General features: G+C 40.3%; 55 protein-coding genes and 1 tRNA gene (2 of these 56 cut by a window edge). 35 read left to right on the top strand and 21 right to left on the bottom strand.

Annotation, left to right across the window (positions count from 1 at the left end; genetic code table 11):
• The 5 genes in view from secA to B3297_RS22440 are tightly spaced (at most 20 nt apart) and all read left to right on the top strand, a layout consistent with a single transcriptional unit that may run on beyond the window.
• Positions 1-2,774, top strand: partial view of a preprotein translocase subunit SecA gene (secA, locus tag B3297_RS22420; protein WP_286779522.1) — the 3' portion only. Its footprint begins 514 nt before the window's first position; the window shows 2,774 of its 3,288 coding nt (coding positions 515-3,288); the start codon falls outside the window, past its left edge; its stop codon occupies positions 2,772-2,774.
• Between the two features lie 20 nt (positions 2,775-2,794).
• Positions 2,795-3,253, top strand: coding sequence for an SPOR domain-containing protein (locus B3297_RS22425; RefSeq protein ID WP_046672580.1), 459 nt, complete (start codon positions 2,795-2,797; stop codon positions 3,251-3,253).
• 13 nt (positions 3,254-3,266) lie between these two features.
• Positions 3,267-4,457: a M20 metallopeptidase family protein gene (locus tag B3297_RS22430; protein ID WP_070562832.1), complete on the top strand. Its 1,191-nt coding sequence runs from the start codon at positions 3,267-3,269 to the stop codon at positions 4,455-4,457.
• Positions 4,458-4,464: 7 nt separating this feature from the next.
• Complete coding sequence (locus B3297_RS22435; protein ID WP_070562597.1) at positions 4,465-5,043, top strand: hypothetical protein; 579 nt, start codon at positions 4,465-4,467, stop codon at positions 5,041-5,043.
• Complete coding sequence (locus B3297_RS22440; RefSeq protein WP_286779523.1) at positions 5,040-5,528, top strand: GNAT family N-acetyltransferase; 489 nt, start codon at positions 5,040-5,042, stop codon at positions 5,526-5,528. Before B3297_RS22435 ends, B3297_RS22440 begins: the two co-directional genes overlap by 4 nt.
• Before the next feature lie 9 nt (positions 5,529-5,537).
• Here B3297_RS22440 and B3297_RS22445 read toward each other — a convergent pair whose 3' ends face one another.
• Entirely contained in the window at positions 5,538-6,842 is a 1,305-nt protein-coding gene (locus B3297_RS22445; RefSeq protein ID WP_286779524.1) for a M20/M25/M40 family metallo-hydrolase, read from the bottom strand.
• A 247-nt stretch (positions 6,843-7,089) separates the two neighbouring features.
• Between B3297_RS22445 and B3297_RS22450 the strand changes: the two genes are divergently transcribed.
• Genes B3297_RS22450 through B3297_RS22460 form a run of 3 tightly spaced genes read left to right on the top strand, consistent with a single transcriptional unit; the run spans position 7,090 to position 7,937 of the window.
• Positions 7,090-7,404, top strand: coding sequence for a rhodanese-like domain-containing protein (locus tag B3297_RS22450; RefSeq protein WP_070562591.1), 315 nt, complete (start codon positions 7,090-7,092; stop codon positions 7,402-7,404).
• Between the two features lies 1 nt (position 7,405).
• Positions 7,406-7,705, top strand: a complete 300-nt coding sequence (locus B3297_RS22455; protein WP_046672585.1) for a hypothetical protein — start codon at positions 7,406-7,408, stop codon at positions 7,703-7,705.
• A gap of 1 nt (position 7,706) precedes the next feature.
• The gene (locus B3297_RS22460; protein WP_070562589.1) at positions 7,707-7,937 is read left to right on the top strand and encodes a DUF6358 family protein; all 231 of its coding nucleotides are present in this window, start codon (positions 7,707-7,709) and stop codon (positions 7,935-7,937) included.
• Between the two features lie 33 nt (positions 7,938-7,970).
• On the opposite strand, the gene gcvT is transcribed toward B3297_RS22460, so the two are convergent.
• The 6 genes from gcvT to B3297_RS22490 form a co-directional block, all read right to left on the bottom strand.
• Entirely contained in the window at positions 7,971-9,053 is a 1,083-nt protein-coding gene (gene gcvT / locus B3297_RS22465; protein WP_286779525.1) for a glycine cleavage system aminomethyltransferase GcvT, read from the bottom strand.
• An 80-nt stretch (positions 9,054-9,133) separates the two neighbouring features.
• Positions 9,134-9,952 (bottom strand): DUF6929 family protein, encoded by an 819-nt coding sequence (locus B3297_RS22470; RefSeq protein WP_286779526.1) that lies wholly within the window; start codon positions 9,950-9,952, stop codon positions 9,134-9,136.
• Positions 9,946-10,638 (bottom strand): pseudouridine synthase, encoded by a 693-nt coding sequence (locus tag B3297_RS22475; protein WP_070562582.1) that lies wholly within the window; start codon positions 10,636-10,638, stop codon positions 9,946-9,948. The genes B3297_RS22470 and B3297_RS22475 overlap by 7 nt, the downstream gene beginning before the upstream one ends.
• A gap of 1 nt (position 10,639) precedes the next feature.
• Positions 10,640-11,008 (bottom strand): DUF4359 domain-containing protein, encoded by a 369-nt coding sequence (locus tag B3297_RS22480; RefSeq protein ID WP_070562579.1) that lies wholly within the window; start codon positions 11,006-11,008, stop codon positions 10,640-10,642.
• Between the two features lie 140 nt (positions 11,009-11,148).
• On the bottom strand, positions 11,149-11,646 hold the full coding sequence (locus B3297_RS22485; RefSeq protein WP_070562577.1) for a DUF4112 domain-containing protein: 498 nt from the start codon (positions 11,644-11,646) through the stop codon (positions 11,149-11,151).
• Between the two features lie 2 nt (positions 11,647-11,648).
• On the bottom strand, positions 11,649-12,365 hold the full coding sequence (locus tag B3297_RS22490; RefSeq protein WP_046672592.1) for an SIMPL domain-containing protein: 717 nt from the start codon (positions 12,363-12,365) through the stop codon (positions 11,649-11,651).
• Positions 12,366-12,527: 162 nt separating this feature from the next.
• Between B3297_RS22490 and B3297_RS22495 the strand changes: the two genes are divergently transcribed.
• On the top strand, positions 12,528-12,719 hold the full coding sequence (locus B3297_RS22495) for a cold-shock protein (RefSeq protein WP_046672593.1): 192 nt from the start codon (positions 12,528-12,530) through the stop codon (positions 12,717-12,719).
• A gap of 175 nt (positions 12,720-12,894) precedes the next feature.
• Complete coding sequence (locus B3297_RS22500; RefSeq protein ID WP_046672594.1) at positions 12,895-13,089, top strand: hypothetical protein; 195 nt, start codon at positions 12,895-12,897, stop codon at positions 13,087-13,089.
• 151 nt (positions 13,090-13,240) lie between these two features.
• Here B3297_RS22500 and B3297_RS22505 read toward each other — a convergent pair whose 3' ends face one another.
• The 3 genes from B3297_RS22505 to B3297_RS22515 all read right to left on the bottom strand — a co-directional run bounded on the left by B3297_RS22505 (position 13,241) and on the right by B3297_RS22515 (position 14,919).
• Positions 13,241-13,729: a DUF805 domain-containing protein gene (locus B3297_RS22505; RefSeq protein WP_070562574.1), complete on the bottom strand. Its 489-nt coding sequence runs from the start codon at positions 13,727-13,729 to the stop codon at positions 13,241-13,243.
• Between the two features lie 232 nt (positions 13,730-13,961).
• On the bottom strand, positions 13,962-14,684 hold the full coding sequence (gene recO, locus B3297_RS22510) for a DNA repair protein RecO (RefSeq protein WP_070562569.1): 723 nt from the start codon (positions 14,682-14,684) through the stop codon (positions 13,962-13,964).
• The gene (locus B3297_RS22515; RefSeq protein ID WP_046672596.1) at positions 14,668-14,919 is read right to left on the bottom strand and encodes a hypothetical protein; all 252 of its coding nucleotides are present in this window, start codon (positions 14,917-14,919) and stop codon (positions 14,668-14,670) included. The genes recO and B3297_RS22515 overlap by 17 nt, the downstream gene beginning before the upstream one ends.
• Positions 14,920-15,136: 217 nt before the next feature.
• Here B3297_RS22515 and rpmB point away from each other — a divergent pair, with 217 nt between their 5' ends.
• The 9 genes from rpmB to B3297_RS22560 all read left to right on the top strand — a co-directional run bounded on the left by rpmB (position 15,137) and on the right by B3297_RS22560 (position 23,730).
• The gene (gene rpmB / locus B3297_RS22520; protein ID WP_046672597.1) at positions 15,137-15,370 is read left to right on the top strand and encodes a 50S ribosomal protein L28; all 234 of its coding nucleotides are present in this window, start codon (positions 15,137-15,139) and stop codon (positions 15,368-15,370) included.
• Positions 15,371-15,446: 76 nt separating this feature from the next.
• Positions 15,447-15,629, top strand: coding sequence for a 50S ribosomal protein L33 (rpmG, locus tag B3297_RS22525; RefSeq protein ID WP_002998409.1), 183 nt, complete (start codon positions 15,447-15,449; stop codon positions 15,627-15,629).
• Between the two features lie 51 nt (positions 15,630-15,680).
• Positions 15,681-15,842, top strand: a complete 162-nt coding sequence (locus B3297_RS22530) for a DUF4295 domain-containing protein (RefSeq protein ID WP_070562566.1) — start codon at positions 15,681-15,683, stop codon at positions 15,840-15,842.
• A 139-nt stretch (positions 15,843-15,981) separates the two neighbouring features.
• A complete protein-coding gene (gene ftsY, locus B3297_RS22535; RefSeq protein WP_046672598.1) occupies positions 15,982-16,944 on the top strand; it encodes a signal recognition particle-docking protein FtsY in 963 nt (320 codons plus the stop codon).
• A gap of 18 nt (positions 16,945-16,962) precedes the next feature.
• A complete protein-coding gene (gene rimO / locus B3297_RS22540; protein WP_286779527.1) occupies positions 16,963-18,300 on the top strand; it encodes a 30S ribosomal protein S12 methylthiotransferase RimO in 1,338 nt (445 codons plus the stop codon).
• 362 nt (positions 18,301-18,662) lie between these two features.
• Positions 18,663-20,252, top strand: a complete 1,590-nt coding sequence (gene bshC / locus B3297_RS22545) for a bacillithiol biosynthesis cysteine-adding enzyme BshC (protein ID WP_070562559.1) — start codon at positions 18,663-18,665, stop codon at positions 20,250-20,252.
• Between the two features lie 340 nt (positions 20,253-20,592).
• Positions 20,593-20,886, top strand: a complete 294-nt coding sequence (locus B3297_RS22550) for a carboxypeptidase-like regulatory domain-containing protein (RefSeq protein WP_254667657.1) — start codon at positions 20,593-20,595, stop codon at positions 20,884-20,886.
• Positions 20,887-21,009: 123 nt separating this feature from the next.
• The gene (locus tag B3297_RS22555) at positions 21,010-21,816 is read left to right on the top strand and encodes a hypothetical protein (protein WP_286779528.1); all 807 of its coding nucleotides are present in this window, start codon (positions 21,010-21,012) and stop codon (positions 21,814-21,816) included.
• Positions 21,817-21,852: 36 nt separating this feature from the next.
• A complete protein-coding gene (locus tag B3297_RS22560; protein ID WP_286779529.1) occupies positions 21,853-23,730 on the top strand; it encodes a hypothetical protein in 1,878 nt (625 codons plus the stop codon).
• Positions 23,731-23,881: 151 nt separating this feature from the next.
• On the opposite strand, the gene ctlX is transcribed toward B3297_RS22560, so the two are convergent.
• Positions 23,882-24,832 (bottom strand): citrulline utilization hydrolase CtlX, encoded by a 951-nt coding sequence (gene ctlX, locus B3297_RS22565; protein ID WP_070562556.1) that lies wholly within the window; start codon positions 24,830-24,832, stop codon positions 23,882-23,884.
• Between the two features lie 574 nt (positions 24,833-25,406).
• Here ctlX and gcvP point away from each other — a divergent pair.
• The 3 genes from gcvP to B3297_RS22580 all read left to right on the top strand — a co-directional run bounded on the left by gcvP (position 25,407) and on the right by B3297_RS22580 (position 30,181).
• Entirely contained in the window at positions 25,407-28,280 is a 2,874-nt protein-coding gene (gene gcvP / locus B3297_RS22570; RefSeq protein WP_286779530.1) for an aminomethyl-transferring glycine dehydrogenase, read from the top strand.
• Positions 28,281-28,491: 211 nt separating this feature from the next.
• Positions 28,492-29,148 (top strand): hypothetical protein, encoded by a 657-nt coding sequence (locus B3297_RS22575; protein ID WP_075990471.1) that lies wholly within the window; start codon positions 28,492-28,494, stop codon positions 29,146-29,148.
• A 208-nt stretch (positions 29,149-29,356) separates the two neighbouring features.
• Positions 29,357-30,181, top strand: coding sequence for an N-acetylmuramoyl-L-alanine amidase (locus B3297_RS22580; RefSeq protein WP_286779531.1), 825 nt, complete (start codon positions 29,357-29,359; stop codon positions 30,179-30,181).
• Between the two features lie 75 nt (positions 30,182-30,256).
• Here the strand turns inward: B3297_RS22580 and idi are convergent, their stop codons facing one another.
• From idi to B3297_RS22615, 7 genes are all read right to left on the bottom strand, one after another.
• A complete protein-coding gene (gene idi / locus B3297_RS22585; RefSeq protein WP_115046074.1) occupies positions 30,257-30,796 on the bottom strand; it encodes an isopentenyl-diphosphate Delta-isomerase in 540 nt (179 codons plus the stop codon).
• Positions 30,797-30,872: 76 nt separating this feature from the next.
• On the bottom strand, positions 30,873-32,186 hold the full coding sequence (locus B3297_RS22590) for a nicotinamide mononucleotide adenylyltransferase (RefSeq protein ID WP_075990474.1): 1,314 nt from the start codon (positions 32,184-32,186) through the stop codon (positions 30,873-30,875).
• A gap of 79 nt (positions 32,187-32,265) precedes the next feature.
• A complete protein-coding gene (locus B3297_RS22595; protein ID WP_286779532.1) occupies positions 32,266-32,808 on the bottom strand; it encodes an NUDIX hydrolase in 543 nt (180 codons plus the stop codon).
• Positions 32,808-34,544, bottom strand: coding sequence for a phospho-sugar mutase (locus B3297_RS22600; protein WP_286779533.1), 1,737 nt, complete (start codon positions 34,542-34,544; stop codon positions 32,808-32,810). The genes B3297_RS22595 and B3297_RS22600 overlap by 1 nt, the downstream gene beginning before the upstream one ends.
• Positions 34,545-34,576: 32 nt before the next feature.
• Entirely contained in the window at positions 34,577-35,260 is a 684-nt protein-coding gene (locus B3297_RS22605) for a hypothetical protein (RefSeq protein ID WP_286779534.1), read from the bottom strand.
• 17 nt (positions 35,261-35,277) lie between these two features.
• Complete coding sequence (locus B3297_RS22610) at positions 35,278-36,042, bottom strand: enoyl-CoA hydratase/isomerase family protein (RefSeq protein ID WP_115046066.1); 765 nt, start codon at positions 36,040-36,042, stop codon at positions 35,278-35,280.
• A gap of 36 nt (positions 36,043-36,078) precedes the next feature.
• Positions 36,079-38,751 (bottom strand): carboxypeptidase-like regulatory domain-containing protein, encoded by a 2,673-nt coding sequence (locus B3297_RS22615; protein WP_286779535.1) that lies wholly within the window; start codon positions 38,749-38,751, stop codon positions 36,079-36,081.
• A 124-nt stretch (positions 38,752-38,875) separates the two neighbouring features.
• On the opposite strand from B3297_RS22615, the gene purD reads away from it, so the two are divergent.
• The 10 genes from purD to B3297_RS22665 all read left to right on the top strand — a co-directional run bounded on the left by purD (position 38,876) and on the right by B3297_RS22665 (position 51,109).
• Positions 38,876-40,150, top strand: a complete 1,275-nt coding sequence (purD, locus tag B3297_RS22620; RefSeq protein ID WP_201639929.1) for a phosphoribosylamine--glycine ligase — start codon at positions 38,876-38,878, stop codon at positions 40,148-40,150.
• 89 nt (positions 40,151-40,239) lie between these two features.
• Positions 40,240-40,311: transfer RNA gene (locus B3297_RS22625), tRNA-Glu, on the top strand.
• Positions 40,312-41,043: 732 nt separating this feature from the next.
• A complete protein-coding gene (locus B3297_RS22630) occupies positions 41,044-42,507 on the top strand; it encodes an IPT/TIG domain-containing protein (RefSeq protein ID WP_201639928.1) in 1,464 nt (487 codons plus the stop codon).
• Positions 42,425-45,634, top strand: a complete 3,210-nt coding sequence (locus tag B3297_RS22635) for a SusC/RagA family TonB-linked outer membrane protein (protein WP_236586144.1) — start codon at positions 42,425-42,427, stop codon at positions 45,632-45,634. The genes B3297_RS22630 and B3297_RS22635 overlap by 83 nt, the downstream gene beginning before the upstream one ends.
• A gap of 12 nt (positions 45,635-45,646) precedes the next feature.
• Complete coding sequence (locus tag B3297_RS22640; protein WP_201639927.1) at positions 45,647-47,704, top strand: RagB/SusD family nutrient uptake outer membrane protein; 2,058 nt, start codon at positions 45,647-45,649, stop codon at positions 47,702-47,704.
• 15 nt (positions 47,705-47,719) lie between these two features.
• On the top strand, positions 47,720-48,703 hold the full coding sequence (locus tag B3297_RS22645) for a DUF4973 domain-containing protein (protein WP_286779536.1): 984 nt from the start codon (positions 47,720-47,722) through the stop codon (positions 48,701-48,703).
• Positions 48,704-48,759: 56 nt separating this feature from the next.
• Positions 48,760-49,506, top strand: a complete 747-nt coding sequence (locus B3297_RS22650) for an aspartate/glutamate racemase family protein (protein WP_201639925.1) — start codon at positions 48,760-48,762, stop codon at positions 49,504-49,506.
• A gap of 97 nt (positions 49,507-49,603) precedes the next feature.
• A complete protein-coding gene (locus B3297_RS22655; RefSeq protein ID WP_256603926.1) occupies positions 49,604-49,726 on the top strand; it encodes a hypothetical protein in 123 nt (40 codons plus the stop codon).
• Positions 49,723-50,316 (top strand): pirin family protein, encoded by a 594-nt coding sequence (locus B3297_RS22660; RefSeq protein ID WP_286779537.1) that lies wholly within the window; start codon positions 49,723-49,725, stop codon positions 50,314-50,316. The genes B3297_RS22655 and B3297_RS22660 overlap by 4 nt, the downstream gene beginning before the upstream one ends.
• Positions 50,317-50,464: 148 nt before the next feature.
• Positions 50,465-51,109 carry an MgtC/SapB family protein gene (locus B3297_RS22665; protein ID WP_112375199.1) on the top strand — a complete coding sequence of 215 codons (645 nt, stop codon included), beginning with the start codon at positions 50,465-50,467 and terminating at the stop codon, positions 51,107-51,109.
• Positions 51,110-51,134: 25 nt separating this feature from the next.
• Here the strand turns inward: B3297_RS22665 and xseB are convergent, their stop codons facing one another.
• Both xseB and xseA read right to left on the bottom strand, forming a co-directional pair.
• The gene (gene xseB / locus B3297_RS22670) at positions 51,135-51,356 is read right to left on the bottom strand and encodes an exodeoxyribonuclease VII small subunit (protein ID WP_075990493.1); all 222 of its coding nucleotides are present in this window, start codon (positions 51,354-51,356) and stop codon (positions 51,135-51,137) included.
• 42 nt (positions 51,357-51,398) lie between these two features.
• The gene (xseA, locus tag B3297_RS22675) at positions 51,399-52,685 is read right to left on the bottom strand and encodes an exodeoxyribonuclease VII large subunit (RefSeq protein ID WP_286779538.1); all 1,287 of its coding nucleotides are present in this window, start codon (positions 52,683-52,685) and stop codon (positions 51,399-51,401) included.
• 196 nt (positions 52,686-52,881) lie between these two features.
• Between xseA and B3297_RS22680 the strand changes: the two genes are divergently transcribed.
• From B3297_RS22680 to radA, 3 genes are all read left to right on the top strand, one after another.
• A complete protein-coding gene (locus B3297_RS22680; RefSeq protein ID WP_088159790.1) occupies positions 52,882-54,606 on the top strand; it encodes a serine hydrolase domain-containing protein in 1,725 nt (574 codons plus the stop codon).
• Positions 54,603-55,763, top strand: a complete 1,161-nt coding sequence (locus tag B3297_RS22685; protein ID WP_088159791.1) for a dipeptidase — start codon at positions 54,603-54,605, stop codon at positions 55,761-55,763. The genes B3297_RS22680 and B3297_RS22685 overlap by 4 nt, the downstream gene beginning before the upstream one ends.
• Positions 55,764-56,004: 241 nt before the next feature.
• On the top strand, positions 56,005-57,390 hold the full coding sequence (gene radA / locus B3297_RS22690) for a DNA repair protein RadA (protein ID WP_075990497.1): 1,386 nt from the start codon (positions 56,005-56,007) through the stop codon (positions 57,388-57,390).
• A gap of 153 nt (positions 57,391-57,543) precedes the next feature.
• Here the strand turns inward: radA and B3297_RS22695 are convergent, their stop codons facing one another.
• On the bottom strand, positions 57,544-57,671 hold the 3' end of the coding sequence (locus tag B3297_RS22695; protein ID WP_159332607.1) for a peroxiredoxin family protein. It continues 556 nt past the right edge of the window; 128 of the gene's 684 nt are visible here — the last part of the coding sequence; its start codon lies beyond the right edge, outside the window; its stop codon occupies positions 57,544-57,546.

Here is a 57,671-nt window from a genome sequence, read left to right on the forward strand (position 1 = left end):
ATGATGTCCAATTAATCGGTGGTATTGTATTGCACAGTGGTAAAATTGCCGAGATGGCAACCGGTGAGGGTAAAACGTTGGTAGGAACATTACCGACCTATCTAAATGCTCTTTCTGGTCAAGGCGTACACATTGTAACGGTGAATGATTACCTTGCTCGTCGTGACTCGGAGTGGAATGCTCCGTTATTTGAGTTCCATGGGCTATCTGTTGACTGTATTGATAAACATCAGCCGAATTCCCCGCAACGTCGTAAAGCTTATCAATCGGATATCGTATATGGTACGAATAACGAGTTTGGTTTCGATTATCTACGTGATAATATGGTTCAGACTCCGGACGCATTGGTGCAAGGAAAATTACACTTTGCCATGGTCGATGAGGTTGACTCCGTATTGATTGATGATGCCCGTACACCATTGATTATCTCAGGTCCGATTCCTCGTGGCGATGAACACGAATTCTACCAATTAAAACCACGTATCGAGCGTTTGGTGCATGTACAGAAAGCGTACATCAATACCGTCTTGAATGATGCTAAAAAAGCGCTGGCGGCAGGTGATTCTGACGTTGAAGGCGGCGGTTTGGCATTATTAAGAGCGTACAGAGGTTTGCCTAAAAATAAAGCATTAATCAAGTTCTTAAGCGAAGGCGCTAATCGTTCGATCTTACAAAAAGTAGAAAACTACTATATGCAAGAGCAAAATAAAAATATGCCTAAAGTAGATGCAGAACTTTATTTTGTGATTGATGAAAAGAACAACCAAGTAGAATTGACAGAAAAAGGTATCGAGTTGATTACAGCAACAGGCGAAGATCCTTCATTCTTTATTTTACCGGATGTTGGTACTGAGATTGCCGAAATTGAAAAGTCTTCGTTGACTTTGGAAGAAAAGGCAGCTCAGAAAGAAGATATGTTGCGCGATTATTCGATTAAAGCAGAGCGTATCCACTCGATCAACCAGTTGTTAAAAGCATATACCTTGTTTGAAAATGATGTTGAATATATCGTTGATGAAGGTAAAGTGAAAATTGTCGATGAGCAAACAGGTCGTATCATGGATGGCCGTCGTTACTCAGATGGTTTGCACCAGGCGATCGAAGCAAAGGAGAATGTGAAAGTAGAAGATGCGACACAAACTTACGCAACGATTACATTGCAAAATTACTTCCGCATGTACCACAAACTTTCGGGTATGACGGGTACAGCGTCGACAGAGGCCGGTGAGCTTTGGGAAATTTACAAATTGGATGTGGTAGAAATTCCGACAAATCGTGGAATCCAACGTGATGATCGTCAAGATTTGATCTATCGTACGGCCCGTGAAAAATACAATGCTGTAGCTGAAGAAATCCAACGATTGACAGAGCAGGGACGGCCAGTATTGGTCGGTACCACATCGGTTGAAATTTCGGAGTTATTGAGCCGTATGCTTCAATTACGTAAGATCAAGCATAACGTATTAAATGCGAAGTTACACCAAAAAGAAGCTGATATCGTCGCTGAAGCTGGACGCCCAGGACAAGTAACCATCGCGACGAATATGGCTGGTCGTGGTACGGATATTAAATTGACCGAAGAAGTTAAAAAAGCTGGTGGTCTTGCCATTATCGGTACCGAAAGACACGAATCTCGTCGTGTTGACCGTCAGTTACGTGGTCGTGCCGGTCGTCAGGGAGATCCAGGTTCTTCGCAATTCTTCGTTTCTTTGGAAGATAACTTGATGCGCTTATTCGCTTCAGAGAGAATCTCTAACATCATGGTGAAAATGGGTGTTGAAGAGGGCGAGGTGATGCAACATAGTATGTTGACCAAATCCATCGAACGCGCACAGCGTAAAGTGGAGGAGAATAACTTCGGTATCCGTAAACGTCTATTGGAATACGATGATGTAATGAACTCCCAACGTACCGTAATTTATTCGAAACGTAAAAATGCTTTGTTTGGAGAACGTTTAGACGTGGATTTGAACAACATGATTTTTGATGTTGCAGAAGAAATTGTCGTTGAAGCAAAAGAGCAAGGTAATTACGAAGATTTCCAAATCGAAGTAATCCGTATTTTTGCGATCACACCAGAAATTACAGCAGAAGAATTTGCACAGGGTAAAGTTGAAGGCTTGACTGATCGTCTTTTTGAGCATGCAATTAACGCTTACCACCATAAAATTGAGGCCGTTGGTGCTTTGACAGTTCCTGTATTGAATAATGTGTATGCGGAAAGAGGTCAGATCGTCGAAAATGTCGTTATTCCATTTACGGATGGTATCCGTGGCATTCAAGTTTCGGCGAATTTGAAAAAAGCCATCGAAAGCAACGGTAAAGAAGTTTTCAAATCTTTTGAAAAAGGAATCGTATTGGCATTAATCGATGAGGCTTGGAAAGAGCACCTGCGTGAAATGGATGATTTGAAACAATCGGTTCAAAATGCTGTTTATGAACAAAAGGATCCGATTATCATTTATAAAATGGAGGCATTTGATTTGTTTAAATCGATGTTGGCTTCAATGAATAAGGATGTCGTTAGCTTTATTTTCAAAGGAGAGATCCCTGGTCAAGAACCGACTTCTATGCAAGCGAGACAAGTACAGCAGGCTCCAGTAAAAACGATTGAAACGAAAGCTGAATTGGCTTCGCCTACAGGTGTGAGTGAGGAGGATGTGAATGAAGGTCCAAAAGAACCTGTTCGTAACGAGAATACTGTTGGACGCAATGACGAATGTCCTTGTGGTTCAGGAAAAAAATATAAAAATTGCCACGGCGCAAATAACTAATCGATAAGAAAGGTTAAACTATGCTGAAGAGAGGATTGATTTTCATACATGCACTTGTGTTGTTTGCGCTAGTTCAGGTAAACGCACAAGAAAAAGGTGGAGTAATTGTAACCAAAGATTCATTGATTACACAGCTTCAAAATTTCAGGGCAGCTATGGGGATCAATCCTGTCGAAAGCAAAGCGACAGTAGTTCCTGCTAAACCCATCGTCCGCTCAGCGGCGACGCGGGTCAAAGTAAGGGGATTCCGTGTACAGATCTTTGCTGGATCGAATCGGAATCAGGCATTTTCGGAGCAGACACGTTTCCGAAGTATGTATAAAGATATTGATACTTATATCACCTATGATGAACCCAATTATCGCGTCAAGGTAGGTGATTTTAGAAGTCGCTCTGAAGCAAATGCCTTCATGCGCGAGTTACGTCAATATTTTAGCAACGTCTTTGTTTTTTCAGAGAACGTTTTTGTATATCAATAAATCAATCAACCTTATGGCAAGTACGAAAGAAAAAGTCCTGGCCTTAGCTCATCAATATTTTGAAGATACGGTTTCCAACCGTAGACATCTTCATCAGAATCCTGAACTTTCCTTCGAAGAATACAATACCTCGGCATTTGTAAAAAAGCAATTGGATGAATTGGGAATTCCTTATGAGGCTAAAGCTGATACGGGGATTGTCGCTTTAATCAAAGGTGACCTACCCTCAGATGAAGTTATCGCGTTGCGCGCAGATATGGATGCTTTACCAATTCAAGAAGTGGAGGGGCGTTCATATGGTTCCAACACCCCAGGAGTGATGCATGCCTGTGGCCATGATGTACATACCTCCTCACTTTTGGGGACAGCTAAAATATTGAATAGCCTAAAAGCCGAATTTGGAGGAACGATCAAATTGATCTTCCAGCCTGGCGAAGAGCGCTTGCCAGGAGGAGCTTCCTTAATGATCAAAGAGGGCGCTTTGCAGAATCCTGCCCCCTCAGCCATAATAGGTCAGCATGTGATGCCCCTTATTGAGGTAGGCAAGGTTGGTTTCCGTGAGGGAAAATATATGGCTTCCTGCGATGAACTGTTTATGACAGTCAAAGGCAGGGGCGGGCATGGTGCGCACCCGCATCAAAATATTGATCCAATTGTTATTACAGCACAGATCATTACCGCTTTGCAGCAGATTGCTAGTCGTTTTGCAGATCCACGTACACCGACTGTGCTATCTTTTGGAAAGATTATGGCCAACGGAGCTACAAATATTATTCCTGACCAGGTTTATCTGGAAGGTACATTTCGCACATTTGATGAGGAGTGGCGTGCTGAAGCACATGCGCGCATGGTAAAGATTGCTGTGAGCATTGCTGAAAGTATGGGAGCGACTTGTGAATTTGAAGTCCGTAAGGGCTATCCTTTTCTAATCAATGAGCCCCAATTGACTAAAAGTGCACGGACATTTGCAGAAGAGTATCTCGGTAAGGAAAATGTGGTAGACTTAGATCTATGGCCTGCCGCGGAGGATTTTTCCTATTATTCACAAGAAATTAATGCTTGTTTCTATCGTTTGGGTACAGGTAATGCAGCACGTGGTATCTCTTCAGCTGTCCATACGCCGACCTTTGACGTGGATGAGACTTCTTTGGAGATTAGTACGGGGTTGATGGCATACATTACCTTGCGTAGGCTCGGTTATTAAATTATATATGTCATCTCATCACATTGTTCGAGAGAATCAGGAACCTGCATTACTGATTGAAGACCTTTTCCTCATCGACGAAGAGGGCTTGGGGCAGCTGCTGGAATGGAGCCCCACAATTGTCATTGAGGCGGAAACCATCGATTTATTGGATGCGCGTGGTTATAAGTTCGATATCGTTTTTACAAAAAAATCCATTAACGATTCACAGGAAAATTTAAAGATCATTTCCTATGATAATGATTTTCTAAAGACGGCTATAGAATACCTGATAGCACATCAATACAAAGCGGTGAATATCCTGACTGATCAGCTTGATGTGGCTTATTACCAGCCCTATCTGGAGCAGATTAATATTGTGCTTATCTCTAAAGGAGTTCGCTATTGTTTTGTGACAACAGGCTTCACCAAATGGAAGCCTACAGGGGAAAGAATCCGAATTGAGGGGCTTGATGCTGATGAAAAAAACACGCACGAAGGCTTGATTAAGATCAATGACAACGAATACGAAATGGAAAAAGACGGCTTATTTGTCCTTAAATTTTCCCATATAAAATACATTTTAATAGGAGAAAAGATTGCATGATAACAATAGAATTGGCAGAACAAAGCGATATCAGAAGCATTTCAAATATGGCGCATAGTATTTGGCCTGTTACTTATGGAGAGATACTTTCACAAGATCAAATTGACTTTATGCTCGAAAAAAGCTATACCGTTGAGGGACTTGCAGAAAGTATGGTTAATGGCCAATTTTTTTATGTCTTGAAAGAAGATGGTATGGGTCAGGGATTTATTGCCTTGCGAACTCTTGAGGATCGTGTACGTATTGAAAAGCTCTATTTGATGCCCAATGTGCAAGGAAAAGGCTTCGGAAAGGCGCTGATAGACTTCGCTTCAGAAAAAACCATCTTAAAGGGTAAAGGGATTCTTGAATTGAACGTAAATAGAAATAACCCTGCTTACCATTTCTATTTGAAGCAGGGCTTTGAGATCATTGAAACGATTGATATTCCTTATTATGATTATGTTCTAAACGATTATGTCATGCAAAAAGAAGTAAAAGCTTAGGCCTGTCGCCTAATCTTTTAGTTTTTCGACCCGTGAAGGTGTTTGTTTGCCTGTTACAATTCCGGAGGTGCCTATGGCGATCGCTTCTATACTGGAAATGATATTCTGAACATTCAATGTAGACACTTCATCTTTTACGGTATGGTAATATTCATCCTTATCCATTTGGGATGTTGAAAATGAATGCGCAGGCACACCTTTGGCTGCCAATACCGCATTATCGCTTCGATAAAAGAGATTTTGTTTGGTATATGGATCAGGATAGAATCGGAAATTTGTATTTTTTAAATTTTCCTGCATTAATTCACCAAGATTCGACTGATCGTATCCTGTAATATACACTGTATTGGGACCGAATTTGGAATCTTTTCCGATCATTTCCATATTGATCATAGCGACTACCTGGTCAGCATTGATGTGGTTGGAAAAATATTTTGAGCCATACATGCCCAGTTCTTCTGCCGTAAAAGCGACGAAAATAAGGGTCCTTTCATTATTATTTTGTTTTTTGTAGTAATCTGCCAGGGTTAACATTGCGGTCACACCTGAGGCATCGTCATCGGCGCCATTGGCAATAGAATCTTGGCCTACTGCCTGAAGGATGCCAATATGATCGTAATGTCCCGAAAAGATAACGTATTCGTTCGGTTTACTTTTCCCGGGGATTATTCCTGCCACGTTAAACAAGGGGAAATTTTGAAGCTTCCGTTCAATATGAATTTGAAAAGTTTGGGGTTTCTCCGCTGTTAAAAGGTAGACAATTGATGGTTTTTGTTTGGAGGGGTCCTCTATAAATTTAGGAGAGTTGAGCATTTGACCAAAACGCACAAAATAGCTTTCAAAGGAGGGGTCTACCAATACAAGTGTATTTTCTTTGGCTAGAGAATGTTCTCTAAATACTTTCGCAAAATCATCGCCCGATTTTATTTCGACGATGTTAAGGCTACTTCGATTATCCCACTGTAAATCAACGTGGTTTCCAAGTGAAATAACATGGTCAGCTGGGATCAGCTGCTTATTGATGGTTGCGGATTTGCTTACCGGAGAGATTTTATCCAATTGGAATGTTTGCCTGTAATTTTGTTCTGCGTAGGGGCTAAGGCCTATTCTCTTCATTTCGGCAGCGATAAAATCTGCAGCTGGTTCGATGTCTTTTGTCAAAGCCGATCTCCCACGCATATCGTCAGCGGCTAGGGTATTGAGTATGCGGCTCACATCTTGGCGTTCCTGCTCGGAAATAACTTGCTGTCCATAGCTTACTGCCGAGAGTGCAAGTAAAGATATAGACAGTATAATTTTAGGTATTGAATTCATATAAAGCTTAGTAAAGTCTGGGTGAAGATAAGGAAAATTCTACAAGCGAATTGTGCAGACAATAAACTTCCTAAAATGATCCATTTCAAATGATCCGATGACAGGCAAAACCCATCTAAGATTTCTAATGCCGTTAATACACTAAAAATTGAGGCTACTCTTAGCAACATCGACTGATTTTGAGCATCCAGGAAAGCGAACACTTTCGGAAAAAATGTAGTATATTTGACTATTAAATTGTTTGAAAATGAAAGAAGTATCTGTACAAGAATTAAAGAATAAAATCGATAACAACGAAGATTTTCAGTTGATAGACGTTCGTGAATCCTTTGAGTATGAAGTATCCAATTTAAATGGATTGAATATTCCACTTTCAGGTATACTGATCGAAGCTGATAAGATTGCGAAAGATAAACCTGTTATCGTACAATGCCGTTCTGGAAAACGTTCTGCACAGGCGATTATGTTATTGGAACAACAGGGTTTTGACAATCTTGCAAATTTAAAAGGCGGAATTTTAGCTTGGAAAGAGGAAATCGATCCAGAGTTAGACGTTTATTAAGATGAAAAATTTGGAGCATCAGACTAAGCAAGCTTTCTTGTTTAGTCTTGCTTTTTATAGCGTAGCTATTTTAGCGCGATTATTTAACCTTGGTATATTCCCCATATTAGGTAGCCTTTCCATTCTATTGTCTCTCCTATGGGTAATATTGGTTCTACGGGAAATCATGCTTTCGAGGACAATTTCTAACACAGAAAGGATGCTGATGGCTTTGACGATTGTTTTATTAAACATTGTTGGTGGAGCATTCTATTTCTTTGGCGGATGGAGACAGCGGGTATTGGGATTAATAAAAAAGTGATATGTTAAAGTATTTTTTTCTAAATATAGTGTTGAGTTTGGCTATTGTATTTTTAGTTTACAGTGGTTTTGAAGGGTATAAGGCCGGCAACATGCTGGTAACGGGATTATCCATCGCCTTTTTGGTGGTTTTGATCTATCTCCGTGTTGTTTTAAGCAAACGGGTTCGATCACTTATTCAGCAAAAAGAAAGCGGTAAACAACAACTTATTACAAAACAAAAGAAGAAGTAATAAAAAAAGCCTGCTTTAAGCAGGCTTTTTTTATTACTTCACAAATGGTGGTTTTGTTACTTTTGCTTTTATTTTTTGATTACGGATCAGAATGAAGATCTCGGTGCCGTCTTTTGAAAAGGCTGTGTCCACATAACCTAAACCGATTGATTTTTTCAATGTTGGTGATTGTGTACCTGAAGTCACACGTCCAATTACATTTCCATCAGCATCAACAATTTCGTAATCATGACGAGGAATGCCTCTGTCAATCATTTCGAAACCAACGAGCTTTTTCTTTAGACCAGCTTCTTTTTCCGCTTTAAGCGCCGCAGAATTCACAAAGTCTTTTGTAAACTTCGTTACCCAGCCTAAACCGCCTTCTAAAGGAGAGGTATTATCGTCGATGTCATTTCCGTATAGGCAGAAACCCATTTCTAGACGTAAAGTATCACGGGCACCTAAACCAATACGTTTGATTCCATAAGCTTTACCGGCTTCGAAAATAGCATCCCATACTTTTTGGGCATCTTCATTGGCCACATAGATTTCAAAACCTCCAGCTCCCGTATATCCTGTTGCAGAAACCAACACATTCTCTACGCCCGCAAATGTACCTTTTGCAAAGGTATAGTATTCCATTGGAGCTAATTCGATGTCGGTAAGCGATTGAAGTGCATCTGCAGCCTTAGGACCTTGTACCGCGAATAAGGAGGTTTGATCAGAGATATTCTTCATCTCCACACCAGCTGTATTGTATTTGGAGATCCAGTTCCAGTCTTTCTCAATATTTGACGCATTCACAACCAAAAAATATGTCTTATCGTCTATACGGTATGTTAGGAAGTCATCAACTACACCGCCAGTTTCATTGGGGATATAAGCATATTGAACTTTGCCATCGTATAATTTTGACACATCATTGGAAGAGATTTTTTGAAGTAGATCCAGGGCTTTTTCCCCTTTTAGGATGAATTCACCCATGTGGCTTACATCAAAAACTCCTACACCTGTGCGAACTGTTTCGTGCTCATCATTGATGCCTGTGTATTGTACGGGCATGTTGAAGCCTGCAAAGGGAACCATTTTTGCTCCTAAAGCAATGTGCGTCTCCGAAAGGGCAGTATTTTTTAACATAAAAATTAAGTTTTAATCAGCTACAAATTTAATAAAATATACGTGATTCCTCACTGTGAATCCATTTTAGAACAATCGATTTAATTGCTTACCCGGAGCGAATAGATGGTCATATAATCATCTTCGCTATCGGTATCTTCACATAGCAGGAACATTAGGCCTTGGGCCGTTTCCTCTTTCAATGTGATTCCTTCAAATTTATGCTTTTCGGGAATTTCGAATGTCTCGGGTTTGCCGGAAAGATCGGAAGGTATTTTTCCAAGAAGAGAACCACTGATCTCTCCATCCAGATAAGTCGATTTTGCATTTTCGGCGGTAGCAATAAAATAGATTTCATTTCCAACCAGGGTGGCATCTGAGAAACCTGTCGAGATGCCATTGAGCTTGGGTAGTTCAATCGGGATACAGCGGGATTGTTCGGCAGCAAGCGGATGATACTCTAAAATGGCATTTATGCCTTTAGGGCCATTTCCCCGGTTAAAAAATAAGATCTTATCTTTTAAATGAACTACGCCTTCAATATTGAAGTCTTCTTTGGAAATATTGAATTTTTCCATTAAGGAAGAATAGATGTTACTGTAGTCTTCCTGAAGGACTGTTTTGCCGTCCCAAATAAAACGAGTGTTTCTGTTTGGGGTAGAACCAGAGCCATAAAGATAATAGCGGCTTCTATCGAAAGTGATCGATTCCAAATCCATTTTAGCTGCTTTAGCCCTATTTTCCATCGGATCAGACTGCCGTAGTGCCGTTTTAGACAACTTTTGGTCTGTGATACTATAGCTGTAGATATAATTGCTATTGTCAGAAACGATATGGATTTGCCTATCCTGATAGACAATACCAGAAGCTGCGGTAATACCGGATATGCTGATAAAGGCTTCGAGAATCAATTTTAACATATCGCGTTGAGGTTTAATATTTCCAATACCCGGATGAAATCGGGTTGTAGGGGTGCTTTGATATGAACGTCTTCGCCCGATAAAGGATGTTTAAAGGTCAGTTCCGAGGCATGCAATAGCATGGTATCCATTTGGTAGGCTTCTTTCCAGAACTTGTTTTGTTTGTTGCATCCGTGCGGACGATCGCCGATAATGGGATGAAAGATATGCGCAAAATGGCGACGTAACTGATGCATACGACCCGTAATTGGGTTGGCTTCGACGAGACTGTATCGTGCTGTCGGAAATTTTCCGAAGGGAACGGCCAACTCGCCTTGAGCAAGTAAGCGAAAAGATGTTTGTGCTTCCTGAACGGTGCCATCGTCCCTTTTTAAGGGATAGTCAATCAGGCCTTCTGCTGGCGCGAAGCCCCTCAGAACAGCGAGGTATTTTTTGTCGATCTTACGCTCCTGAAAACTTTTTTGTAAGTATTGGTCCGTCTCCTTATTTAATGAAAATAACAGAATGCCTCCGGTCTTCCTGTCCAAACGATGTGCGGGATAAACGGTTTTTCCTAATTGGTCCCGAAGGAGCTGTAGGGCAAACGCTGAAGCATCGCGCGCAATAGCAGATCGGTGCACCAATAGTCCATGTGGTTTATTGATTGCAACGATGGATTCGTCTTGATAAAGTATTTCTAAAGGCATGTTAAATCTTTTTCAATGCAGCAATAATTTCGTCGGCCTTTTCATCAATTTTTGGGCTCAGCCAGATGTATTTAAAAGCTCCGCCACCGATAATCTGTTCTGTACCCTGCCATTTTATTTTGGTTAGCGAAAACAAATAGTAGTTGTCGACCACAACGGAACTTTGGATAAATTTATCGACGATGTCATTTCCGAAGAGCTGCATCCCCAATCCGAAAAACTCTTGATCTTTCGCATGAAGCTGGCTTTTCAATAGCTGTTCAGCTTTCGCGCGTACAACCTTTTCGTGTTCCTCTTTGCTTGGGTTAGTCAAAATTGCGGCCAGCATGATGACGATCAAAATCAGTGCAAATATTCTTTTTTTGCTCATTTTAAATTTGAGATTAAGTTCTGGATGTCATAACACGATGACTATCGCGATCAAAATTATTAAATAGATATTAGATATGGGCAACTGTTTTAAGAGAAATGCGAAGGATTCTGCCCTATAGGTGAAGCAAGGAGGTTTATTTAGGATCCGAGGGTATTCAATAGCGAGAATGCCCAAGAGAATAACGTCCAGATAAGATAAAATGTAACACCGATGAATAAGAAGAAGACCGTTAGAATACTGATGATTATACCGATACCCGAGCCTGAATGCTTGCCTTCGTAGTAATGTTGTCGTAATAATTTGATGTTCTTTTCATTGGCCTTGCTAAAAAAATCAAAAAAGTTTCCGAGGAAAGGAATGCTACCCAAAACAGCATCAATCGAGATATTGAGTAACATGCGTATGACTAATTTTGGACTGGCGCCGTTACGCCACATGGCTATGACAAGAACCAGAGAGGTTCCGAAGCCCGCTATCGCGCCACCTAAGGGGATGAGATTCAAGACTGGATCAAGTCCGAAGCGAAAGTTTCCAATCTTGAATTGATTATCCATTAACCAAGATATTCGGTCAATCCAACCGAAATCTTGGTCAATTTGTTTTAATTTATCTGCTGGAGTTTTTTCCCTATGCATGATTACAATAACTCAAATGAAGCGCTGATTTCACTCGTAACTTTCATCGGTCTGATATTTAAATCTAACCCACTGTCACCAGCGCTGTCTGCTGCTTCGGCCATAGCACCTTTATACATGGCATTACGCATCATCGGTTGTACGCCAAATATAATTTGTTGTGGTGTTTCAGATAATACGATCGCTTTACCAATTTTTTGGCCTGCGGCTTCTGCCAAAATTTGAGCATTGACTTTTGCATCCAATACCGCCTTGGTTTTTAAACTTTTTTCCAACTCCTTTTTCTTTGAATAATCATATTCGCTAATATAGGTGCTTTGGATACCGGCTTTGTCAACACCGTCTAATAGTTGGCCCAAATTGTTCAAGTTGGTTACCTTAATACGGTATTGTCTGGAGAGCAAGATATCGGTGTCTTTTTTCTTTTTATCCGGAACATTATAGCTCCAGATATTCTGGATGGTAAAATCTTCTTTTTTTACACCCGCTTTTGTCGCCGAATCGAACAGATCTTTTTCTAGCTTTTCTATTGCGGCCTTTTTCTTCGTGTTACCGTTCTCATAAAACTCTTTTAGGGTAACATCAATATAGATAATATCTGGTGTTACTTCTTCTTCTGCACGGCCTACCGTAGATACAAATTCTTTATTAACCATTTGTTGCGCGTTTACTTGGGTCATCAAACCTAAAAAGGCTAGTCCTAATAGTATTTTTTTCATATTTTTCGTCTTTAACTTTTTATAATAATACGATTGCCATTATCGCATTGCTACAAGATTGGAGCCAAAGTTTATGAAAAAGTTTAACGGATAAAAAAAATAAAAAGGTTAAGATTTTTGATTTTATTTCTCTACCTTTAGGGAAATTAATAATATAGTGCCATGCAAGAAGGTAAAGTAAAATTCTTTAATGAGACCAAAGGTTTCGGTTTCATCATCCCTAACTCAGGCGAGAGCGAAATTTTTGTTCACGTTTCTGGATTAGTAGACAAAGTTCGTGAGAATGACAATGTATCTTACGAAGTTGAACAAGGCCGTAAAGGTCTTAATGCGGTAAATGTAAGAGTTATCTAATTAGATTCAAGATATATTTATTGTGAAAAGGCCTATGCGAACAGCATGGGCTTTTTTATTTTATGGGAAATCTGGCTCTTAGAAAAGGATATTCTGCGACAGGGCGTGTTTACTTGCTTGAGTAAATAATTTGGACTGATAATTGTAATAGGGTATTTAAAAATAGTTAGTGAAGATGAAACGTATTCTAGTATTGGGGCTGTCTGTTGTTATTGCGCTATCCATGTCGGCCTGTTATTCTGCCCATCATCACCATGGTCATGGCCGTGGTCCGAAAAGAATGCCTCCTGGGCATGCTAAAAAATACTATGGTGAGCAGTCGGCACGTGATTTTGCTCCGGGACAACAAAAGAAAAAACACAGACATTAATTTTTTATTGGATTGCATTCGACGAGCGTATACATGTTTGTAGGCTATCGAATATTTTCTTTTGACGACCATTGATGTGGTATAGAGAAGAAGCAAAATAATATAAAAAAAGCTTTCACAATTGTGAAAGCTTTTTTTATGCTGTTAGCATCTAAGCAAAAGGATCTTTATCAGGTGCTGGTGGCGTAGGATTTGATGGTTGTGAACTTCCAAATGGGTCCTGTGGCCGAGAAGAACCGAAGGGATCTTGGCTTTGAGTAAAAGGATGATTTGTTACGTTTTCCATCCCTTTGGGATCTGGACCATATTGATTTGAAGCCTTGTCGCCTTCCAGTACCAATAAGTAAAGCAGGTAGATCCAACCAATAAATGGAATCAATGCAACTAATATAAACCAGCCTGATTTATTGGTGTCATGTAATCTTCGGACCGTAACGGCTATTCCAGGAATTATTAAAGCTAAACTTACTAAACCTGAGACATACGTAAATAAGCTTGCAATTTGTCCAAGTATTGCAAATATTGCGCTAATGATGAGATTTGCAAGGAAAAACATCCAATATTCCTTACGGCGAGCCCTTCCTTCAAAGTTGGCATAGTTGTCTCGAACAACCTTTAAAAAGTTTTCTTTAAGTTCCATATTTTAAGACTTTTTTAGGTGAAAATGATTCTAGTAAATCAAAATGTTATTTCAATTTTTTTACAATAAATGTACCAAGAATTTATCCGAGAGATCAATTATTATAAAAGGGTAAGTGTTTGGAAGAGCTACAGTTGCTGCGCTTGCGCAAAAGAATAGCCGCGTTCATCCGCCTGTTTTGGATCTAAAGGCAGCATAGAATTCGCTTTCAAAGGAGAAAGCTGTGCGTAGCTTATCTAAATATTTCTTCGAGTATATAGAGCGATTTTATTTCTTTAAAATTTGTGCGGTGGAGACGATAGAAGTCGAGCACTTTTTCCAGCAGGAATTGTCGATCAGAAGCGGTCATTTTTATGCGGTCACAATTCGAATATTCGGATTCGATTAAATTTCTGAAAATTGACGTATGTGGTTCCTGTAATACAAGCGGGTGTTCAGGAAGGCTATCGGAGAAGGTAGCTTCATGAAGATTAAAATAAGGGTGGGCCTGTTTTGATTCAGCGGGATAAAACCCGAGAAAGCGGGTTAGCTTGATTAAAAAAACAAGATGGAAATTGGCCAGATTTAAATGCGTTTCATCTAGCCAACGTACAGACTGATGGATGAATTCAAAAAGATAATCGTCATTTTCTTGTTCCTTCAGAATTTTATAGAGTATTTCATTCAGAAAAAGTGCGAGCGAGCTTTTAACAATATCATAAGGTATTTCTTGCAAGACAGGGACTTGACGCGCTTCGGAGATCCGCTGTAAAGAACCATTATCTTTATGTGTAGCGACAATTTCCAGTAAATGTAAGGGTTGAAGAATATTGGCCTTGATCTTTGCTTTAGGCTTCCTTGCGCCCGTGATGAGATAGGATTGCATCCCAAACTGTTCCGTGTATATCTGCGCAACAAGGCTACTCTCCGAATAGTTGGTTGTTTTTAGGACAATACCCCTAGTTTTGATCAGCATCTCCTTCTTTCTCTTTTTTATGCGATTCTTCGCGCATCTCCATAATGGCATTTCGGTCTACTTTACGAATCATGCGATAGATCAAAGTCAGGACACCGATACTAAATACAATAACTCCGACAAGCATAGCAAGTTTATACCAGTTGGAGCGTTGTTCCATGAGGTAATATCCTAAGATTACAAGTACGACACCAATGATTATTTCCCTTAAGCCCTTGCGAAGATATTTGTTCATAAATGTGAATTGTTGAAAACTATTTTTCTTTACAGAGCAAATATAATACAATAAAATCCTTTATTTTTGCCCTTACCCTTCCTGTGTAGAACTATTTTTAAAAATAATTCCAATTATCTTGTTGCTTATCCAAAAAAAAATATAGATATTTGCAAACTCTTTGCAGAGAGTGCAAAGGATTAACATATTGTAATAAAGACAACAAAAAAATAATATCATGTCAAGAATTTGTGATTTAACAGGCAAAGCGGCGTTAACAGGAAATAACGTTTCTCACTCAAACGTTAAAACTAAACGTAAATTCTATCCAAATTTACAAACGAAACGTTTTTACATTCCAGAAGAAGATCGTTGGATTACGTTGAAAGTATCTACTTCTGCTATCAAGACTATCAATAAGAACGGGATTACAGCAGCGATCAATAAATTTATCGTTAAAGGGTCAATCTAATTGATTGTCGCGCCTGTTACATTAAGATTATTCATGAATTTCAATCCTATAATAGGATTCAAAATAAAGTAAAACAATGGCTAAAAAAGGAAATAGAGTACAAGTTATCTTAGAATGTACTGAACACAAAGAAAGTGGTCTTCCGGGAATGTCTCGTTACATCACTACTAAAAACAAAAAGAACACAACTGAGCGTTTGGAATTGAAAAAATTCAACCCAGTATTGAGAAAAGTTACTGTTCATAAAGAAATTAAGTAAGTCACACATCTTAGCACTTGAAAGAGAGGCTAAGTAAAATATTAATATACCATGGCAAAGAAAGCAGTTGCATCGTTACAAAAAGGTGGCGGTAAAGAATTTACAAAGGTTATTATTACTACTAAATCTGCAAAAACTGGCGCGTATACTTTCAAAGAAGGTATGGTTCACAACGATAAAGTGAAAGACGTCGTTGCTGCAGCTCAAAAATAACGAGTAGCATTTTCCTTTTTTAAAGTTTTTCTTTAAAAAGAATTCGATAAAAATAGCCGTTTTGGTATCCTACCGAAAGGGCTTTTTTTGTTGAGGACATTTGTTTATATTTGAACATCAATTTTCACTACTACACTCCATGGGATTATTTGATTTTTTTAAGAAAAAACCACAAACACAAGAAGAAGAACAGGCCTTAGACAAAGGTTTGGAAAAAACAAAAGAAGGCTTTCTTTCCAAGATTACAAAAGCTGTCGTTGGTAAATCAACAGTAGATGACGATGTGCTGGATAATCTGGAAGAGGTTTTGGTTACTTCTGATGTTGGGGTTACGACTACCTTAAAAATCATTGATCGCATACAGGCCCGTGTTGCCCGAGATAAGTACGTTTCTACTTCTGAGCTCAACAATCTCCTGAAAGAAGAAATTCAAACGCTACTGGCAGAGAACAATAGTGCTGATTTCGAGAATTTCAATTATGGCGATCATAAACCATACGTTATTATGGTTGTAGGTGTCAATGGGGTTGGCAAGACAACGACTATTGGCAAACTGGCTCATCAGCTGAAACAAGCTGGAAGCAAAGTTGTATTGGGGGCAGCGGATACCTTTCGGGCGGCTGCTGTTGATCAACTTAAATTATGGGGTGAGCGTGTTGGCGTGCGTGTTGTCGCTCAGGCCATGGGCTCGGATCCTGCTTCAGTGGCTTATGATACCGTGAAATCGGCAGTAGCAAATGGCGAAGATGTGTGTATCATTGATACCGCAGGCCGTTTGCACAATAAGGTTGGGCTAATGAATGAGCTCACGAAGATTAAGAATGTTATGCAAAAGGTTGTTCCAGGTGCACCACATGAAATCTTGTTGGTCTTGGACGCATCAACAGGGCAAAACGCCATTGAGCAATGTACGCAATTTACACAGGCAACCGATGTGAACGCTTTAGCATTGACGAAACTCGATGGAACGGCGAAGGGCGGGGTGGTTATTGGTATATCTGATCAATTTAAGATCCCGGTGAAATATATTGGTGTAGGAGAGAAAATTGGTGATCTTCAGTTGTTTAACAAAAAGGAATTTGTCGACTCCCTTTTCAAATAGAGTCTACCGTCTAATCATATGAAGACAAAATACGCGAAACCAGCCCCTTTGATAAATAAACCACGTGTCAATGTGGTAACCTTGGGCTGTTCGAAAAATATTCACGATAGTGAAGTCCTGATGGGCCAGTTAAAGGGCGATCAGATGGAAGTCGTGCATGAAGCATCCAATATACAAGCGAATGATATTGTCGTAATCAATACCTGCGGTTTTATTGATAATGCCAAACAAGAATCAATTGATGCGATCTTACAATATTCGGATCTAAAAGATCAGGGTAAAATCAACAAAGTGATCGTTACAGGTTGTCTTTCTGAGCGATATAAGCCGGAGTTACAGGCTGAAATCCCCAATGTTGATGCCTTTTTCGGTACGAACGATTTACCGGAGCTATTGTCATCCATTGGTGCTGATTATCGACACGAGTTATTGGGTGAGCGCTTATTGACAACACCTTCGCATTTTTCTTACTTTAAGATCGCTGAAGGTTGTAACCGACCATGTTCTTTTTGTGCAATTCCCCTGATGCGTGGTAAACACGTTTCTAAATCCATTGACGATCTTGTCAAAGAGGCAAAATTTCTTGCGTCGAACGGCACGAAAGAATTGATTCTGATTGCACAAGACCTGACCTATTATGGCTTAGATATTTATGGAAAGCGCAATCTTTCTGATTTAATGCGCCATTTGTCAGATGTTGATGGTATCGAATGGATCAGACTGCAGTATGCCTATCCTTCGGGTTTCCCAATGGATATTTTGGACGCAATGAACGAACGTTCGAATATCTGTAATTACTTGGATATGCCACTACAACATATATCTGATCCGATGTTGAAGTCTATGCGAAGAGGTACAACAAAACAGAAACAGATTGATCTTGTCAACGCAATACGTGACAAAGTTCCAGATATCGCTTTGCGTACAACATTAATTTGTGGTTATCCAGGTGAAACTGAACAGGATTTTCAGGAGATGTTGGATTGGGTTGAAGAAACCCGTTTTGACAGATTAGGGTGTTTTACCTATTCTCACGAAGAAAAGACGCACGCACATTCTCTGGAGGACGATGTGCCACAGGAAGTAAAAGAAGGACGGGTGGAAGCCATCATGGAAATACAGCAAGGTATTTCGTACGATATCAATCAGTCTAAAGTCGGTAATACCTATAAAGTACTGGTTGATCGGGTAGACGGCGATTACTTTATTGGCCGGACAGAATACGATTCTCCGGAGGTCGACAATGAGGTCTTGATTCCCGCGGTAGATTCTTATGCACGCATTGGTGATTTTGTTCAGGTAAAAATCGACCGAGCTGAAGATTTCGATCTATATGGTGAGATTGTAAGGAAATAAGTATAAAAGCTTATAGATGATAATATAAACAAACGGGCCTCCCTTAGTCAAAGGAGGCCCGTTTGTTTATAGGCAATTGTCAGTAAAATGATATAATTTAAAAGCGGGACAAGCTTTTTGTGAAAATTCACTATTTTGTCGGGGCAAACTAGATACATTTGTAAACGTACAATCCCCATTTTAAACAATCTATAGCCGTTTAAAATCAGATTCAAGAAAGCCTGTAGTTTCAGGATGAATCAGCCTTCTGATTGAAATTGAAAATAGGTTCTATTAACGGAAAAGATTCACTGCCATGTCAGGTTGCTTTGGGGGATTTTCGTTATCAATTAAGAATAGAGAATAATTAATAAAATTTGCAGATGAAGGCAACTTATATTGAATATAGTGAAACAAATAGCTTCTCCAAGACTTTATTAGCCTATTTGGCACATGATGAAGCCTTAAAACCTTTTGTTGGGAATTGGCCTACCTGGGCTGGTTTTGAAAAGCAATTGAACGAAAAGAAGAAATTTGAACACAGGGAAATTCTTGTTGAGCGTCTTAAAAAACAATATGGCGAACTATTAAAGGATTCTCCTGCTGTAGCGGCCAATATAGAACTGTTGCTCGACCAAAATTCCTATACCATTACAACTGGGCATCAGCTCAATATTTTTACGGGGCCTTTATATTTTATTTTTAAAATCATGACGGCAATACGTTTGTCTGAAGATTTACATGCCAAGCATCCTGATAAAACGTTTATTCCAGTATATTGGATGGCAACTGAAGATCATGATTTTGAAGAGATCAACCACACCAGAGTCTTCGGTAAGAAAATTGCTTGGGATACTCCTGCTGTTTCTGCTACGGGGCGAATGGATACCGCAACAATCGTTGATGCTGTGAAGCAGTATACCAATATTTTAGGGCTTTCCGAAAATTCGACCAGGCTGACACGCATTGTAGAAGAAGCCTATTTGAACCATGATCGATTAGCAGATGCAACACGGTATATGGTCAATGAGTTGTTTAAGTCTTACGGTCTTTTGATCGTCGATGCAGATGACCGGGAATTGAAGGAACTGTTCAAGCCAATTATTAAGGAAGATATCTTCTCTGAAAAAAGCTTTAAGGCAATAACAGCGCGATCGGAAGAGTTGGAATCAAATGGTTTCTCTACCCAAGTGCATGCCCGTGAGATTAATTTCTTTTATTTGACGGACGAATTTAGAGAGCGTTTAGTACTGACTGCTGACGGCCGATACGAAGTATTGCACCAGCATATTTATTTTACCAAAGCAGAGCTGGAGCAGGAGATCGAGTGTTATCCAGAGCGTTTCAGTCCAAATGTGGTCATGCGGCCGATGTATCAGGAAATTATACTTCCCAACCTTGCTTATATTGGCGGTGGCGCCGAAATGGTCTATTGGATGCAGTTAAAATCCAACTTTGACCAATATCAGGTAGATTTTCCAATTTTGATCCCTCGTAACTCAGCAATGATTACCGAGGACAACGTTGCAGCTAAGTTGTTTCGTGTTGATCTTACATTTAAGAGTATTTTTCGGCCGGCAGAAGTGCTGAAAAAAGAGTATGTTCGACGTCATACCAAAGAACGACTGAATCTCAATGACGAATGGATGGAGCTGAACGCCATTTTTGGTAAGATAAGGTTAAGAACTCATAAAATAGATCCAAGTTTGGGTCCTAGCACTGAAGCCGTAAAAGCACGGTTAAAGAAAGCGATCAATAATTTGGAGAAAAAGCTGATGAAAGCTGAGAAGCGGAACCATCAGCATGCTTTAACGGATATTGATAACGTGAAGGAAAAGCTTTTTCCGGGTGGAGGACTGCAGGAGCGCTCTGAAAATTTCGCTTTGCTTTATGTCAAATATGGTGATAGCCTCTTTAGGGACCTTTACAAGTACTTTAATCCATTGGATTTTAAGTTTACAATTTTATATTAGAAAGTCAGCTTCGGCTGACTTTTTTGTGATATTATTGGGCAGAAAGAATTTTCAGTTTGCGTTCTTTTTGTTACTGTCTGCTAAATCATGATGTTTGCAGTATCGGGATATTTCTATCCCTATCTTAAAATACTTTTGTTGCCTTTTCCGGTATTGTCTTTTTTTCCTAAAGAAGTTTCATTTTGTTTATATACACGTTGAAATGCTTTGTTTATAATTTCATAATATTTCGTTTAGCTCCTGTTAACAGTTCCGATGTAGTTTTGCTTTCATTATCACAACCAACAACTAAATGAAAGAATTTCTTCTTACAACGTGTGCCATCGCACTTTGAACAGGGTTGTACGCACAAACGACCCAAGCGGGGTTTTCCGGAAAGATTACGGACGAGAACAACAAAGGGGTTCATGGTGCTTCCATCGAAGTACGGAATGAATCGACCGGTTTCACAACGAAGACCTCAACCAATGCAAATGGTGATTTCAACTTTAAGGAGTTGCCTTTAGGTGGTCCCTATACCGTCAAAGTAACTTATATAGGTTATGGCGAACAAGTTCGTTCGGGATTTAATTTAAATCAGGGTGATATTGTACGCTTGACCATTCCTATTCAAAACACGTCGAATGTATTGTAAACTGTTGAATTAACAGGAATAAGTACGCTGAAGAATAAAATAGAAAATCTAGGTGCCGCTACCGCGGTTACAGCCAAGGATATCGCGAAGTTGCCTGTCAACGGCCGGAATTTTACGTCGCTAATGGATTTGTCTCCTTTGAGTAAGGGCGATAATATCGGTGGCCAGTTGGGCTCTTCTACCAATTTTACCATCGATGGTATGAATGCCAAAAATCCGACTTCTGCAGGTTCGACAACCAGCCGTAGCGGCGCACCTTTCTCCATTTCGATAGAAGCAGTCTGGGAATTTAAAGTGGTCACCAACCAGTATGATGTGACCTACGGAAGAGCGGGCGGTGGAACCGTTAGTGCGGTGACCAAACAGGGAACAAATCAAACGCACGGAAGCGCTTGGCTTTATTCAAGGGCCGATTGGTTGTCCAGTCCCTACGATATCAGAGGAAACAAACGAAGCAATGATTTTTCTACCTATCAATATGGATTTACATTGGGCGGTCCGATCATTAAAGACAAATTACATTATTTTGTTGCATGGGATCATCAACGGGATGCCCGCCCACTGATTATTGCGGATATCAATTCTCCCGCAGATGAAAAACGTTTCAATGTTACTCAATCTACCTTAGATGAGTATATTCGGATAGGTCGTGAAAAATATGGATTGAGTAATGATAGGCAATATGGTTCTTTCGATAAAAAACGTAATTCTGATGCTGTTTTTGGTCGTATAGACTGGCAGATCAATGAAAAGAACTTATTGACAATACGCAATAACTTTACAAGTGACCTCAATAAACTTGGTCTGGAGGATAATACCGCTATCAATTTATATGAATCATACGGAAATGACAAGAATATTGATAACAGTTTTTTAGCAACTTTACGGACTTCCATTTCCCCCAAGCTTACTAATGAACTGAAATTGTAACACCTGTATACTTTTCAAAAAAGTAGTCCTGGCGACATGTTGCCTAGTCAAAACATTCCCCGTGCCATTGTTGAGAATGTGGTGTCTACCATTGATGGAAGTAATCTGTCGACCAACATCCAATTAGGCGGTCACCGGTTTGCCCAGGAGTCCTTTAAGAATAATGTCGTACAGTTGGTCAATAACTTGTATTATAGCACAGACAATATCAATTATACTTTTGGTGTGGATTTGATGTATACACATGCAAATTCGATTTACGGAAGTGAAGTCAACGGACGTTTTCATTTTAGGGACGATGCGACCAATACGGCATTGCAAAATTTTGCAAACTTAAAACCTTACGCATTTTACCGGGAAGTTCCCTTAGTGGCAGATCCAACTGTTATTGGAAAGATATTTAATGCTGGGGCGTATGGACAGTTGCAGACTAAATTGGCAAAAGGATTGGATTTGGTTGCGGGACTACGATTGGATTATGGTCATTACCCAACCTCTCCACTGAATGAAGAATTATTGAAAGAAGTGGGGGTGCGTACAGATCACAAGTTGAAATCCTTTGTAGTACAGCCGCGTTTCCAGATGACTTGGGATGTGAATGAAGAAAGAAAAGATTTTTTCCGTGTAGGGGCAGGTATCTTTGCATCTGATATTAATAATTATATGACCATCAATAATTTAACTTTTGATGGGAAGCATTTCGCAACGGTAGATGTTCGCGGTAACGATGTACCTACGCCTAATTTTGTGGGGTACAGACAAGATCCGTCAAAAACGCCAACCTTGGCTCAATTTCAAGTGCCAACGATCAATACCTACGGAGCTGATGCGAAAATACCAGTGGTGTACAAGGCCAATGTTTCTTACACGCACTTCTTTACCGAAAAATTAAAAGCAAGTCTTTCAGGATATATGAATCTAGGACGCAACAACTACATGTATGTTGATCGTAATATGGTTCAAGATCCGTTCTTTAGATTGGCGAATGAAGATAATCGTGGGGTATTCGTACCGGCGACGGCTATTGTAAATGGTGTTCCAGATTGGAAACAGGGAAGGATTTCCAATAAGTTTGGACGCGTGTTAGAACTGAACTCTGAGGGAAAAGTAAATCAGTTTGCAGTTGTATTGGATGCAAGTTATCAGTACTACAAAGATGGATCGATTTCTGTAAGCTACACGTGGAACGATGCGAAAGATAACACATCCTACAATGGAAATGTTGCCAATACAGCGACCTTATCGCTGGCGGTAAAAGATGATCCAAGAGATTTGAGTAAGATGAGCTATTCGAATAATCAATTCCGAAACAAAATTGTTATTTATGGTACACTACCTACATTTTATGGTGTCAGTGTAGGGGTTCGTTATTCGGGAATTGGTGGAACACGCTACAGCTTACTTGCTGGAGGTAACATCAATGGCGATTTTGTATCCAATTCGAATGACTTGGCCTTTATTTTCGATCCCAATAGTACAAACACACCAAAAGCTTTGGCTGATGCCATGAATGCCTTGTTGGCGAATGGTGAAGCCAGTCAAAGTCTGAAAGATTATATTAAAAAGTATGAAGGTAAGATGGCGGAAAGAAATGGTGGTATTAATGGTTTTTACGGTTTGATTGATTTAAGAATAGCTAAAAAATTCAACCTCTACAAAACGCATGCTTTGGAGCTTTCTGCAGACGTATTCAATGTCGCGAATCTCTTTAAGAAAACCTGGGGAGTCAATGAGTCTTTAGGTAACCAATCGTTGTACGCTGTATCAAAGACCGCGGCAGCAAATGGTAATCCCGAAATCCCCGCATTCGATCCCGTGAAGCAGCAGTTTAATTATAGATTGAACAACTCTGGTATTGTGTCACCTTCAGGAAATCCGTACCAATTCCAATTGGGATTGAGGTATTCGTTCTAAATTGGCTGGAGAAATTAGATTGTTTTAGAAAAGGTAATGCCCCTTTGAGCAATGGCTTCAAGGGGCATTTTATTTGTTTATTCGTAAGCCTAAAGTGGTAGAGTAGACCTGCTAAAAGGATGTTTTCCGCTAGCATCGTGATATTTGATGGCTAGCTCAGTATTTTTTCTTTCGGAAGAAAAACTTCGGCCATCATGTGGCGTACACTTCCACCACCACATGTTTCGATAACATGAAGATCCTGATGAATAATTTTGCCATGCTTTTCTAATTGCGCTGTTTGGTATAAAGTCAATGAGGATAAAGCCTGATTGCTCAGGACAATAAACCGATTCCCATATTTGTTTCTCACTTGGAGGCAGTTTGCCGCAAAAGATTCGAGTTGGTTCTCGTTGATTTCAATGATCTCCTTGCCTGTATCTTTCAAACTTTTCAGTAGGGTTTTGAGCTCGGCGGGATCGTCAATTGCCTGTGGGCATAAGATGGCGAAGTCTTCGCCTACGGCTAGCACCACATTGGTGTGATAGATAGGTCTCCGCTCTCCATGGACAGTTTGGAAGGCGTGAAATACAACAGGTGTATAGTTTTCAGTTCTGCAATATTCATCGAGCATACTTCTGTCTGCCCTTTCGGATAAGGCACAGTAGGCTATACGGTGAGCTCGGTCCAAAACGAGTGCGCCAGTGCCCTCCAGATATTGTTTATTGTTTTCGGCTTCACTGAGATCCTTAGTCAGTTTTACATAATAACCGTTTTGCTTCAATGGACCTTCGAAATCCAATAAATGTTCTTTTCGACGATTTGGAGCAAACATAGGATAGAAAATTATTTTTCCATCCTGATGAAAGGAGACAATATTATTGGGGAATATACTGTCGGGGCTTTCTGATTTTTCGTCGTCCTGAATGACAGTCACCAAAATTCCATGTGACTTCAATTCATTTACTAGCGCGTCAAATTCTCCTTGCGCTTCTTTGTTGACTTCTTCTGTACTGAGATTTTCGATATCCTTTTGGAAGAAGTTGTTGACCGCAGTCTGTTCATTTTTACGGAAGACAGAGGGTCTTACTAAAAGAACGCTGTCTGTTACCTGTTTTCTCATGGTTTATAATCGTTACTTCGCTGTTTTATATTCGTTAAAAAGAAATGATATTCGTTTTTTGTGATAATTTACATTTGTCAAAAGAGATGCTTCCCTAGCTGGATAATGTTTCTTTGTTAAGATTTCTGATCGCAACATACCCTTGATATCAGTTGTTCTTAGCAAAAAAGTGTATATCGTTATTTCGAAGTCACTTTACAATTGGTACATATACTAATTTATTGAAAATTCATGGGCATTGCAAAAAAGGATAGTGAAGTAATGAAAGAAATGCGGGGGTGAAATAGCAGATAACCCTATCTTTTTTTAAAATTGTGGCAAGCGATTGTTGTATTGTTTGTTATATTTATAATGAACAACTTGTATGTTTGAGGTTATTCCAAAAATTAATTGACAAAGACAATCGATTGCATTTCGGTGGCTCAGTAAAACTGACTTTTTATCCACTTTTTTGCTTCGTTTTCAGTCATTTATTTTGCTATCTTTGCTCATCCAAAAAACGACTGTTTATAAGAGAGTTAATTGCCTAATTATTATGTCGCTAACTATCTATAAGCGTTAACTTTTTGCACACATGAGCAATATACACTTCCAAGAAAAATTCGAAAGTCGCCACAATGGCCCAAGTCCAGTTGAAGCGAATGAAATGTTGGCTAAATTAGGCGTTTCGTCAATTGACCAGCTTATTGACCAAACGGTCCCTTCTCAAATTCGTGCTCCAAAGCCTTTAAATCTTCCCAAAGCATTGTCTGAGGTAGCCTATTTAAAGCGTATTGGGGAAATCGCTGAGAAAAATAAAGTTTTTAAATCTTTTATTGGTCAAGGTTACTACGATGTAATCCTTCCGGGCGTCATTCAACGCAATGTATTTGAAAACCCAGGATGGTATACGCAGTATACGCCTTATCAGGCGGAGATTGCACAAGGTAGGTTACAAGCTTTATTGAACTTCCAGACTGTAATTTGTGATTTCACAGGTTTAGAAATTGCCAATGCCTCTTTGTTGGATGAAGCTACGGCTGCAGCTGAAGCCATGTTTATGCTTTATTCAGCTCGGAAAAATAAAGATGCTAATGTTTTCTTGGTGTCGAACAATGCCTATCCGCAGACGATTGATGTATTGAAGACCCGTGCTTTGTCTTTTGGTATCGAGCTTAAAATTGCGGCTATTGCTGAATCAGAATTAACAGACGATGTATTTGCTGCATTTGTTCAATATCCTGCTGCTGATGGCTCCATTGTCGATTATAAATCATTTGCGGCTACAGCTCACAGTAAGCATATTACCGTGTGTGCGGCGGCAGATTTGATGAGCTTAGCATTATTAACGCCTCCGGGAGAATGGGGTGCAGATGTTGTTGTTGGTAATTCGCAACGTTTTGGCGTACCGATGGGCTTTGGTGGTCCTCATGCAGCATATTTTGCGACACGCGACAGCTTTAAACGTAATATCCCTGGTCGTATTATCGGTGTTACTTCCGATTCAAATGGAAAGTATGCATTGCGTATGGCTTTGCAGACTCGTGAACAACACATCCGCCGTGATAAAGCTTCTTCAAATATTTGTACTGCACAAGCTCTTTTAGCGATTATGGCTTCTTTCTATGCCGTGTACCATGGCCCAGAAGGAATCAAAAATATAGCATCACGTATCAATGCTTTGGCCAATCTGTTGGATCAAGCATTACAGTCGTTGGGTTATACGCAATTGAATGCGGCTTATTTTGATACTTTACGTGTAGACTTAGGTGCACATGCTGGTGCTTTGAAATCTGAAGCATTAAATAACGAATTAAACTTCTATTATAATGGTTCGGAAGTTTCAATTGCTATCGACGAAACAACCACATACGAAGATATTAAGACGATCGTCAAAGTATTTGCTAAAATTCAAGGTAAAACATTGAATGACGTAGATTTCGATGCATTAGAAGAGAATTTAGGTTCTTCAATTCCTGCCGATTTAGTACGTACTTCTGCCTACTTAATACATCCAAATTTTAATAGCTATCATTCTGAACATGAGATGTTGCGCTATATCAAATCGTTGGAAGCAAAAGATTTATCGCTTTGCCACTCGATGATTCCATTGGGCTCATGTACGATGAAATTGAATGCTACAGCTGAAATGGTGCCAGTTACATGGGCGAGATTTGGTGGTTTGCATCCATTTGCTCCTGCAGATCAAACGTCTGGATATATGCAAATGATTGGCGAATTGAACGATTGGTTGTCTGAGATCACTGGTTTTGCGAAGATGAGTTTCCAGCCAAATTCAGGAGCACAAGGCGAGTATGCTGGTCTGATGGTTATCCGTGCTTACCATGAGAGCCGTGGTGATCATGGACGTAATATCTGTTTGATCCCTGCTTCTGCACACGGAACCAACCCTGCTTCTGCTTCTATGGCAGGCTTAAAAGTGGTCGTTGTGAAATGTGATGAATTAGGAAATATCGATATTCCAGATTTAAGAGCAAAAGCGACTGAACATGCTGCAAACTTGAACTCACTGATGGTGACTTACCCTTCTACACACGGTGTATTTGAAGAGTCGATCATTGAAGTCTGTGAAATTGTTCATGCAAATGGCGGTCAGGTTTATATGGACGGTGCGAACATGAATGCACAGGTTGGATTGACAAGCCCAGGGCATATTGGTGCCGATGTTTGTCACTTGAACCTCCATAAAACATTCTGTATTCCTCACGGTGGTGGAGGTCCAGGTATGGGACCTATCGGTGTTGCAAAACACTTAGTTCCTTTCTTACCTAACCACGAAGTGGTTTCGACTTCTTGTGAAGAGGGTATCTCTGCTGTTTCTGCAGCTCCATTTGGTTCAGCATCAATCTTGCTTATTTCCCATGCTTATATTTCAATGATGGGTGGTGAAGGCTTGACAAATGCGACAAGAACCGCAATATTAAATGCAAACTATATTAAGGCACGTTTAGAAAATGCGTATCCAGTACTTTATTCAGGTACTAACGGACGTTGTGCACACGAAATGATCTTAGATTGCCGTGGATTCAAAAACTTTGGTATCGAGGTTGCAGATATTGCAAAACGTTTAATGGATTATGGTTTCCACGCACCGACTGTTTCTTTCCCTGTTGCAGGAACATTGATGGTTGAGCCTACTGAATCTGAGTCTAAGGCTGAATTGGATCGTTTCTGTGATGCATTAGTTGCTATCCGTGAAGAGATCGCTGCGGTTGAAGCAGGAGACGTAGACCAAGCTAACAACGTACTGAAACATGCACCACATACAGCTTCGGTTGTAACTGCAGATGAGTGGGACAGACCTTACAGTCGTCAAACTGCCGCATACCCATTGGAGTATGTAAGAGAACGTAAATTCTGGCCTTCAGTAGGTCGTGTGAACGACTCTCAAGGTGACCGTACATTGATTTGTTCGTGTCCTTCAATTGAGGAATACGCCGAAGCATAATCTCGGTAGTTATAACGGAAGGCCTCTATACTCGTATAGAGGCCTTTTTTTGTGTAGCGCAGTCCCATTCGGCAGTACCTAGGTAATGCAAGTAACAGGTAGAAATTTAGGTCGCGCCTTAAGGGCTAAAGATCGTATGCGAACAGATTTTAAAATTTAGATTAATTATATTATTTTGTTCTTTTTAGCGTTTTAATTAAAACTGATAATCATGAAAAGACAATGGAAAGTAATGCCTGTTCTCTTAGGACTGGGCCTTTTGGTCGCGAGCTGCGGCAACAGCAAATCCAGTGAAGGTGGTGAAGATGCTAAGGAGAAAGAGGCTGGGATTTCGGATGTAGTTAAGGGAGTATCCAACTTGGGTAATCTGAGTGATGGAGCAAAAAAATTGGAAGACCTTCAAGCCAAACTTAAATCCGAGAAACCCTTAAGTTCGGAAGAGTTGAAGGCTTTTTTACCGGAAAGCTTAGATGGTTTAAAAAGAACGTCCTATTCTGGCGGATCAATGTATGGGGCAGAGGTTGTATCTGGAGAGGCGACATATACTGTAGATAACCAAAAGGAAATTAAAGTCAATATCATTGATGGCGCGGGCGAGACAGCTTCGGCAATCGTGGGCTTGGCGCAAATGGGCTTCATGGTAGATTCAGAGAAAATTACAGATACTGAAATAGAAAAAACTGGCGAATTTGAAGGTAAACGAGCAAAAACAACAGATAGCAAAGGAGTGGAAGGCTCAACGGCAAAAAGCTCCGAAATAAGTTATCTCGAGAAAGACCGCTATTTAATTACTCTTCGGGGAAATGGGTATAGCCTCGACGAGCTGAAAGGGTTTTTGGCAAAATTGAACCTAAGCGCATTAAAATAATAAAAAATGTAATTTCAGTTAAGCAGGAAATGCATGGTTGACATGGGAAAGGCTCAAACATTGGTATGGGCTTTTTTTAAAGCAGGCAGCGTTGTTTCGCAATGTATAAGAAAAGGATATTTGGAAATTATGTCGAACTATAGGACGAAGCTAAATAAATTTGTTTTTGTTGGCAAATTTACCTTAGTTTGTGCTGAAACATTTCAATATGAAGATACTAAAATTTTCCATCAATCTTTGTGTCGCAACAGCATTATTGGCTTCCTGTGCGGGGAAATACGCGAAGACTGAAAAGGTATATAAGAAGCAAGCAAAAGAATTTTCAAAACTCTATAAACAATCGCCTGTCACCGGTCAATTGGAGAAGGTGAATGTCAAAGAACAACAATGGATCGCCTCGATTAATTTTGGCATCCGTAAACCCAATTTTGTTGTCATTCATCATACAGCACAGGATTCTTTGGGACAGACCATCCGTACATTTCATTCCGCGAAAGCAGGTGTAAGCTCCCATTATGTGGTTGGTCGGGATGGACAAGTAGTGCAGATGGTCAATGACCTCTATCGTGCACATCATGCGGGCTTGGGGAAATGGGGCAATGATACGGACCTCAATTCTTCTTCCATTGGTATCGAGCTCGATAATAATGGGACTACTGATCCTTGGACCGATGCCCAAATAAACGCCTTGACGCAGTTGTTGACTTATTTAAAAACGACCTATAGAATCCCGCAGGCAAATTTTATTGGACATATGGATTTGGCACCAACCCGAAAAAATGATCCGTCACGTTTTCCTTGGAAAAAACTGGCTGATCAAGGATTCGGCTTTTGGTATGAGGACTATTTAGAGACGCCTCCAGCAGACTTTAACCCAAAAATGGCATTACGTATCATCGGTTACGATGTAAGTAATCTCGATGCGGCAATAAAAGCATTTAAGATTCACTACATTCAGCAGGACGTAAATACAGCGTTCATGAGTGAGAATGATCTTAAAATTCTGTATTCCATCTATAAAAAATTCTTATAGCGATTCGCTAAACTAAAGGAAAAAAAAAATCCTGCTTTTTAAAAGGCAGGATTTTTTTTGCACGGTATAAGATTGTTATAATTTGTTTTTATATATACTAAAGTAAGTATCAAAAGCACGTTGATAGATTAGTTTGAACCAGGGGGTAAACTGCTCGGGTGAGTGTTGTATTTCATTTTGAATTTCCCGTTGATTCATGTATTTTGTTGCGGCAACTTCTTCTTCGTTAATTTCTGGAGTTCCATTAAATTTTCCGAATAAGACATAATCGAATTCATGCTCCGTAAGTCCGTTGTCAAATTGAGCTTTATAAACGAACGAGAAGACATCTTGAAGGGCTGTTGCAGTAATTCCTAATTCTTCCATTAAGCGCCTTTTGGCGGCATCGATGTTACTTTCTTCCAGACGCTGATGCGAGCAACAGCTATTGGTCCAAAGTCCGCCACAGTGGTATTTACTTAATGCTCTTTGTTGCAGGAGCAATTCGTCTTGCTCATTGAACAAAAATACACTAAAAGCACGGTGTAATAGCCCCTTTTCATGGGCTTCATATTTCTCCATGCTACCAATCATCCTGTCATTGCTGTCAACCAGTATTACATTTTCTTGCTTCATAAGGCACAAAAATAAATATAGCCCAATTTAAGAAAATAGGGCTATATAATAAATTATAATTTTGGAGATAATCTGCTTATACGGTTTTTACAAATTTTTCGTCGTAATTTTCAATATCAATGATGTAGCCGTTTTTAATTAAGAATTCAAATAAAGGTTTGGCTTCTTCAGAAACCGGCATATTGTGCGTTGTAATAATCTTATTTTCTTTTTTCAAGAGATAAGGATATGCGTAGAGTTTCACATTTTTATTGAACATCCCCGAGATATAGGAAAGAAGTTCATTGGTGTATAACTCTTTATTATAATTATCTGAATTGAAAATGTTCTTTAAATTGTAAACGTTGGTTGCAATTCCAATGTTCTTAGGCTTAAAGTTGCTTATAAACTCGGCTAAATGATTATTTCTTCTAAAGTTGCTAACGATAATATTATTGCCTGTCGCACATAGTTCGTCAGCCCTAGAAGCAAATTCTTGCAGGTCTTCATCTGTAATTTCATGCGTATCTTCCAACACATTTCCCATCAGGACTTCAATTAATACAATGGTGTCTGCGTCAGTTGCACCTGTATTTTTTTTGAACTGTTCAACGGCAAGATTGAAGAGGTCAAAGTTTGGAAGGGATTTTTGACGGTATTTGGTGCGAAGTAGAATAATGTTCTTTTTGTACAGATAATCTTTGATTTGTACCGCTTTGCCATCGGGCTGGAATATAGCGGCTTTAGCAAATCCTTTTGCAATCAGGTATAAGTTGATGAGACGTTGGTTGACGTTTTCAAATAGAGGTCCGTTTAATTTAACCAGGTCAATCTCAACGGAACCAACAGAAAGGTTATCGACCAATGATTCGATCATGGTCTGCACATTGTCTGTATAATAATAAGCCGCAAATAATAGGTTAACACCAATTATACCTAAAACCTTTTGTTGCAATTGGTTGTCGCTGTCTAGCAGTCTTACATGGACAATAATATCATTTGTAGGGCCTCCAACTTCATGTTGGAAGCGAAGTCCGATCCAGCCGTGAGGTTCATTTGTCTTGGTGAAATTGAGGGTTGTTACCGTGTCTGCAAAAGCAAAGAATTTTTTGTTGCAGTATTTATCGCCATGAAGCCGTTGGGTAAGAAGATTGAATTCATGGGAGAGCATTTTCTTTAAACGTGTTCTGCTGACATATCGACCATCAGCCTCTTCACCATAAATTGCATCACTGAAAGCCATGTCGTAAGCTGACATTGTTTTAGCAATTGTGCCTGATGCTGCTCCTGCGTTGAAAAAGTTACGTGCGACTTCCTGTCCAGCACCGATCTCTGCAAAGGTTCCATAAATCTCTGGGTTTAGATTTATTTTCAGGGCCTTTCGTTTGGTTTCAAAAATTTCTCTTGCCATGACGCAAAGGTACAAAAATCAGCATGCTAGTGAAAATTAAAAGTATGAATGAAAAAAACAGAATAAAATTAGGCTTGTTTTATAACAAGCCTAATTTATTAAAAGCATAGAATAGCGCACTCGCATGGAGTGCCTGGTTGAATTTGTTGTCTAGTAGCATCCTTTTCGCTTCTTCAAGCGGTATACGATAGACATCGATTTCCTCATGTTCATCTAATGCCTGTTCCTGAACTTTTTTACCCCCCGTCATCAGATAGGTATAGGTAATATTGCCACTTGTCGCCGGGTTGGCATAAAGCGTGGCGATTTCTTCAATCTGATCAAATTGATAGCCTGTTTCTTCAAGCATTTCACGCACAGCAGCATTTTTAGGATCTTCTCCTGCTTCTGTTGTCCCTGCGGGAATCTCCAATGAAATAATGCCTGCTCCATGGCGGTATTGCTTAATGACCAGAAGTTCGTTCTGCTCAGTAATTCCGATCATATTTACACAATCTGGATACTCCAGTACGTAATAATGTTCATTGATCCGTCCATCCGGAAGTTCACAGGTATCTCTGCGCAGTGTAGCCCAAGGCTCTTTACAGATATATTCAGAGGATAATAGTTTCCACTTTTCCATTAGCTTATAATATCTTTCATCATGCGGTCAACCTTCTCTTCCAAAATAGTTTGCACATCGAAATAATCAGCGGTATCCCTTAAGCTTTCTTTTACAGAACAGTAAAATTTAATCTTCGGTTCAGTTCCCGATGGTCTGGCAGAAATCACATCGCCATTTACTGTTATAAATTGCAATACATCAGATTTAGGCAATGCTATCGCTCTTCGCTCCCCTGTACTCATATCTGTGATTTGGGAAAGCTGATAGTCCCTGATTTCTTTGACTTTTATTCCACCGAGTGCGGTTGGTAGATTATGACGTAAGCCATTCATCATGGCCTGAATTTCTTCGGCACCAGCCTTTCCTTTTTTTGTTAAGGAAATTAGCTTTTCTTGATAACAGCCAAATTCTTTGTATATATCTAATAAAACTTCGTAAACTGTTTTTCCTTTTGTTTTGAAATAGGCGGTCATTTCGGCTAGGAAAGCACAAGCGTTTGGAGCGTCCTTGTCACGCACTAGATCGCCGACCAAGAAACCATAACTTTCCTCCCCGCCCACAAGATATTGTGCTGAATCACCTAGATTGGTAATCAATTCACCAATATATTTGAAGCCTGTAAGTGTTTCATAATGCGTTACACCATAGTGATCTGCGATATCGGCTTGTAAATTACTGGTTACGATAGTTTTTACAATATATGGATTCGATCCGAGTTGTTTTAGTTCACTTTTTGCACTGAGGACATAGTATATCAATAAACTGCCGATCTGATTACCATTGAGCAGTTGAAATTGTCCCTTATTATTTTTTACGGCAATCCCTACACGATCAGCATCGGGATCTGTTGCCAATACAAGGTCAGCATCAATTTCTTCCCCTTTTTTCTTTGCTAAGGCCATTGCATCTTCCTCTTCGGGGTTTGGATAGATTACCGTTGGAAAGTTGCCATCGGGCGTGGCCTGTTCAGCAACGACTGAAACATTTTCAAATCCCCAGGCTTCTAGCATTTTAGGAACAATGGTAATTCCGGTACCATGTATCGGCGAAAAAACAATTTTCAAGTTTTTTTGAGCCAGTACCGCTTCCGGATGAATACTTAATGTTTTATTGGCATTGATATAGCGCTGATCGATTTCTTCCCCAACAGGAATGATGTTTTGCGTATTCCCGTCAAATTCAATAGCGCTCACTGAACTGATTGCGTTTACTTCGTCGATTACATTTTTATCATGTGGGGCAGTCAGCTGGCAGCCATCGTTCCAGTAAGCCTTATAACCATTGTACTCCTTTGGGTTGTGTGAAGCCGTTAGCATAACACCGCTCTGACAGCCGAAATGACGAATGGCAAACGACAACATTGGGGTCGGGCGCAATTCGGTGAACAGATGTACCTTGATGCCGTTGGCGGCAAAAACGTTGGCAACCAGCTGGCCAAATGCCTGCGAATTGTTGCGGCTATCATAAGATACCGCTACTTTAATCTCCTGATCTGGGAATTGTTTCTTTAAATAGTTGGCTAATCCTTGCGTGGCTTTGCCGATCGTATACTTATTCATACGATTGGAGCCCACACCCATAATGCCCCTTAAGCCACCGGTTCCAAACTCAAGATCCTTGTAAAAAGAATCCGTAAGTTCTGTCTCTTCATTATTGTCAATTAAATCCTGAACTGCCTTTCGAGTTCCTTCATCATAACTTGGGGTTAACCAATCTTCGATTTTCCTTTGTATGTCTTTATCTAAATTTTTCATTATCGTTAAGTTTGGTTAAAATGTACAACATATTATGCGTCACATCCGGCATAAGCGCGGTCTATGGCTGTAATATACCATTTTTCTCCCTCTTTTGTCACATGAAAAACAAAGGGTTCTTCATGTTCATTGGAGGTCATAATGGCTCTATAACTTTTGAATTCTATATTTCTTAGTCGCTGTAATTCAGTATTACTAATTTTGGCGTCAAGAATTTCATTCATGAACTTTGCCGTTTGAGATAATTCATTGGGGCGGGATTTTCTATCGTAATAGAATCCGGCTTTATCCCACTTCATCGTACCACAATCAAAAATAGGTAGTTTTCCGGACTTCAATGGACCCTTGTATGTTAACTTTTCATAAGAATGGTACTCTGGTACAGGCTTAGAAAAATTAAAACTGTTTTGGTGTACATAAGAGTCTAGTGCGCCTGGACGATAAATAATATAAATTCCCAATTTGGGATGTATATAGGAATTTATTGTTTTACTGTCCTGCTCAGAATATGCCTTGGCAAGTTTCTCCAGTACTTCCTCCAGCGTTTCGGAGTTCTCTTTCTTTACTTCCTTTTCAGTCCTGTCAGGTTTTTGTAGGGTATCCACAGGAATTGAATCCTGTACGATTTTTATAGCCTTATCTTCTTTTTTACTATTTCTGCAGGAGATTGTGCTTGCAGTGAGACAAATAAGAATAAAGAAAAAGAGATTTCTCATGATGATTTTGTTTAATATTACTTCTTCGAAGTCAAGTTTTCAATGATTGACTTTAGAATAGAGCGCGTTGACGGAAGCCACCATTGTTCGAGGATGCGCTGGATTGTCTCTTCTCTATTCTCGCGCAATTTAAGGATTATTTCCTTTCGGAAGTTCAATTTGGATGTCTGCCAGGTCTTTTGGTTGAACTGCGTGATCTGTTTTATCTTTTTTGTTGCGGTATTGAAGAGTATATTAGCGGGAACAATGTCATCGATAAGCCCCTGTGTTTTTGCATCTACAGGAGAGAGCAATTTACCTTCGAGCAAATTCTGATACGCATTCCGTTTTCCGATCCAAAATGCATAAAGCTGAAATATACTTTCAGGGACGATGAGTCCGACTGGAATTTCATTAAGGCCAATCACAAAATTCCCTTCGGCCATAATGCGATAATCGCAGCAGAGTGCCAGTACGCAGCCCCCAGCTGGGCTATGACCAGATATTGCAGCCACGAGCGGCTTTGGAAAAGCGGCCAGTAGCGATGTCGCCTCCAAGAATAAATTCCAGAATTCCTGAATCTGTTCTTCATCGTATTGGAATAAGGTAATTAGATCGAGTCCTGCGCTAAAGAAGTTTTCCTTGCCAATCAATAGTGCACCATAAATGGCTTCATTTTGCTGGGAAGATTCCAAGGTGTCTATCAGTTCCTTCAATAGCTGAGTGTCGATGGCATTTGACTTCCCCCTGTCGAGGAAAATACTTAAAATATGATCTTCTATTTTGGTTTTAATATGTTGCATAACCTTGTTTTTAAATATAACGATTTGTTTGCGCTGCTATTGTGGTTTTACCTCTATTAAATACTCCAGATGAGCAATTTTTCCATCCATGCTTATTCCCTCAACGGTTAGTTTGTAAGTCCCAGGTTCGTCAGAAGTAAAGAAATCGAAATGTGTTTTTCCTTCTTGCTGTGTAATCAGATTTGGTTCCCATGCGATTGTTGTCCGGAGATCGCGTGTAAGCTTATGTTGGATTGTTGCATCATATTGGGGTTTGAAAAAGGTTCGGGGTACATATAACCCTTTTGGCGTGATGGTTACAATGCCTGTGGGTGTATAAGATGAAGCAATTGCATCTCCGGATTTACTGGTAATCACAATAACACCACTGCCTCCATACATGCCATAAATTGCCGTGTTTCCAATGCTACGCAAGACTTCAACACTCGCAATGTCCGCAGTATTGATCATATCTATTTGCTCGGGTTCAATATACATTCCATCGAGAACAACTTGCATCGGACTATTCATCGATCTTGTGCTGTAAGGGATTCCATTTCGAAAAATAACACCATTTAGCCGTCCATTGAGGCATTGAGCAAATGTAGCACAGCCAGATAATTCGTCTGCAGAGATGACTTGATCGGCGTTTCCTGGCCCATTCAGGTTTCTGGAGTTTTTGTCGGCTTTAGTTGTTCTTACCCTGTTGACCTGTACCTCTTCCAATCGGATACTTTTTTCTATAATACCAGCCGCTTCCAATTCGCCAAGAAACTGTTGACTATTTTTCAGTTGTGTAAGCAAGGTGCTATTGATGTCGTTAAGCAACAAGGGTTGATCTTTACTTGCATTAGGTGGTGGGGTGAGCGGGTTGTCGATAACAATATCAACTCTTTTTTTCTCTTTAGGGCCATCACCTGTCACAATAAACTTGACACTGTCTGCAAATAAAAGTTCGTCAAATGAAAATCGGCCATTATTATCGGTCAGTGTATCTATACTCAGCAACATGTTGCTCGTCGGTATAATTGTTACTTTGGCATTTGGAACGACAGCCTTGCGGGCCGTTTTCTTGATGGTCCCAGCTATGGTAAGTCCTTTTTCAGGAGGGAACGCAGCGGTTGCTGTACTTGTATAATTCTTCCAGTCCAACTTGCGCCAACCTTGGATCAGCATGAGATTGTCCAGTTCTGTCAGTTTGATGTTCGTTAAATCCGCAAAGTAGTAATTGGGACGTTCAATAAAGCCACGAAGATCAGATTTCAATAGAAGCTCCGAGACAATAGATGAATAATAGCGGTCTGTCGTAGAATCAACCTTACTGAGGTTTACCACTGATGCAGAAAGCGCGGCAAACCTCGTGGTGTCACTATCTTCATAGTTAACGGAAAGATTTGCGATCACTTTATCGCGTGTTGAGAAGCTGGGTTTGTTGAGTTCTACGGAGACAGGAAGTAAAGTCGATGTCGTATTGTAGTTAAACACCAGTCTTTCCACAATAGGAATCATTTGGTCTGTTAAGATAGACAACTGTAAAACTCCGGATGGCAGGTTTTTTTTGGGGATATTGAATAAGATCTCCGCTCCGTTTAGTTTCTGCTTGGCGGCATGAAGTACAAGGCCATTGTATTGGGCTATTAGATAAATATCTTTGCCATTGACCAAGTCTGCAGTAGCGGAAAGTTGTGCTGCAATCTTATCCTTTAGTACCGAATTTACGGTTAGAACATATCCGGAATTCTGTACAGGCGGTAATGACGCACTTGTTGACGATCCATCTTCGAAAAGTGCTGTAGCGACGTATTTTTTTCCTGTCTGTAAGACGAGCGGGATACTTCCCATTCCCAGTGCATTGGTTTCAAAATCGGCAACTGTTGTTTGATTTTCCTCCACAACTTTTATTTTTGCTTTTTTTCCTAAACCATTAGGGCTAAGGATTTTGAACCCAGTTTTGGATAATATGTTGTTGACTAGTTCGCCACTTTCGGGGAAAATTTGGATGCTATTTTGGTTGTTTGGATCCGGGATGACAAAACTTTTTAGAATACGTCTTTTATCCAGCGAAAGAAATTGTAAAGACAGTGTCCCGCCTTTAAAATCATCTTTCAATTCCAGCGCTATTGTTCCATTATCGTTTGATTTCAGTCGGCCGGATTTCTCTTTATTGTTGTTCGGTTGTAGGGTATAACTGATGTTGTTATTAATCAGCGGGGCTCCCTGAATGGTTTTCAGATTAATCTGGAACATGTTTTCTGTTCCGTTTTTGACCAGTTCACTTTTCGTTATGATATGATCAGATCGACCATTTGTAATGGGGACGACGCGTTCATAGAAATTGGCTACAGAGTCATTTTGCATCCATCGGGTAAATGATCTAACGCGGTAGGAGCCTTCTTCCAAAGTGTCCGGCAGATTGAAGTCGCCTATACTTAGACCGAGTGTAATAGGAATTTTGATACTCTTAATGATCTTATTGGTGGGAGAAATCAATTCTACATTAGCAATTTTACTGATGTTGCTCAAATAATTAAAAGGGGCGGTGGTACAGTAAAGTTTAAACCACATGGTTTCGCCAGCCGAATAATCATTTTTGTCCAAATGGAGATAAATCTTTTCCTTGATGTGCCGTTCATGGTAAGTATCCAGTTTCTGCAAGGTCTGATCGATCTGGGCCGACGCCAGCAAAGCGAATAGCAGGCAGTTTACTAACAGCAGTAATTTAGCGTACATATGACTAATGTTTTATGAAAATTAGAAAATATTTTTCCTTTAATCAATTTATAAATCAAAATATTAGTCTCATTTTAAACGATCTGATACCTTAAAATTAGCATAAAAAAAATATCTTTGTGTTATGAATATCCTAATAATCGGTTCAGGAGGTCGTGAATCTGCCTTCGCCTATAAGTTGTCGAAAAGTCCACGTTTAGATCAATTGTTTATTGCTCCAGGAAATGCTGGAACAGGTGCGTATGGTCAGAATGTAAATATTAAAGTTACCGACTTTGCTGCTATTGCTTCCTTCGTTTTGGAGAATAATGTGCAAATGGTGCTCGTCGGTCCCGAAGAGCCTTTGGTAAAAGGTATTCATGATTATTTTTTAAATCGGGAAGATTTAAAAAATATCCCAGTAATAGGGCCGCAGCAAGAGGGCGCTCAATTGGAGGGCTCAAAAGATTTTTCAAAGCAGTTTATGGATCGCCATGGCGTACCTACTGCCGCTTCAAGATCGTTTGATGCAACATCATTGGAAGATGGATTGGCTTACCTTGAAACGCAAAAATTGCCGATTGTGCTTAAGGCTGATGGTTTAGCAGCAGGCAAAGGAGTATTGATCTGTGAGACGCTGGAAGATGCCAAAGCGGAGCTAAAAGCGATGATCGCAGACTCAAAATTCGGAGAAGCTAGCCGGGTTGTGGTTGTTGAAGAATTTTTAAAAGGAATTGAATTGTCTGTTTTTGTTTTAACAGATGGTAATTCATATAAAGTACTTCCTTCTGCAAAAGATTATAAACGTATTGGAGAAGGCGATACAGGCCTAAATACGGGGGGCATGGGATCGATATCTCCGGTTCCTTTTGCAGATGAGACATTTTTGAATAAAGTAGAAGAGCGTATTATTCGCCCGACAGTTGAAGGACTTAAAAAAGATGGCATTCCATATAAAGGATTTATTTTCATCGGTTTGATGAATGTGGAAGGAGAGCCTTATGTCATCGAGTATAATGTTCGTATGGGAGATCCAGAGACTGAATCTGTATTGCCGCGTATTGAATCGGATCTGTTAGATTTGCTGGAAGGTGTTGCACAGGGTAATCTGGAGCAACGTTCCTATACGGTATCTCCTAAAACTGCCGTAACTGTCATGTTGGTTGCGGGAGGTTATCCTGGAGATTATGAGTCGGGAAAAGAGATCGCCAATATTGAAAATGTCAAAGAATCCATCGTATTTCAAGCAGGTACGAAAGAAGTAGATGGTAAGATTGTTACTGCAGGTGGACGTGTAATTGCTGTTACCACATTGCAAGATTCGCTGTTCGAAGCCCTTCAGCAGGCAACTGCAGATGCCGGAAGGATATATTTTGAAGGTAAATACTTCAGAAGAGATATCGGTTTCGACCTTATTTAAAAAATATTTAAAATTATTTTTGGAATACTGATTTTAAGGTCTATATTTGCAACTCCAAAAACAACAATGTTATTGGAGTTGCATTAAAAGGCCCGTTCGTCTAGGGGTTAGGACGCAAGATTTTCATTCTTGAAACAGGGGTTCGATTCCCCTACGGGCTACAAAAGATAAAAACCTGCAAATATTTTGCAGGTTTTTTTGTTTGAACCCAAGCGAGCAGCAAATGATACAGCTTGATCCATAAGATCTCCGAATAGCGGGCTAATTCTCCAGTCAGCCAAAGCAAAATGCTTTTCACATGCCAACCTTTTTTCAAAATAATATCCAAGAAGTGGTGTGTACGCAAGTATGTGGTCATCTTTATTTGCTGTGATACAAATAAGCAGTTTATTGAGATAATTCTATAGTATCAGAATCTTTACAATCCCTAAATTTGAGTAATCAATTATAGAAAGAAAACCTTAGAGAAGCATTTAGAAAGTTAAATCAGAAATCATTCGTCCATTTTCTTCGTGAAGAAAAAATAGTGTAGAGCACGGGGAATGAGAACCGTTAAGGTCGATAGCTATTGTGAGTTTAAAATAGAAAAATAAGTAGAAAAGTAATTTTAAAAACCGGAAGACTTTGAATCGATTGTCAGAAAGTCTTTTTTTAGCTTAAGATAGCTAATACCATTTAGCTTTATATAAAAGTAACCAATTATGTGGAAATTAAAACTAAGCGTTCGCCTAATAATAGGGCGGGCCTCAATCCGTTCGTCTTAAAACTATGCTATAAATATCAGTTATGTTCATCACATTTTAATGGATATAGCCAAAGTCTGTGAATTTGGAATTCATGGGCAGCGATACAAAAAGTATGTTAAAATAAAATTCTAACCAATATTAAACCTTATGAGAACTAGACAAACGGCGGCTAATAGTCGGTCTCTTAATCAGATGATTTGGCCTATTATAGTGCTTATTTTGGGCATCGTAAGCTGTAAGAATGACAATCTTGGCAGCATTGCAGAAGGTGTGCCCTTTGATCCGTCCCAACCTGTGATTGTCTCGGATTTTGCGCCCAAATCTGGAGGTATGGGGCAACGGCTTGTGATTTATGGAAAAAACTTCGGAAACGACCCCAAAAATGTAGCCGTCTTTATCGGCGGAAAAAAAGCAGTAGTCATTAATGCGTTGGGCGAATCGCTTTATTGTATCGTTCCGAAACAGGCGTTTAAAGGGGATATTGAAGTGCGCGTTGGAGGTGAGGAAAAACCTGTTGTCGGTAAGGCGCAAGCACCTTTTGATTATCAGCGCAAACTGGTGGTATCTACGCTCGCCGGTTACAGAAACGCCCGCGGTGATGAGCCTTGGAAAGACGGAAAGTTTAAAGATAATGACCAAAACAAAATGGCCAGTGGTTTTTGGCTTTCTTCTTTTATGAAGTTTGACCCAGTCAATCCAAAACATCTTTGGATGACATTTGATAATAATAACGGTTTATACCTCATCAATTTTGAAGATAGTACCATAACGACGAGGAGATCGGATTTTAATCGTCCACGCAGTATAGATTTTACTTTGGACAAAAATTATATGATTGTCGCTCAGGATAGAGGGGGAGAAAATGACGACTCTAATTTGTTGTTTTCGAGGGCGAGGAATTTCTTGGATAAAGAAGTCTTGACAAGGAGCAAACAATGCAATGGTGCTTCCGTTCATCCGGTAAATGGGGAAATGTACTTTAACAGCTTTGGCAAGGGGGAGTTTTATCGTTTTGACCTGAATCAATATTTCAATGGAGGTTTAGGGCAAAAGGACTATACAAACCCCTTTCTGATTCAGGATCCTGAATGGGAATATAGGATCTTGATCCATCCAACCGGTAATTACGCCTATATTATGATCATTAACCGGGGTTATATTATGCGGGCAGACTACAACTGGGAGAAAAAGACATTTAACCAGCCCTATTTGGTTTGTGGAAAAGTACGCGGCGGCGGGTATAAGGATGGGGTTGGATCGTCTGCTCAGATCGACCAACCTTATCAAGGGGTTTTCGTGAAAAATCAGGATTATTTAGATGCAAATAAGCCCGATCTGTATGACTTCTATTTTACGGACCTTAATAACCATGCGATCCGTAAACTTACACCGGAAGGTGCCGTAACCACTTTTGCCGGTAGAGGGAGTGCAAGCCTGAATAGTAATCCATACGGGTATGTCAATGGAGACTTGCGTGAAGAAGCTCGCTTTGACCGTCCGTCGGGTATCGCTTATAGTGAACAGGAGCATGCCTTTTACATTGGAGATCGGGAAAACAGACGTATCCGGAAAATCGCATTGGAAGAAATGGATGAAAGTAACCAAAATTAACGAGGATAAGATGATAAATAAAATATTACTAACCTGTTTGTTGCTTCTGTGTGTCAGCTTTGGGGTGTCGGCACAAGATATGCTAGAAGTAACAGGTGTTGTTGTTGACGCACAAAAGGCACCAATAGTGGGGGTCAGTGTTTCCGTTAAAGATGCTCCTGGCCTTGGAACAACGACTGATAATAAGGGTAACTATAAGATCAAAGTAGAACGCTACAAAACACTTGTATTCTCTTCAATCGGTTATCAAAAGCAAGAAATACTTGTGAAAGATAATCATGTCATCGATGTGACTCTGAAGGAATCCGAAACTAGCGTGCTTGAGGAAGTGGTGATCACAGGGACGGGTACACAAAAAACGCTGACCTCAACTGCGGCAACCAGCAGTGTGGACCTGACTACGATGAAAGGAAATCCGACTTCAAGTATAAGTAATGCGTTAATCGGGAATGCGCCGGGAGTTCTGGGGATGATGCAGTCCGGGCAGCCCGGCAAAAATATTACCGAGTTTTGGATCCGAGGCATTTCCACCTTTGGCGGCGGGGCTTCTGCACTTGTGTTGGTCGACAATATAGAGCGCGATATTAATGATATTAACATTGAAGATATTGAAACCATTAATATCCTTAAGGATGCCGCAGTAACGGCGATCTATGGTTCAAAAGGAGCAAATGGTGTCATTTTAATCACAACCAAACGCGGTAAAGATGGTAAGATCAGTATTAATTTTAAAGATGAAAATATTTATAATACCCGAACTATTACACCTGAATTTGAAGATGGCGTCACCTATGCCAACCTCTTGAACGAGGCCCGTATAACGCGCAATTTTGAGCCGATTTATCAACCGGAAGAACTGGAAATCTTACGTTTGGGCTTAGACCCCGATCTTTATCCCAATGTCAACTGGAAAGATCTGTTACTTAAAGATGGTGCAATGACGTACCGGGCCAATCTGAATATGACCGGTGGTGGTGCTACCGCCCGGTATTTTTTGTCTGGCAGTTATGTAGACGAAGGCGGTATGTATAAAACGGATGAGACACTGCGCAACGATTACAATACCAATGCAAATTATAAAAGATATAATTACCGTTTGAATACGGATATTAATGTCACCAAAAGTACAGTGTTAAAAATAGGTGTAGCGGGATCCTTAGACAAAAGAAATAGTCCGGGGTTAGGAGACAATGATTTTTGGGGTGTATTATTCGGTTACTCGCCAATTCGCACACCGGTGCTGTACTCAAATGGTTATGTGCCTGCTATTGGAGCCGGAAATCAGACGAATCCTTGGGTGGTGGCGACACAGACTGGCTATAATGAAAACTGGCAAAATAAGATACAGACGAATATATCGATCGAACAGAATTTCGATTTTATTACCAAAGGATTACGATTTAGAGGAATTCTTGGGTATGATACCAATAATGATAATACCATTCAACGGCGCAAATGGCCAGAGCAATGGCGGGCGGAACGTGCACGGAATGAGAATGGAGATTTGATATTTACCCATATTTCGGATCCACATGAATTGTTTCAGGCAAGTAGTGCCAGTGGTGAACGACGTGAGTTTTATGATATGATGTTTAATTATGATCGTAGTATTGGCGGTCATAATATTGGAGCTGTTGCCCGCTTTACGCGGGATGCACTTATCCGGACAGTCAATCTCGGAGATGATATTAAAAACGGGATTGCAAGACGAAATCAAGCGCTGGCAGGGCGTGTGTCCTATAATTGGAAATCACGTTATATTGCTGATTTTAATTTTGGATATAATGGCTCTGAGAACTTTGCTCCGGGTAAACAATATGGTTTTTTCCCGGCGGTTTCAGGTGCTTGGAATATCGGAGAGGAACCGTTTGTGAAGGATAATATCTCTTGGATGAATATGTTCAAGATTCGTTACTCCTGGGGAAGAGTGGGGAACGATCAATTGGCAGGGGGAGCGAGATTCCCTTATCTATCGACACTTACTGAAATTGGACATTTTAATAATGACAATGTTTGGGTTCCCGAAGGAGGCTATCAATGGGCCGATTACGGTTTTAATCGATATTATGGCGGAATGAGATATAGTCAAGTTTCTTCATCTAATGTTACCTGGGAAATGGCAACGAAAAAGAACTTGGGATTTGATGTGGCACTCTTTAAAGATAAGATTGTTGCCAATCTGGATTTCTTTGATGAGAAACGGACAGGGATTTATATGGCGCGAAATTTTTTGCCAGCGTTGGTTGGATTGGAATCGGTGCCGAGTGCTAATGTTGGAGCGGTCAAATCCAGTGGTTTTGATGGGCGGTTAGAATACAAACAAAAATTGGGAGAAGTAAATTTAACCGGGCGAAGCAATATTACCTACAGTAAAAATGAAATTACAGAGATCGATGAGGAAAATAATATATATGGTTATCAAAATCGAAAAGGATACCGTGTAGACCAGGCAAAAGGGCTGATTGCCTTAGGCTTGTTTAAAGACTATGACGATATTCGCAATAGCCCGAGACAAACATTTGGTACTTACCAGCCTGGAGATATTAAATATAAAGATGTTAATGGCGATGGATTGATTAACGATGGTGACCGCGTGGCGATTGGCGCAACACGACGTCCGAATCTAGTTTATGGTGTGGGCGTTTCGGCGAGTTGGAAAAATCTGGATATTAGCATTCACTTTCAGGGTGCTGGAAAATCGACCTTCTTTACCTATGGAAAAACGGTATATGCTTTTAGTGAAGGAGAGTGGGGACAAGTGTTAAAAGGGGTGATGGGGGATAACCGCTGGATTTCGGCTGATCTATCGGGTGACCCGTCAACCGAAAATCCCAATGCATCTTACCCTCGACTAAGTTATGGTGCTAATCCGAACAATTTCAGGGAGTCGACCTTTTGGTTGAGAAACGGACAATATATTCGCCTGAAAACTTTGGATATTGGTTATACCTTGCCGAAAGAATTCACAAATCGAATCAAAACCAATAGTATTCGCTTCTTTCTGGTTGGCTCAAATTTATTGACCTGGTCAAAATTTAAACTTTGGGATCCGGAATTAGCAACACCGCGGGGAGAAGATTATCCTTTGCCTAAGTCGTTCACATTTGGCATCAGTGTTAACCTATAAAATTTTAAAAAGATGCAAAGAAAGAAATTATACATAGCTATGATGCTCGTTTTTGGAGCAACAGCGCTCTCATCCTGCACAAAAGATTATTTAAAGTCGGATCAATATTTTAAGGACCGGCTTAATTTAGAGAAAACATTTAAAAGTAAAAAATACTCGGAGGAATGGCTGGCTCACGTATTTGAAGAGTTTAAAGGAGAAAATGCTGATGTAGCCAGTAAAGGCTTAACTCCTCATTGTTTTGCAGACGACATGTATTATGGTGATCGGGATAAAGATTATGACCCCTCAAAAAATGAACTTTCATACAATATGTTCAAAATGGGACAATATACTGAAAGTGATAAACAGGGGACATGGACACAATGCTATCGGGGTATTCGTAATGCGTCTACTTTCATTCAGAATATATACATGAATACGGAGATGTCGGCTGCTGAAATAGATGATTATCGGGGACAGGCTCGTTTTGCACGGGCCTATCTTTACTGGTTACTGCTCCGTAAATACGGCCCGGTTCCATTATTGCCGGATGAAGGGCTGGATTATACCGATAGCTATGATGAACTGGCTATTCAGAGAAATACCTATGAAGAGTGTGCGGAATATATCAGTAATGAACTCTTGCAGGCAGCAAAGGAAATGGAAGTGCTGGGGATGAGGCGTGGTCAAGATGGTTCTGCGCGTGCGACCGTTGGTGCTGCTTTGGCCGCTCGTGCTAAAGTACTACTTTATGCTGCAAGTCCGTTGGCCAATGGTAATAATTCCGGCTATGCTGCACTATTGGTGGACAAAAAAGGAAAACGATTATTGTCCGCGGACTTTAAAGAAGAGAAATGGGCGAAAGCGGCTGCAGCCGCCCGGGATGTGATCGAACTAGGGGTGTACAAGTTGTATACCGCACCTTTTCAGGAAACAGGCGATGATGCGACCGTCAGACCTCCCGAAGATCATAACTTTTCAGATAAAAGCTGGCCGGAGGGATGGGCTAATATCGATCCAACGAAATCGTATGCACAGGTCTTCGACGGAACGTTGTCTGCCTCAGGTAATCCTGAGTTGATATTTACGCGCGGAAATAACCAGCCCAATGAAGGGATTGACCAAATGGTTATTCATCAGTTACCGCGTTCTGCAACGGGATGGAATACGCATGGGCTCACACAGAAGCTGGTGGATGCTTACGCGATGAATGATGGTCGCGATGTGCCGGGAAAAGATCATGAAATTGGACGTGGTAATGGTTCCAGTAGGGTAGTCGGCTATGTGACCCAGGAAGATTATGATGCAAAAAGATATAGACCACTACGCCCGGGTGTCTCCTTGCAATATGCAAATCGGGAGCCTCGTTTTTATGCTTCAGTAGCCTATAGTGGGAGCTTCTGGACATTGCTAAATGAAACAAAACCCGAAAATCGCAATAAACAAATCTTTTATTATAGCGCAGATCCGAAAGGTAATGGCTTTAACTCTGCCAATGCATATTGGTTGCGCACGGGGTTTGGGGTTAAAAAGTTTGTTCATCCAAGTGATACCTACGAAGGAGGAGCGGGCTCACGCATTGTAGCCAAGGCTGAACCAGCTATCCGTTATGCAGATATTCTGCTTATGTATGCAGAGGCATTAAATGAATTAAGTGGTTCATATACTATTCCTTCTTGGCGTGGGGGAAGTTATACCATCAGCCGAGACATTGCTGAAATGCAAAAAGGTATTCAGCCTGTCCGTATCCGCGGCGGTGTGCCAGACTATGCAACCAGTGTGTATGGCAGTAAGAACGAGTTGCGTAAAACAATTAAGCGGGAACGTTTTATTGAGTTGGTCGGCGAGGGACAACGTTATTACGACCTTCGCCGTTGGATGGATGCACCGGTAGAGGAGGCCTTACCTGTCTACGGTTGTAATGTTTTAATGAATGAAAAGGAACGTGATCTCTTTTACCAACCCGTTGCGATCTGGACATTGAAAACAACGTTTGCCGATAAGATGTGGTTCTGGCCAATTAGCCATACCGAACTTAAACGCAATAAGAATTTGACGCAGAATCCGGGATGGACTTATAATGATTAATCTAATATGAATTTTATGAACAAGTCATTTATACAATTGTTATTACTTACCTTACTAGCTGTTTGCGGCTCTTGTAATGACGAATGGAAAGAAGAGCAATTTGAACATTACGTTTCTTTTAAGGCTCCCTTGGGTAATGGAGGATTAGCGGATATTTATGTCCGTTATAAAGACGCGCAAAAAACAACATTTCTACAGCCGTTGGAAGTGAGCGGATCAACAACAAATACGGATAATCTTTCGGTGAACATTGCGGTAGATCCCGATACATTGGGAATAATCAATTATGAACAATTTCAGAACCGAGAAGACTTTTATTACAAACAGCTGAATAACAGTTATTTTTCTATTCCCCAAACGGTGAATATCAAGTCTGGTGAAAATACAGCTTTGATGCCTATTGATTTTTCGCTGAAAGGAATAGACATGGCGGAGAAGTGGGTACTTCCACTAACGATCTTGGACGACCCTTCCGGCAAATATAAGGTTAATCCTCGGAAGCATTATAGAAAGGCACTACTAAGGATTAACCCGTTTAATAGTTATTCAGGCACATACAGTGGCACCGCTCTAAAGGTTGTGATGGATGGGCATGAAAGTGAAACACCCATTGTTAAAGGTGAAATTCGGAGCTATGTTGTCGATGAAAATACGATTTTTTTCTATGCTGGAAATATTGATGAAGATCGGAGGGACAGGAAGAATTATAAAGTATTTGCAACATTTAATGAGACTGGAGGCGTTAGCTTTCGCGCCGAAAATCCAAACATGAAGTTTGTTATGAAAAAAGATGCAAGTTATACTATCTCGGAACAAATGGATGCTGTACGGCCTTATTTACTACATCGTTATATTACGATAAATAATGTGGATTATGAATTCACAGATTATACATTGGTTTCTACGACAGCTATTAAGTTCAAGGTTTCGGGCTCATTGATCTTGGAACGTCAATTGAATACGCAGATTCCTGACGAAGATCAGTCCATAGAATGGTAATTTCTACAAACCATTTGTAAGACTATTGGTTATATCTATGATATAAAAATAGTTTTATGATTGGAATAGTAGGTGGACTAGGCCCTTATGGCGGCTTGGATATTACGAAGAAAATTATAGATGAGACGGCGGCAAGATCCGATCAGGAACACTTGCCGCTCTTGTTATTCTCATGTCCAAATTTGATCCCTGACCGAACGGCGTATTTATTGGATAAATCCAATGTTAATCCAGGTAAGGCTATTGCTGCAATTTTAAGACAACTTGAAACGGCTGGAGCGACCATAGCCGCGATTCCGTCCAATACGGCACATGCAGAACCTATTTTTTCTGTTGTTCAAGATGAGATGGCTCGTATGGGGAGCACGTTGAAGCTATTGCATATCGTCTATGAGACTGTCCGATTTGTAGACGAAAACTATCCCGACACGACAGTCGGGATTTTGTCTACCGCAGGAGAACAGATCTGCAGTTTATATCGGGAAGCATTTATTCGAAAAGGTTTCGTTGTTCTTGAACCAGAAGGATCGCAGCAAGAGAAGGTAAATAATGCAATCTATGATGAGGATTATGGAATAAAGGCCCAACCCGTACCGATTGCGAATAAAGCAAGGGAAGATCTATTGTTGGTTATGGACGACCTGAAAAAGAAAGGCGCACAGGTCATTATTTTGGGTTGTGCAGAGTTGCCTTTGGCTATTCCCGAAAGGGATCACAATGGGATGATTCTTATAGACCCGAATAGAATTCTCGCTCGTGCACTTGTTCATTCGTTCGCTCCGGATAAATTAAAGCCACTGTAGTCCTCTCTTTTGACAAATTGTCAGTTTTGGGTTTATATTCCTGTTGGTATGGGTTTTGTCCTTGATAGTTAGAAGCTTATGCAGTAAGGAGGACAACATGCAAAAGATTATACATCGGGAAGGTGATCGTGGCCACGTCGATTTCGGCTGGCTGAAAAGTGCGCATTCATTCAGTTTTAGACAATATCTTGATCCCGAAGGGATGATTTTGGTGCCTTGAGGGTATTGAACGATGATCAGGTGGAAGGTGGTCAAGGTTTTGATCGGCATGGACACGATAATATGGAAATTGTTAGCATACCACTGGAGGGGGCGCTGGCGCATCAAGATAGTATGGGCAATGGCCGTACGATCCAAACAGGAGATGTGCAGATCATGTCTGCAGGTACAGGTGTGCAGCATGCCGAGTTTAATAGCAATCAGAAGGATCTTGTTAAATTTTTACAAATTTGGGTAATTCCCAACGAAATAGGGTTGGAGCCCAGATGCGATCAGAAATCCTACCTTCAACTGGATCGACACAATAAATTTGCAACGATTGTTTCACCGGATAAAATGGATAACAATGCTGTACACATACATCAGGATGCATATTTTAACTTGGCAGACATCGAGGTGGGTAAAAAGATAGAATATACTGTTCATTCGGAGCAAAATGGGCTTTATCTTTTTGTTTTGGAAGGAAAGATCGCCGTAGCAAATGAAATGCTATCAAGAAGAGATGCCATTGGTTTATACGAAACTGAAAAAATAGCGCTTGAAGCTTACTATGATACATCATTACTGCTAATTGAAGTACCAATGTATTAGGTCGATGAAAATGAAGGTTACTATGATATATCGTTATTGCTGATTAAAGTTCCGATGTATTAGATCGATAAAAAGTTATTCTTGAATAGGGGGGTCATTTGATAGATCTCCCTATTTTTCTTAAATTGGATGAAGAAGAAATAAACTCATGGATAGCCTATTACAACCTTTTGAATCGCGTGACGTTTTACTTATCATGTTATCAGTCTTAATAGGTCTGCTGATTGGGATTGAACGTGAATATCGCAATAAATCCGCGGGTTTGAGGACGTTTATATTGGTGAGCTTTGGATCTTGTCTTTTTACTATTCTTTCGTTAAAAATTGGATTGGCAAATCCAGATCGATTGGCGGCAAACATTATTACTGGTATCGGTTTCCTAGGAGCAGGCGTGATTTTCAAAGAAGACAATAAAGTAAGTGGTATAACAACCGCTACGACAATTTGGGCTGCAGCTTCTTTGGGCATGTGTGTTGGTGCCGGATATATATTTTTAGCGTTTATTGGTGTAGGCTTGGTTCTGATGATTTTAGCGCTGCTAACTTATTTGCAAACCTATATTGACAATTACCACAAGATAAAAGACTATGAACTGCAGACCTCATCTGAGGCAGATTTTGAACATACCGAGCAGTTAATCAGACGGATGGGTTTTAAGGCTGTCATTGTAAGTCAACGCTATAACAAAGAATGTTTGAATACCATTTGGCGATTGACGGGTAATGTTACCCAGCATAGAGCGCTTGTAGAAACCCTGCGGCGCGAAAGACAGGTGGTGGCTTATCAATATTAAGGAATTACGACATTATCTGCTTTATTTATTCGTCATCATCCGTTTCCTGAGCAGGGGATATTTTCTGTAATAAACTGTTTACCTCGTCCTCCGTCGCTGTTAACTTGGCTTTGCAGACTTGAATGAGGTCGGAAGCCCTTTTGATTTTTCCCGCGAGCTCATCAATATTTGTTGTGCCATTTTCAATTTCCCTTACGATTGTTTGCAACTCGTTAAAGGCGTCTGTATAGGTATAATTTTGTTCCATTATGATATGCTTTCTTTAAAATTTTGTGTACCGATGGCCAAATTAAGCCTGGTTCGCATCCAGACCTTCTTTCGGAGATTTATCCGTTACAGTACTGGTAAGTTCACCATATTCGAGTATCGTCTGTATCACATCGCCCGGTGATACCTGTGTCACCGACTGCAGTAGTTTTCCGTTAACCTTAGTAATTGAAAAACCTTGTTTCAATAACCGAATTGGATCAGAGAGTTGAATAATTCGCTCGGTATGAGCCAAAGCCGTCTTGTGCTCGTAAAGCCGTAATTTTATCAAGGAGTTCAGCTCATGTTGAAATTGCTGGATGGCCGCCCTCGAGGTCTGAATTTCTCTCTTTCCGATCCATTGTATATGCGTTGCCAGTTGAGATAATATATTGTGCTCTTCTTTAAATCGGGTAAGAATGAGTTGCTGTATGCGCTCTGCAGCCCGATCAACCGGAATAGCAAAGTTATGAAACTTCTGAATCAGAAAATCGGCGAGCTCACTGGGAGTGATCGCGTTTTTATAGGCGACCATTTCGCTAACCGTGTAATTCGTCGAATGTCCAATGCCTGTCAATACAGGGATTGGGAAGATAGCGATAGCACGTGCCAATAAGTAGTTGTTATAACTGGAAAGCCCAACCTCACCACCCCCTCCACGTATGATGGCGACGACATCGTATTTGTCGATTTTTTCAGCAATAACTGCAAGCTGATTGATAATAGAAGGTACTGACTTGTCTCCTTGTAATAATGCCGGAAAGAGCGTGCATTCTATGCGGTAACCCCAAGGGTTTTGATTAATAATTTTGTAAAAATCAGAAAGACCCTTACTTGTTTCCACTGAAATAATCGCCAATCTTTTGGGAACCACAGGAAAGCCCAATAATTTATTGGATTCATATATACCCTCTGCTTTCAGCTTTCGAATACTGTCTAACTTCTCCTTTTCAAGTTCACCTAAGGTAAAAGTCGGATCAATATCAACAATGCGCAAACTTAATCCATACATGGGGTCATAGGAAATACTTGCCTGAAATAACATCGTGATCCCTTCTCGCAAAGGTTCTTGGGCGACTTTAAGAAAATTGTTGTTGATACGATTGTAATCAGCTTTCCATAAGATGGACCGAATTTCAGCGACAATTTTACCATCCTGTTTCTCAACCAGCTCAGGGTAACAGTGGCCAGAATGCGTATAATGATTGAGCTTGTTCATTTCGGCTTTGATCCAGTACAAACTCTTATACCGCTCTGCAAGTGTCTTTTGGATACTGCGGCTGACTTCCAGCAAGGAAAATATTGTCTTATCTTGAATCAATTCTGGCATTAGTCAAACTTACAGAAAAAACCTTCATGATGCAATCCGGGGATGGTTGAATCTGCTATGACCAAAGGGAGACAGAATTTATTAACCCCGATAGTCAAGTCGAGTAACAAAATTGATTTTTTTTCGAGCGAGTATATTCCTTCGTTATTTAATTCGTATTTTTATTTGATAGAACCTAAAAAACGATAAAAGCAGAATGAAAAAACGATTTTTTGGGGCTTTATTTGCAGGTTTGTTCTGTATTAGCCCCCTGTTTGCTCAATATAAGTCTACGATTAAGAACGAGACGATACTGTTTAATAACCTCGATCAGTTGCTGCCTTTAGAAAACCTGGATCAACTTCGTATTGCAGTTGTCGTTCCTAACGCTGCAAAATATGCGATGTTCACAGAACAGTTGGCCCGCTATGCAAACACCAAAATTTTTGATTTTAATAAATTTGATGAGGACATCAAATATTATAACACCATTATTGTTGCTGGAAAGGAAGATGACTTAGATGCAGCTTGTCTAGCACAGTTGAAGCAGGCCGTATTAAACAATAAAAAAGTTATCCTTTGTCATTTTTTTGAAAATGAAAAGAGCAAAAAGAGTTTATCGGAGCATCCTCAGTCTGATTTGATCGAATTGCTTGCTCCTTTTTCAGAGATTGGACAGCGTCAGATGGCAATGTCTATTTTTGGTGGGATTCCTATAACCGCCGGTCATGTCAAAACCACACAGACAAGGCTGCAATATGGCGCTGCATCAAGTTCTAATCTGAACCTGACCAAATTGACGAAGAAAATTGATGCCATTGCACAAGAAGCCATCGATAAGCAAGCAACACCGGGAGCTGTTGTCATGATCGTGAAAGACGGGCAAGTACTCTTGGAGAAATCTTACGGATTTCACACATATTCCAAAGATATTTCCACAAAAACAACTGATATTTTTGATCTCGCATCTGTCAGTAAGATTGCCGGTACTACTCCTGTGATTATGCGTCTTACCGAGCGGAATATTATTAATTTGGATAGTACCATGGGACATTACCTATGGCAGGCAAAGTATACCAATAAAAAGGATATCAAGCTTCGTTCCGTCATGTTGCATGAAGCAGGATTTACACCTTTTATTCCCTTCTATAAATATCTGAAAGTTGGAGACGTTGCTTCAGTCCGCGATGATAACCATCAAGTAAAAATGGCCGACAATAGCTATATCCTCAACAATTATTACCGCGATGTCATGTGGCCCGAGATGCTAAAATCACCTGTAAAACCCACTGGAAATTATGTGTATAGTGATATCAGTATGTACGTGATGAAGGAAGTTGCAGAACATCAGACCGCTGAACCTCTGCAAGATTATGTGCAGGAGAACTTTTACAGGCCATTGGGGATGACGCGTGCGGGTTACCTTCCCCGAGAGCGTTTTGCAAAGGATGAGATCGTTCCTACCGAGCAGGATACCTCCTTTCGGAAAACATTACTAGAAGGCTATGTCCACGATCAGGGTGCGGCAATGGCCGGCGGTATTGCCGGGCATGCCGGATTATTTGCTACAGCAAATGATTTGGCAATCTATGGTCAACTGTTATTGAATAGAGGAGAGTACGGGGGGGAGCGCTACTTTAAAACCGAAACAATAGATTTATTTACCTCCAGGCAATCGACAAGCAGTCGTCGGGGCTTAGGTTTTGACCGTTGGGATCCAAACCCAAAAAATGAATATCCATCTAAGTTAGCAAATAGCGCTGTATTTGGACATACTGGCTATACAGGGACATGTATCTGGATTGATCCACAAAATCAACTGATCTATATCTTTTTGTCTAATCGCGTACATCCTCAGGTGAGTACTAGGCTGTTGGATCTAAATATCAGAAGCAGGATTCAGGACGCTATTTATGAAACGATCAATGAAAGTCAAAAATGATAAAAGGCCTGCTATTACTTGGACTAGCAATGACGACACTCAACAATGTTGGATATAGTCAAGACTATAAACAGATACACCAAGATTTGGTGATCGTCGACGGACACAATGATGTGATTTACGAATCCATTTTCCCAGGGAAAAATATTGGTCAGCGAATAAGTACGGGAGCTACTGATTTACCGCGACTGCGGGAGGGAGGTGTCGATGTGCAGGTATTTGCTGTGTGGTCCGATGATGCGAAGTGGAAATCCGGGGCATTTAAGCACGCCAATGACCAGATAGATGCCTTGGAAAAGATGATTGCGGCGAACACCGATAAAATAAGTTTGGCAAAATCTTCACGTGATATCGATTCGATCTTAAAAACGGGAAAAATAGTCGCTTTGATTGGGGTTGAAGGCGGAAATATGATTGAGGGAAGTGTTGATCATTTAATGCGACTCTATGAGCGTGGTGCCCAATACCTCACTTTGACCTGGAACTACAATTTGTCCTGGGCGAGTTGTGCAGCAATGGAATCAGGTCGTATGAATCCCAAGGATAAAGGGTTGACGGCAAAAGGTCGAGCAATTATTCGGAAGATGAACGAATTAGGTATGATGGTTGATCTGTCCCATGGAGGAGAGCAGACTTTCTATGACGTGCTGGCGATAACGACCAAACCGATCTTGGTTTCCCATAGCAACGCCTATGAATTATGTCCACATTTCCGCAATCTGAAAGATGCACAATTGGAAGCTTTGAAAAAAAATGGAGGCGTTGTTGGCGTCAATTTTTATTCAGGTTTTTTGGATCCATCCTATGAAACAAGACTTAAGGATTTGTATGTAGGCAAATTTGGTGATAAGGGGGATACAACATTGAGTACCTGGTTCATGTATGAAAAGTTGCCAAAAGAACTTCAACGGCAAGCCGATGCTCCACTGTCGAAACTATTGGATCATATCGACTATCTGGTCAAAAAAGTAGGTATTGATCATGTGGCTGTAGGCTCGGACTTCGATGGCATAGAATCCTCACCGCAAGGTCTGGAAGATGTTTCTAAATTTCCGCTACTGACTAAAGCGCTGTTGGAGAGAGGTTATACAAAGACAGATGTTGCGAAGATCATGGGACAAAATTTCTTGCGGATCTTAAAAGAAAATGAAGAATAAACACTTCGGTTTTTTTAAGGTTTGTGAGTAAGGTTCCAGTATACACGCAGCATTGTTCACGTATTGTTAAAATAGTGATGTGGTATCTATTAATATGTAATATACTGTATATTGACTTAAGCCGCCATAGGAGTAGCATTATGGAAAGGCTGATCAGTCCTTGCATAATATCCTGGGTAATATAATACGTATGGGGCATGATAATACGCTTTTAACAGCTATAAATTTGTAATTTCGTAGCATGGCAAAATCAAAATCAGCATACTTCTGTCAAAACTGTGGCTACGAATCTCCCAAATGGATGGGACAATGCCCTTCTTGTAAGCAATGGAATAGTTTTGTTGAGGAAGTCGTCGAAAAGACGAGTTCAAAAGTGCCCGAATGGCGTAGTTCTACCACAGGCGGAAGCACGAAAAGAGCGAATAAAGCTGCAATCATTCACGAGATTGTCTATCAGGATGAATTACGGATATTGACTCCTGATCAGGAGTTTAACCGGGTTCTTGGTGGTGGTATTGTTCCGGGTTCATTGGTACTTATCGGAGGCGAACCCGGTATTGGGAAGTCTACGTTGATGTTACAGCTCGCGTTATCGATCCCCCAAGTCAAGACACTTTATATTTCTGGGGAAGAAAGCGAACAGCAAATTAAGATGCGGGCAGAGCGATTGTCACAATCTTCTAAAGCAAATTGTTATATCCTTACCGAGACATCTACTCAAAATATTTTCAAGCAGATCGAGACGGTACAGCCGAATGTCATTGTCATAGATTCTATACAGACTTTACATTCCGCACAAATTGAATCGGCGCCAGGGTCGGTTTCTCAGGTGCGCGAATGTACCGCAGAATTGCTGCGGTTTGCAAAGGAAACCAGTACACCAGTTTTTATTGTAGGGCATATTACCAAGGACGGATCTATTGCAGGCCCTAAGGTTTTAGAACATATGGTGGATACGGTGCTTCAATTCGAGGGTGATCGTCATCATGTATACCGAATTTTACGGGCCGTAAAGAATCGTTTTGGATCTGCTTCAGAACTGGGTATTTATGAAATGCAGGGGTCGGGATTGAGGGAAGTGTCAAATCCTTCGGAGATTATGATTTCCCAGCGCGATGAACCTGTTAGTGGCGTTTCCATTGCGGCGATGCTCGAAGGAGTGCGGCCTATGATGATTGAAGTACAGGCACTGGTGAGTAACTCGGCGTTTGGAAATGCACAGCGCTCTTCTACAGGTTACGATACGAAGCGATTAAATATGCTGCTGGCTGTTTTGGAGAAACGCTTTGGCTTCAGGTTAAGTGCACAGGATGTATTTTTGAATATTGCAGGTGGGTTGCGTGTTGAAGATCCTGCGATCGATTTAGCTGTTGTTGTTGCAATTATTTCTTCACAACAAGATATCGCGATTCGATCCAATCTGACTTTTGCCGGTGAGGTTGGTTTATCGGGTGAGATCAGGGCCGTAAATCGCATTGAACAGCGTATACAGGAGGCCGAGAAGTTGGGCTTTGATGGTATTTTTATTTCTAAATTCAATACCAAAGGATTGGATGCTAAAAAATATAATATTGCCATTCGTCCGGTTGCCAAATTGGAGGATATCTTCAGTGCTTTGTTTGGCTAAAGGTGAAAAAGGGGCAATCAATCGTTTAATATCCTAATTTACTGGGATCATCTTAAAATAGTTTTTTTTAGAAAAATGGCCTTTTCCAAAGAATAAAAATAAAAAGACCATGCTTTTACTAAAGCATGGTCTTTTTTATGGATCGTCTATAGTTTATTTTTTCAAGACTTCTTTCAATTTCGCGCGTAAAGCATCACCATGTAAATTCTTGGCGACGATTTTCCCATTGGGATCGATCAGTACATTCTGAGGAATAGATTTTACGCCATATAATGTTCCGA

Origin of the sequence: Sphingobacterium sp. UBA3519, assembly GCF_002377215.1 — a bacterium.
Classification (GTDB): domain Bacteria; phylum Bacteroidota; class Bacteroidia; order Sphingobacteriales; family Sphingobacteriaceae; genus Sphingobacterium; species Sphingobacterium multivorum.

Coding starts and splice junctions, on each gene's coding strand:
- rpmB (WP_046672597.1), top strand. CDS start 15,137: ATGTCAAGAATTTGTGATTTAACAGGCAAAGCGGCGTTAACAGGAAAT.
- B3297_RS22555 (WP_286779528.1), top strand. CDS start 21,010: ATGGATTTGTCTCCTTTGAGTAAGGGCGATAATATCGGTGGCCAGTTG.
- xseB (WP_075990493.1), bottom strand. CDS start 51,356: ATGGAACAAAATTATACCTATACAGACGCCTTTAACGAGTTGCAAACA.
- gcvT (WP_286779525.1), bottom strand. CDS start 9,053: ATGTTAAAAAATACTGCCCTTTCGGAGACGCACATTGCTTTAGGAGCA.
- B3297_RS22500 (WP_046672594.1), top strand. CDS start 12,895: ATGAAACGTATTCTAGTATTGGGGCTGTCTGTTGTTATTGCGCTATCC.
- B3297_RS22595 (WP_286779532.1), bottom strand. CDS start 32,808: ATGGAAAAGTGGAAACTATTATCCTCTGAATATATCTGTAAAGAGCCT.
- B3297_RS22460 (WP_070562589.1), top strand. CDS start 7,707: ATGTTAAAGTATTTTTTTCTAAATATAGTGTTGAGTTTGGCTATTGTA.
- B3297_RS22610 (WP_115046066.1), bottom strand. CDS start 36,042: ATGCAACATATTAAAACCAAAATAGAAGATCATATTTTAAGTATTTTC.
- B3297_RS22580 (WP_286779531.1), top strand. CDS start 29,357: ATGAAGATACTAAAATTTTCCATCAATCTTTGTGTCGCAACAGCATTA.
- B3297_RS22575 (WP_075990471.1), top strand. CDS start 28,492: ATGAAAAGACAATGGAAAGTAATGCCTGTTCTCTTAGGACTGGGCCTT.
- rimO (WP_286779527.1), top strand. CDS start 16,963: ATGAAGACAAAATACGCGAAACCAGCCCCTTTGATAAATAAACCACGT.
- B3297_RS22470 (WP_286779526.1), bottom strand. CDS start 9,952: ATGTTAAAATTGATTCTCGAAGCCTTTATCAGCATATCCGGTATTACC.
- B3297_RS22590 (WP_075990474.1), bottom strand. CDS start 32,186: ATGGCAAGAGAAATTTTTGAAACCAAACGAAAGGCCCTGAAAATAAAT.
- B3297_RS22455 (WP_046672585.1), top strand. CDS start 7,406: ATGAAAAATTTGGAGCATCAGACTAAGCAAGCTTTCTTGTTTAGTCTT.
- purD (WP_201639929.1), top strand. CDS start 38,876: ATGAATATCCTAATAATCGGTTCAGGAGGTCGTGAATCTGCCTTCGCC.
- radA (WP_075990497.1), top strand. CDS start 56,005: ATGGCAAAATCAAAATCAGCATACTTCTGTCAAAACTGTGGCTACGAA.
- B3297_RS22655 (WP_256603926.1), top strand. CDS start 49,604: ATGCAAAAGATTATACATCGGGAAGGTGATCGTGGCCACGTCGATTTC.
- B3297_RS22425 (WP_046672580.1), top strand. CDS start 2,795: ATGCTGAAGAGAGGATTGATTTTCATACATGCACTTGTGTTGTTTGCG.
- bshC (WP_070562559.1), top strand. CDS start 18,663: ATGAAGGCAACTTATATTGAATATAGTGAAACAAATAGCTTCTCCAAG.
- gcvP (WP_286779530.1), top strand. CDS start 25,407: ATGAGCAATATACACTTCCAAGAAAAATTCGAAAGTCGCCACAATGGC.
- B3297_RS22530 (WP_070562566.1), top strand. CDS start 15,681: ATGGCAAAGAAAGCAGTTGCATCGTTACAAAAAGGTGGCGGTAAAGAA.
- B3297_RS22650 (WP_201639925.1), top strand. CDS start 48,760: ATGATTGGAATAGTAGGTGGACTAGGCCCTTATGGCGGCTTGGATATT.
- B3297_RS22485 (WP_070562577.1), bottom strand. CDS start 11,646: ATGCATAGGGAAAAAACTCCAGCAGATAAATTAAAACAAATTGACCAA.
- B3297_RS22450 (WP_070562591.1), top strand. CDS start 7,090: ATGAAAGAAGTATCTGTACAAGAATTAAAGAATAAAATCGATAACAAC.
- B3297_RS22615 (WP_286779535.1), bottom strand. CDS start 38,751: ATGTACGCTAAATTACTGCTGTTAGTAAACTGCCTGCTATTCGCTTTG.
- B3297_RS22560 (WP_286779529.1), top strand. CDS start 21,853: ATGTTGCCTAGTCAAAACATTCCCCGTGCCATTGTTGAGAATGTGGTG.
- B3297_RS22635 (WP_236586144.1), top strand. CDS start 42,425: ATGCCTTTTACATTGGAGATCGGGAAAACAGACGTATCCGGAAAATCG.
- B3297_RS22430 (WP_070562832.1), top strand. CDS start 3,267: ATGGCAAGTACGAAAGAAAAAGTCCTGGCCTTAGCTCATCAATATTTT.
- xseA (WP_286779538.1), bottom strand. CDS start 52,685: ATGCCAGAATTGATTCAAGATAAGACAATATTTTCCTTGCTGGAAGTC.
- B3297_RS22495 (WP_046672593.1), top strand. CDS start 12,528: ATGCAAGAAGGTAAAGTAAAATTCTTTAATGAGACCAAAGGTTTCGGT.
- B3297_RS22600 (WP_286779533.1), bottom strand. CDS start 34,544: ATGAAAAATTTAGATAAAGACATACAAAGGAAAATCGAAGATTGGTTA.
- B3297_RS22475 (WP_070562582.1), bottom strand. CDS start 10,638: ATGCCTTTAGAAATACTTTATCAAGACGAATCCATCGTTGCAATCAAT.
- ftsY (WP_046672598.1), top strand. CDS start 15,982: ATGGGATTATTTGATTTTTTTAAGAAAAAACCACAAACACAAGAAGAA.
- ctlX (WP_070562556.1), bottom strand. CDS start 24,832: ATGAGAAAACAGGTAACAGACAGCGTTCTTTTAGTAAGACCCTCTGTC.
- B3297_RS22440 (WP_286779523.1), top strand. CDS start 5,040: ATGATAACAATAGAATTGGCAGAACAAAGCGATATCAGAAGCATTTCA.
- B3297_RS22435 (WP_070562597.1), top strand. CDS start 4,465: ATGTCATCTCATCACATTGTTCGAGAGAATCAGGAACCTGCATTACTG.
- B3297_RS22480 (WP_070562579.1), bottom strand. CDS start 11,008: ATGAGCAAAAAAAGAATATTTGCACTGATTTTGATCGTCATCATGCTG.
- B3297_RS22665 (WP_112375199.1), top strand. CDS start 50,465: ATGGATAGCCTATTACAACCTTTTGAATCGCGTGACGTTTTACTTATC.
- B3297_RS22605 (WP_286779534.1), bottom strand. CDS start 35,260: ATGAGAAATCTCTTTTTCTTTATTCTTATTTGTCTCACTGCAAGCACA.
- B3297_RS22685 (WP_088159791.1), top strand. CDS start 54,603: ATGATAAAAGGCCTGCTATTACTTGGACTAGCAATGACGACACTCAAC.
- recO (WP_070562569.1), bottom strand. CDS start 14,684: ATGCTGATCAAAACTAGGGGTATTGTCCTAAAAACAACCAACTATTCG.
- B3297_RS22680 (WP_088159790.1), top strand. CDS start 52,882: ATGAAAAAACGATTTTTTGGGGCTTTATTTGCAGGTTTGTTCTGTATT.
- B3297_RS22645 (WP_286779536.1), top strand. CDS start 47,720: ATGAACAAGTCATTTATACAATTGTTATTACTTACCTTACTAGCTGTT.
- B3297_RS22630 (WP_201639928.1), top strand. CDS start 41,044: ATGAGAACTAGACAAACGGCGGCTAATAGTCGGTCTCTTAATCAGATG.
- B3297_RS22505 (WP_070562574.1), bottom strand. CDS start 13,729: ATGGAACTTAAAGAAAACTTTTTAAAGGTTGTTCGAGACAACTATGCC.
- B3297_RS22640 (WP_201639927.1), top strand. CDS start 45,647: ATGCAAAGAAAGAAATTATACATAGCTATGATGCTCGTTTTTGGAGCA.
- B3297_RS22445 (WP_286779524.1), bottom strand. CDS start 6,842: ATGAATTCAATACCTAAAATTATACTGTCTATATCTTTACTTGCACTC.
- rpmG (WP_002998409.1), top strand. CDS start 15,447: ATGGCTAAAAAAGGAAATAGAGTACAAGTTATCTTAGAATGTACTGAA.
- idi (WP_115046074.1), bottom strand. CDS start 30,796: ATGAAGCAAGAAAATGTAATACTGGTTGACAGCAATGACAGGATGATT.
- B3297_RS22490 (WP_046672592.1), bottom strand. CDS start 12,365: ATGAAAAAAATACTATTAGGACTAGCCTTTTTAGGTTTGATGACCCAA.
- B3297_RS22515 (WP_046672596.1), bottom strand. CDS start 14,919: ATGAACAAATATCTTCGCAAGGGCTTAAGGGAAATAATCATTGGTGTC.